The following is a 48,616-nucleotide window of genomic DNA, read 5'->3' on the forward strand; positions in this document are numbered from 1 at the left end:
TCTGCAGCTCTATTATTATTCGCCATATTGTTTTTTGGCATTATGATAGACACGGGCTTATTTGACCCACTTATCAAAAAGTTATTAGAAGTTGTCAAGGGAGATCCTGTCAAAATTTCGATTGGTACCACAATTCTTGCATTACTCGTGGCCCTAGATGGAGACGGTACAACAACGTATATCATTACTGTTTCAGCTTTGTATCCACTTTATAAACGAATCGGTATGAATCCATTGGTTTTAGCCACAGTAGCCATGCTAGCTTTAAGTGTTATGAGTGGCATGACTCCATGGGGTGGACCTGCTACCCGAGCAATAGCAGTATTGGGACTTGATGCATCCGAATTTTTTGTTCCACTAATTCCTACCATGATCGGTGGTGCTCTTTGGGTTATTTTCGTCGCATTTATTTTAGGGAAAAAAGAACGTAAACGACTTGGTGTAATACACATAGAAGAGTTCAAAAATGAAATAGCTGCTACTGTTGAAAATGAAGCCACTGAAACATTTCCTCATATTGACATTAAACGTCCTCGTTTTTTGTGGATTAACTTATTAATTGTGGTAGGCATTATGGTCATGCTTATTATGGGATTGGTACCTTCCCCCATTTTATTTTTGGTCGGTTTCGCCATTGCTTTAATGGTTAACTACCCCAATCTGGAAATGCAAAAAAGACGTATCCTAGCACATTCTGGAAACGCTTTAATTGTTGTTCTATTAGTTTTTGCGGCAGGAGTATTTGCAGGAATCTTTTCCGGTACAAAAATGGTTGATGCTATTGCTAATGGACTGGTTGCGATAATACCTGCTTCATTAGGACAGTTTTTCCCTGTCATTGTTGGCATTACAAGTATGCCATTCACTTTTGTTTTATCGAATGATGCCTATTATTTTGGAGTCCTCCCTATCCTTGCAGAAGCAGCATCAGCCTATGGTATTAGCCCATTGGAAATTGCTCGGGCTTCTATATTGGGACAACCCGCTCATTTAATGAGTCCACTTGTTGCATCAACCATTCTATTAGTTGGTATGGTTGATAAAGACCTTGGAGAATATCAGAAATTCGCATACAAATGGGCCATCTTGACATCATTGATCTTAACAGTATTAACTATAATTAGTGGTGCTATTTCTTTTAGGTAAATTATAAAAGTCCTTGTATACTAGTTTGCAAGGACTTTTGTGGCATTTTTCAGCTAGATGGTTTTTTGATACAACTTTGTTGTCAAATAAAGTTCCATAATTGAAACCATGAAATAAGATTGGAAAACCGGCGTATTACCCTAGAATTACGTAACCGAGGTGCTCACATTAATCATAAAACAGTTCTCCGATTGGATGAATGAACTAGGATTGAAGTCATTGGTTCGCATGAAGAAATACCGTTCGTACAAAGGGAAAATCGGCAAGATTGCGCCCAACATTCTAGCACGTGATTTCAAGGCGGCAAAGCCAAATCAAAAATGGGTTACGGACGTAACTGAATTTCATTTACACGGTGAGAAATTGTATTTATCACCTATTCTAGATTTATTTAATGGAGAGATTATTGCTTACAATATCGAATCACGTCCTGTTTATCCGTTAGTCTCCAAGATGCTTGACCAAGCCTTTATGCGATTGGAATCGAAAGATTCCCCCGTTCTCCATTCAGATCAAGGCTGGCATTACCAGATGAAACAATACTCACATGATTTGAAAAGACATAACATTACACAAAGCATGTCCCTCAAAGGAAATTGTCTAGATAAGGCGGTCATTGAAAACTCCTTTTGCTTATTAAAATCCGAATTACTCTATCTTCAAGAACTTGAAAGCATGGAACATTTCAGACAAGAACTAGAAGAATATATCCATTACTACAATCATCAACGAATCAAGGTAAAATTAAAAGGCATGAGCCGGGTAGATTACCGGGTTCATGCCCTCAAGGCTGCTGCCTAATTAAATAAAGCGTCTAACTTTTTGGGTTCACTTCATACATGGAGCTCTTTATATAATCATTTTCTTCAAAAATTAAAACCTATTGCCTCCCAGCTTTTCAATTTCTGCTGCTGCTTCTTTTAATGCTTCTTCACCACGGCCACAAATTACAACATTCGTTGGTGCCTTCCTTGGCAAACGCGACGGCAAATGCTCTTCCAATACCTTTACTGCCGCCTGTCACGAGTGCCGTTTTATCTTTTAATCCCAGGTTCACTTTAGATCCAATCGGGCGTCTATTGTTGATTATATATTAACAATAACTTCTATTTATAACAAATGAACTATGGCTGATTTTCTGCTCTAATACTCAATAAAGGAGGAAACCACTAAGATGGTTTCCCTTTAAAATGTTCCGTCTTGTTTAGTATAAGTTGTTATTCTTATACTTGCTGAGCAAGGACAATTATCATCACGAATCCCATTTTTTGTTGAACAATTCAAGGAAGCAGAGATGGAATGAGATAAGTGAACTCCTTATACAATAGGAAGCCAGCAAGGGATGCCAATATAGTACTCCCACATTTTATCAGAAATAGCAGATCTTTTTTAGATAATGTTGTACGGATTTTGTCTTCTTCACCGGCTTGTACTTTTGTACCCACTGAGGTTCCATTACCAATTCCCTCCCTAAAGCGATTAAAGGTACACCTGTTTCAAATGCTTCATCACTTCATCGGGTGTCCGCAGGATCCCAACACCCATCACAAGAACACGAACACCGACACGCTCATGGATCATAACAACTCGTGATGTCTGATTGTTATCATCACGGATTGATCCGTTCCAAAAGCCGCCGACAGAAATATGAAGATAATCCAGGTCCTGGTCCGCTCCCACTAATTGCAACGTTTCTTCCATGGTGAGGCCAGTTTTGACCTATTTTAGATGAGTAATTTCTGCCAATATTTCATAGGAATGGAGGCGGGCCTTATGATCGTAAACCTGGGCGATTGCCATAATTTCATCGGCTTGACTTTCATCTAGAAACTTTTCCAGTTTTTCTTTTACGATTTGAGGACTGCCGACAATCGAAGTTCCTAATTGATTCTCAAGGGCAGCTATTTCATAGTCGCTTGCTATATCATTAATATTATCCACTGGCGGCTGCAATGGGACTTCCTTCCCGCGCATCAAATTCAGGAACTGCTGCTGCAATGTTGTAGCGAGCCGCTCCGCTTCTTGATCTGTATCGGCGGCAATGATGTTTAGCCCTACCATTGCATGAGGCTTGTCCAATACTTTAGAAGGCTTAAACGAACGGCGGTACAGCTGGATAGCCGGCAGTGTGTTATGAGGCGAGAAATGGCTCGCAAATGCAAACGGCAGTCCAAGCTCTCCTGCCAGCTGGGCACTGTATCCGCTCGAACCTAACAGCCAAATAGGTATGTTTAATCCCTCACCCGGAATTGCTTTAACATGACTATATCCTTGTGCCAGGGAAGGGTCAAAGTAATTCCGGAGCTCAGCCAGCTGCTCAGGGAAATCTTCTCCTGAACTTCTCAAGTCACGTCTTAATGCACGTGCGGTAAGCTGATCAGTGCCTGGTGCACGGCCCAAGCCAAGATCAATACGTCCTGGATATAATGATTCCAGAGTACCAAATTGCTCAGCAATAACAAGAGGTGCATGATTCGGCAGCATAATGCCGCCTGAACCTACCCGGATTTTTGATGTACCTGCTGCAACATGGGAAATGACTACCGATGTTGCAGAGCTGGCGATAAATGGCATATTATGATGCTCAGCGAGCCAATATCGGTTATACCCCAGCTTTTCAGCGAGCCGGGCCAGCTCCAAAGTATTGCGAAAAGAATCAGCCGGCGTCCTTCCATCTGCAATTGGAGAGAGATCCAGGACTGAGAATGGAATATCCGTAATTTGTTTTGTATCATTTTCAGGCATATACTCATCTTCTTTCTTTAAAAATTTAGTTTCAAACCAATAAAAGAATTTACAGGTTGTTTTCTTTGTCCTCTTTTACTGCTTCAATCTAAATCACATTAATTTAACTGATTTAATATCTGCAGAAAATACATCCTTGATTAGACTAGACGCTGTTTAATTTACTGCGCCTGAGCCAAAATTTCATAAGAGCGCAGCCGTGCATTATGATCAAAAATCTCTGTATGAGCCACAATTTCATCAGCGTCAGTCTTTTCTATTAACTCATGGGCGGTTGAAGAACAGCTTTTCACTTCCATCATCGTGGTCCCTGCAGGTGTGAAGCAGTAGCTAAAAACCCTGAACCTAACAGCCAAATTGGCACATTTATTTTTTCGCCGGGAATGGCGTGAAAGCTAAATGATCCATTCTTAGCGGCTGTTCCTGTACCATAAAGATATGCGATTAGCTCCTCAAGCCGGGCATCAAATTCAGGTTCACCAGCAACCCGCTGCCGCAATACATTTGCTGTCTATCGGTCGGTGCCAGGTGCCCGCCCCAATCCAAGGTCGATCCGGCCAGGGAAGAAGGTTTCTAATGTTCCAGAGGCTACTCGTCAAATTACGATCGGGGATGCTGAACTCGCCATTCCTGCCAATTATGATGTTCAGCAAGTCAAAAGCGTTTATATCCCCACTGCTCTGTTTTCTTTGATAGATCAAGCGTGTTTTGAAGGGAAAGTTCGGCTGATCCTCCCACGACAATTGGGGAGGGATCTAGTACTGAAAGTTCTATTTTCTTTGTTATAATTCTTCCCCTTTTTATACAATTAAATTTTTTAAAGCTGGCCTGTACCTTTATGGGTTGGGAAGTAGGGTAAAACAAATTCTCCAAGTTCCTGGATTACTTCCTCTGGAGGGCGCTTGGAAAAATACAGAACAAACGCCAAATGGTTGACACCAATCGCTTGAAATTGATGAAGTGAATCAACTAAACGGTTTCTTCCCACGGAATAGCCTAAGGGTATGGGCACAGGCATTTCATCGGGATTTTCCAATAAATTGATGAAAACCCAGTTTCGCTGCAAGTTTAGCACTGTTTTCCCCTAAACCTAATGAAAATAAGTTCGGGGCGTCTTCTGTCCGTGGTACGGCACTAACTTTTCCATCATTACTTAGGAATGTTATGAGGTCTGTCAATTTATCGGGATAGTCAGCTAGTTGATTCGGCTCGCCATCGGCCAACAACGATCGAATCGTTTCATTTCCTCCAGGTGAACGTCCGACACCTGCCTCTATTCTTCCGGGAAAAAGTGATTGTAATTGAAATAGCTGGGTAGCCACCTTATATGCACTATACTGTGGAAGCAGGATTCCACCACTGAAACCTTCAATTTGGCAGTCTTAGCTGCGACTGCAGCCATCATAATTTCAGGGGAACTTGATCCTAGTCCCCTCGTTGCATGATGTTCAGCAAACCAATAGCGTTCATACCCTAATTCTTCTACATATTGAGCCATTTCAATCGTGCGAGCAGTTGTCTATTCTGCAGTCACACCCCTTTGGTTGCGCCATCTGATCTAAAACACCTAACTTCATTGTCAAATACTGCTTTTTTCTCATCTCTCCAATTTACTATTAAAATTATAATTTCAGATTAGCATTACGTTAATGCCGGAAATAGAGGGACTACTTCTTCCGCTAATTCTTGTATTACCTCTTCCGCAGGGCGACGACTATATTTGTTATTTATAAATACATGGTTAACTCCGACTTCTTGTAATGCGTTTAGAAATTCGATTAAGAATTTATGGCCACTTCTGAACCCTAAGTGAATAGATGTTGGCCCTTCATTCGGATCCTCAGTTAAATCAATATATAGCGATTGGGCAAATGGTTTAAATCCATCTGTTAATGAACGATAATCTCTAATGAGTCTCTCTTGTTGAGCTGGATTACGTGGATAACCAAGTATTCCATCACTATTTTCCGCAATCCATTCCATCGATTGCCCAGAAAAACCCGTTACAAATACTGGGATATCGCCTAAAACTGGTTTTGGCAGAAGATCTGTTCCTCCAGTCAGACTTACCCTACTAGAATTAATCGTAGGGAATGATTTTGCCCAAACTTCCTTCATCACATAAAAAGCTTCTTGATATAATTCAGTCCTTTTTTCTCGGTCAACGCCATAAGCGTTAAATTCAATCGGACGATCTCCCGTTGCAAGACCAAATAAAAGTCTTTCCCCTGAGATTTTGTCCAAGGATGCTGCTGATTTAGCAAGATTTAATGGATGTTGAAATGACGTTATCGCACTTGCTGTTCCTAAGGCAATTTTCTTTGTATGCGCTGCTATATGGCTAAGGAATACCCACGGATCATACATTTGTCCTACATCTCCGAATGACGGATCATTTAATGGAACATCTCGGACAAATAGAGAAGCAAAATTGGCTTTTTCAGCAACAGTTGCTAGTTTTATTTGTTGTTCCAAATCCATTTCTGGCATGTTGCCTTGGTAGGCTTCAAGTGGAAAAAGCAAACCTAAAGTAAGTTTATTTTCTTCAAATGTTCTCGAATATCCATTATGTTTTTCAAATTTGTTCATGTTAATTTTCTCCCTTTTCATCTCTTAGAATTTCAGTATATTATTAAACAAGGGATTGTATTGGATCAATAGGAAACAAAAGCGAATACTTCATCCTCATTCTTATGGACACCATTTCTAAATTCGTCTAAATCTCTTCCTTACTATAATTAATAAATCAGCTACTAAAATAAAGCTGAAATCATAGAAGCGTATATAATAAATTAACATATCTCGAATTGACGATTTATTTTAATAAAAAATATATATGACCTAACATATTTACATATTTTGAAATCTCGATATATAGTAATTAATTAAAGTGAATTGCTTCAAGCAATTCACTTTAATCCTCAAATCTCTTTCGCAATGTAATTGCTTATTTCCTTAATAACTTCTTCATTACGCTTATAGTATGTCCACTTCCCCTTACGCGTTGCTTCGAGTAGCCCAGCCCGATGTAACATAGTAAGATATTGAGAAACCGTTGATTGTGTTACATTTAACTTATGATGCAGCTGTGATACGCATACACCCTCTTTCTCAAAGCTAACCCCTTCAGAAATAGGGAGGGTAAAATAGTTTTCAGGCTCTTTTAACCACTTCAAAATCTGCAAACGTTTTTCATTAGACAATGCTTTAAAGACTTCTATTATATCCATATGTTTATAATATCATTAATTTCCGATATGTCAATTTGAGTTTTCCCCTATAAGGATCGAAGTTAATACCTACTACCCAGCATTTTAGTTATCTAAATATAGTCAGAATACTATTTACGGACCCAATCAATCTGAACATAATTAGAGCCTCCTTATACAGCAGCGTTTGTCATTGTCATCCGGATTATGCCAAAGCAGTCGTAGCAGTGAAAAATGCGGCAGATCAATAATCACTTTTTTGTTCAAATTTATTGATCTTCCACAATCGAGGCATATCTACAGTATGGAAAAAAGCCCAATTTCTCAATTTAATGCTGAGAAATTGGGCTTTTTAATATTGGTATTTCTGTAAATTCGCGTTTTGCTGGTGGTACCCCTGTAAGTACGCACTTTATAATTAAATAGTATCAATAAAATTACATATTGTAATAAAGTATACTAATTACTGGATCTTTGTATAATATTCCTAGAAATGAAAAGGTTTTCCCCTCTGAGTAGACACTCCTTCATTAAGCTAACCGAACACCACCATGGATAGAGAATTGCACCAATGCCGGGTGCATGTGAAAAAGCCAAGGTCAGCGACTATACAAAAATCGCTGACCTTGGCTTTTAATAACTGATTATTAAATGTTGTGCTTTTCTCTACCTTAATTTGATACGTGACCCTATCAAGGTAAAGAAAAAGGAGAAAACATCTTTGAATAAGAAAGAGAGGGGATAGTTTTTCTACTTTATATCCTCTTTTCTTTTTACTTGGCCCCCAACGACATTCTCCATATAATTTTTACCCCAATTATACATCGAATCAAGAATCGGCATCAGGCTTTCTCCTTGTTCTGTCAGAGAGTATTCCACTTTGGGAGGTACAATTGGATAGACTTCGCGATGAACAATAAGATCTTCTTCCAGCTCTCGAAGCTGGTTAACGAGCATTCTTTGAGTGATGCCCGGCATAAGAGCCTTCAGTTCACCAAAACGCTTGGTCCCCTGCTTGCCTAGGTGCCATAAAACAAGCATCTTCCATTTCCCCCCAATAACAGAAAGGGTCAATTCCTTCTCACAATTGAATGTTTTATTCTGTAGCCTTGTCATTTAAATCACCTCCAAATATAAATTCTAAATCACATAGTATACTTTTTAACACTATGTAAAATTAAAGTGCGTACTTACAAAAATATTATACTTAGTATACGATACATTGTACAGTCGATATGAATTTCTTGCTGCGCAATGATTGATTGCCAGAGGACATACTCACTGTGCAACAAACTAAAACATACAACATACTATTAGGAGTGAAGGATAAATGGAATTACAATTGGCACTGGATTTAGTAAACATTCAAGAAGGTATTGAATTGGTTAAACAAGTGGAGGAATATGTTGATATCGTAGAAATCGGTACACCTGTGGTTATTAATGAAGGGCTTAGGGCTGTTAAAGAAATGAAAGAAGCTTTCCCTTCTTTAAAAGTATTAGCTGACCTAAAAATTATGGATGCAGCCGGTTATGAAGTGATGAAGGCATCTGAAGCTGGCGCTGATATCATCACAATTCTTGGTGCAGCTGAAGATATGTCCATCAAAGGGGCTGTTGAAGAAGCTAGAAAACAAGGCAAAAAAATCCTTGTTGATATGATCGCTGTGAAAGATCTTGAAACTCGTGCTAAAGAAGTGGATGCATTTGGCGTCGACTACATCTGTGTGCACACTGGCTACGATCTTCAAGCTGTTGGAAAAAATTCTTTTGAGGACCTTCAAACCATTAAACGTGTTGTAATAAATGCAAAAACTGCTGTAGCAGGCGGCATAAAATTAGATACACTTCCGGAAGTCATTAAAGCACAACCTGACCTTGTCATTGTTGGTGGAGGTATCACTGGACAAGCTGATATTAAAGGGTCAGCTGCCCAAATACAAAAATTAGTAAAACAAGGCTAATATCCATCATGCAGACTTCTCAATAATTAGCTGAAATCATAAAAGAGCTAAATCGTTCAGTAGACTTAATAGCTGACGAAGAAGCTGAAAAAGTGGTTAATGGTATTCTTGAATCAAAGAAAGTTTTTGTAGCGGATGCAGGAAGATCCGGGCTTATAGGTAAATCCTTTGCCATGCGAATGATGCACATGGGGATAGTAGCTGGGTTTATGCCTAAAAAATTTTTAAAGTCTTCAGGTAATTGCACAACACTAGCTCCTTTTTATTTTTTATAAAGGGGTACCACCAGCAAAACGCAAATTTACAACGTTAAGGAAATACCAATAAAAAGCCCAATTTCTCAGCATTAAATTGAGAAATTGGGCTTTTTTCCATACTGTAGATAATGCCTCGATTGTGGAAGATCAATAAATTTGAACAAAAAAGTGATTATTTCTAAATCTTTCTGGTGAATCATATCATTTCACAGAAACTTTACCTTGAACTTCAATTTTTACATCTGCTTTTTTCAATATATTTCCGACATCGCACCCTTTATCTGCTGCTTCTATCGCTCTTTGTGCAGATTGAATTTGTTCTTCTGTCGCGCCAGCAGATAAAACGATGTAAGGATAATGGATAATTTTAAACTCATTATCAGATATACTTGCCTCAGAGTTCACTGTAAGTTCCGCCACAGGAAGTTTTCTGCTTTCAAGCACAAATGTTAGTGTTGCTGCATAACAAGTTGTTACAGAAGCAACGAGAACCTCTTTTGGATTTGCTCCGTTACCACTACCTCCTAATGATGTTGGAATAGCGATTTTTGTATCCAGATACTCCGCTTTAAGGGTTCCATTCCCTGTTACCCCACCATCCCAAATTGCATTCACATTTATTTTCATATCAGCCATAATTAACACTCCTTCAATATATTAAATGCATATATATCTTGCCTATTCACGTAAGTTTTTACTCGATGGGTATCAAACACTTCGTTAAAAGACAAGATGAACATTTTGGAGGGAATGACTATTTTTTGGAATTTAGGTAAGTTCGTGATTCAGCTAAGGATCAAAATCCAGAACGACAGCATAAGAAATTTCGTGAACTTAGAATTGAAGAACGTTATATCTTCATTGATAAACAAAGTGGAAAAGCTTTCAATCGTCCGCAGTATCAGGCGATGCTCCTAATCATTCGCGAAGGGGATTTGATATACCTTGATGCACTAGATCGATTAGGTTGGGATTATGATGGTATTATTCGAGAGTGGAAGTATATTACACGAAAGTTAAACGCAGATATTGTGGTATTAGAGAATGAGACGTTTTTTGATAGCCGGAAATTCCGGGGAATGGGTGATCTTGGGAAGTTAATGGAGGACCAATTTTTAAGTCTACTTTCTTATGTCGCTGAGCAAGAACGTAAAAAAAATAGACAACGGCAGGCTGAAGGAATTGAACTAGCAAAGAATAAGGGAGTGAATTCGGGCGACGTAAGTACGAGATCAATGCTGATTTCATTCAGGTTTAGGATGAGTGGAAATCTGGATTTATTACTTCGACAGAATTAATGAAGCGTCTTGATTTAAAGCCAAATACCTTTTATCGACGTGTAAAGAGTATGAAAATCAAAGAAAGGGGCAAATACCTTGCGAGGAAAAGAACTTCTTACAACAGACCAACGATTAGAATGGATGGTACCTCCCAATGGTGAAAGAGAACTTGCTACTTACTACACCTTCTCGCAACATGATTTGGAAATCATTCATTATCATCGCGGGACTACAACCGATTAGGCTTTGCCGTCCAATTAGCACTACTCCGTTATGCGGGAATAATTCGAAAAGGATATTAAATTTCCCCGATAAAAAAACTGTATGGAATAAATTCTACACAGTTTTTTTGAAATTCCTATTAGATTGTCAGCAACTCCAACAATATTCCCTCTTTAAAGTGAATTTTCAAATAATATCCAATGGCATTTTCCTAGTAGGTTTAGGAAATACTTGATCAATTCTACTGAGATCTTCTTCAGTAAACTCAATTGTTGCTGCTTCAGCATTTGCTAAAACATGTTCATCTTGAACCGCTTTTGGAATAGAGATGACGTTATTCGAACGGATGGTCCAAGCAAGAGCGATTTGTAATGGTGGGACATTGTATTTGTCAGCAATATCATGAATAGCTGGATCGTTTAAAAGCTGTCTTATTAAAGAGCCTCCTTGAGCAAGGGGACTGTAGGCCATGATTGGCATGTTATGTTCACGCTGCCATGGTAAGAGATCGAAGTCGATTCCTCTTGAACCTAAATGGTATAGCACTTGGTTCGTTACACAATTTTTCCCATTTTTGGTATTCCATAGCTCTTCCATATCAACCGTGTCAAAATTAGAGACGCCCCATCTTAAAATTTTCCCTTCTTCACGTAGTTTTTCCATTCCTTCAATTGTTTCCTCTAAAGGAACACGTCCTCTCCAGTGGAGAAGATATAAGTCCAAGTGGTCTGTTCCGAGTCGTTTTAAGCTGTTTTCACATGCTTTTGAAATCATATCTAAACCTGCATGATGGGGATACACTTTTGAGACTAAAAAGACTTCATTTCTGCGTCCTTTAATGGCTTCGCCAACTAAGCGTTCAGAATCGCCATTTCCGTACATTTCAGCAGTGTCAATAAGTGTCATGCCCAATTCTACGCCGAGCTGCAAGGCTTTTATTTCTTTGTCTCTCACTTGAGGATTTTCCCCCATGTACCATGTTCCTTGTCCTAAACTAGGTAAAGAAGTGCCGTCAGGTAGGGATACCGCGTGTTTGGTTAATGCATTTTTAATTTCCGCTCTTTTCTTTTCATCCATTAGGCTCGACCCTTTCTTTTATGTATTTGGGTATCATAGAAGTAGAATGTTAACATCTCTTCGTATAAACTACGCATATATTTAGAATTTCCGTAACCAACAAAGCCATTCTTTATTGCATGATATGGCCATTTCTGCTTCCGTCTGTGCAAAAAAACAAAGAAAGTGAGGATGGTCTGTAAGTGTCTGACACTTTGAGTCAACCTCACCACTTCTATTCTAAATCAATTTATCAATCTACTTTGATATCAATGGATTAGATCAGATGAGCTCCTCCATCGATAAGAACCGATGTGCCAGTTGTAAACCCATTTTTCGCTAGGTAAACATAGGTTTCAGCTATATCTTTAGGTTGAGCAACACGTCCAACAGGTAATTGCTTAGCGATCCCATGGTACATAATTTGTCTTTCATCTTCTGGCATTCCGCCGTAAAGAGGAGTGTCAACGATACCAGGTGATACCACGTTTACTCTGATAGGTGCCAGGTCTACTGAAAGTCCTCGTACTAATCCATCGATTGCTGAATTAATGGAAGCTAGAGTCGTTGCACCTTGAGGAGGACGCACACCATATACACCAGAAGTTAATGTAATAGAACTTTCATTATTCAAGTATGGAAGAGCAGCGCGAACCGAAATATACTGCCCCCAGAACTTACTATCAAAAGCCTCTCTTACGGTTGCAACAGGCAGTTCGCTAAAGTGACCCATAGCGCCTTCACCTGCAGTAACCACCAGGTGATCAAATTTCCCAACCTTCTTGAAAAAGTCTGCAACCTTTTCCTCGCTGCGAAAGTCGATTTCATAGCCCTCTACGTTACCACCAAGCTTCACTTTTACGTCAGATAATTTTGAAGCAGAACGGCTAGCAATAATGACTTGAGCGGATTCATCGATAAACGCCTTAGCAGCGGCTAAACCAATACCAGATGTACCTCCTAAAACAACCACTCTTTTTCCTTTTAATGACAACGCAATTCCTCCTTTATTCATACGTTTGTTTAACCAACTTGTTGATTCTGATTAAAGAATCCGCAAGTTAGAAATATTTACGTTTTTACATCAGCATTATTTAGCTAAAAGTTTTAGTGATTCACGATTGAATGCTGGAATATCTTTTGGTTCTCGACTTGTTACAATATTTTTGCTGATGACAACTTCTTCGTCTTTAAAATTTGCACCAGCATTTTTCAAATCGTTGCGAATGGATTTATAGCCAGTGATGTCGACACCTTTTAAAAGGTCTGTATCGATTAACACTTGTGGTCCATGACAAATGGCAAAAACAGGTTTTCCATCTTGGATAAATGCTTTTGCAAATTCCCCAAAACGATCGTCTTCACGCAATAAATCGGGAGAGAATCCACCAGGGATAAGCAACGCATCAAAGTCTGCAGGATGAACTTCATCAATGGATTTATCAATTTATACGGTTGTGCCTTTTTTACCAGTTACTTCGTTACCTGATTGTTTGTCAATCGTGATAACTTCATGACCAGCTTCTTTAAAGGCTTGTACTGGTTCAGTGTACTCCACATCTTCAAATAGGTTTGTTATAAGTGTAGCGATTTTTTTGCTCATGTTCATTAACCTCCTTAAAATCATAGAACAGAAGTAAAAATATTCATTTCCGTACCATGTTCTGATTATCTTCATTAGAAGTTGATTTTATCTCCGTTGTAAGCCGCAATATAGATTTTTTTCATATCCTCCACCGATACTTCTCGTGGATTGGATGGAGTACAAGGATCCTCAACAGCTCCTGCTGCCATCTGGTTCAGGTGTTTTTCAAATTCTGCTTCTCCCACACCAAATTCCTTTAGTGTTAATGGCAGATTCAAAGATTTGTTTAAACGACGGATGAGGTCTGTTAACGAGTCAATCAATTCGTCATCCGTATTTCCGGTTAAACCAAGCATCCTTGCAATATCCGCATATCTTGAGCTTTCCACCTTTCTATTATAATCAATCACATATGGCAAGTAGAGTGCATTTGCTGTACCGTGCGGAATTTCAAAAATGGCTCCGCTCTTATGGGCTAAGCTGTGGACAATTCCTAAAAATCCATTGGAAAAGGCCATGCCGGCTATGGCCTGGGCATAATGCATTTCTGCCCTTGCCTGTTTGTCACCTACTGCGGATTTTTCAATATTTTCTACCACTTGCCTAATTGACTGCATGGCCAGCGGATCAGTAAAAGAGTTGTGCAGGGTGGATACATATGCCTCAATGCCATGTGTCAATGCATCCATCCCCGTATAGGCTACAATCGAAGCAGGCATGGAATACGTCAGTTCAGGATCAACGATTGCAATGTCAGGCGTAATTTCATATCCAAAAACCGGATACTTCACTCCCTTATCATAGTCCGTAATAACGGAGAATGGAGATACATCACTGCCTGTTCCGCTAGTAGTTGAAATGGCAATAAAGCGAGCTTTTTCACGCAATGTTGGCAGTACATTTGGAGCCTTGATTTGGTCAAATGGCAGTTCGGGGTTTTCATAAAAAATCCACATCAGCTTAGCCGCATCAAGCGGAGATCCGCCGCCGGCAGCAATGATCCAATCCGGCTGGAATTCTTCCATCTTCTTGCCGCCGTTTTGAGCGGTTGTAATAGATGGATCGTTTTCAACACCTTCGATTAGTTGCGTCTCAATGCCTGCCTCTCGTAAATAAGTTTGAATTTTATCGAGATAACCGGATTTTTTTATCGATTGACCGCCAATAACAACCGTCGCTTTTTTCCCTTCAAGGGTTTTTAAAACTTCTAAGGATCCTTCTCCAAAATAAACATCTCTCGGAATAGTAAATCGATTCATATGTGTAAATTCTCCTTTTCTGTGGTGAAATTAGCAATTAGCAACTTTAAGGTTCCCTTATCCATTTTTTAAAAATTGAGTATGTCATTAGTGTTTCCCATCATCTTAAATGTTACTAATGAACAAATTCAAGTTCTCCCTCAACAATGGTCCTTACTATATCTTCTGCTTCGATTTCGAGTAATTTCTCCAAGAACCTTATGGTTCCTAATACTGCTTGAATATCCCCCTCTGTTTGAACGTCTTCCATTTTCTTTTGAACAATCAGTTCATTTATAACTTGTTTGAAAGCCCGGGTCTTTATAAGCCATTCTCCAACAAGTTTCTTTGTTGCGTCTTTCTCGCCTGTATTTTTCACTGCAAATAAACTTTCTGTTTTTGTTTCTACGAGCGTTACGGAACCAAAATCGGAATCCATACGGATGCGAAAATAATTCTTTCTACTGTCATAATATCTTTCTTCTTTTAAAAGAAAATACTCTATCCCCACTGTGATTTCAAAAAAGGGTTCTGTCTCTGTAGGATAATGTAGTTCTCTTACATCAACACTTTTTACAACGTCTAAATACGTCTCCAAACCATATTGGGTACTAATGATTTTTGCATCCATTACGTTCATGATTTCACTCCCTTTTTCACCTTGCGGATTGTTTTAATATATAATAATCTTTTTTACTAAAATCCATCCCACATTAACCTAATCGCTTTTTTCAACTGCATGTCCACCAAACTCGTTCCGAAGGGCAGCAACCACTTTCCCTGTAAAGGTGTCATGATCTAAAGAACGGTAGCGCATCAAAAGAGACATGGCGATCACTGGAGTGGCTGCCTGCAGATCCAAGGCCGTTTCCACTGTCCACTTTCCTTCTCCTGAAGAATGCATCGTTCCTTTGATTTGTTCTAAGTTTGCATCTTTAGAAAAAGCACGTTCTGTTAAGTCGATGAGCCATGAACGAATGACTGAACCGTTATTCCATACTCTTGCCACTTTTTCATAGTCAAAATCAAACTCACTTTTCTCCAGTACTTCAAATCCTTCGCCAATCGCAGCCATCATCCCATACTCGATTCCGTTGTGGACCATTTTTAAGAAATGGCCGCTTCCTGCTGGACCAGCATATAAATATCCTTTTTCTACCGCTGTGTCTCGAAATATGGGTTCAACCATACTCCAAACTTCTGCATCCCCACCGACCATGTAACAAGCTCCGTTACGCGCTCCTTCCATCCCCCCCGATGTACCAACATCCATAAAGCTTACACCAACTTGCTTTAGCTGGCCGTAGCGGCGAATGGAGTCCTTATAATGAGAATTACCAGCTTCGATTACGATATCGCCTTTACTCAAGTATGGAGTGATCTCATTTATAACTGAATCGACAACAGCGTGCGGAACCATGATCCAGATAATTCTGGGGCCGTCCAGGATTTTAATAAGTTCCTTAAAACTCGATGTTTCTATAGCACCGTACTTACTGATTTCTTCTACAGCATTAACATTTAAATCGAAGGCGGCTACTTCATAGTTGTGGTCAATTAGATTTTTCCCTAAGTTTAACCCCATTTTCCCTAACCCGATTAATCCAACTTGCATCCTCTTGTCCTCCTGTACTATTCGTGTTGTTATCGTATTTTTAATGCTTTTACTGATTGATCTTTTGAAATCATCTCATACTTAGACCCTTGGTATTCCCACCAATAAAACCCGTCCTCTTTTAAAAGTTCATCCGAAGCACCCGGCCCCATCGAACCTGAACGATACAAATGTAAGGGGACTGTGTTTTCCTCAAACGCTTCTAAAACTGGCTGCACCCAATTCCAAGATAATTCCACTTCATTCCAGTGGGCAAAGAATGTCGAGTCACCGCGTAATGCATCAAAGATTAAGAGTTCATAAGCTTCGGGTATGTCTTTTGCTCCTGTTGAGAAGTCAATTGAAATAGGCTCAATTTTCCCGTTTTTTAGCGGATTCTTACTATTCAATTGCAACGATATCCCTTCATTGGGATTGATATTGACAATTAATAGATTTGGTTCCGTTTGTTGATCGGATCCATACAATTCCTTCACTGGATTTTTAAACTCTATGACGATACGTGTCGACTTTTCCTTCATTCTCTTTCCTGTACGGATATAGAAAGGAACTCCTCCCCAAAAATCATTATCAATCCATAAACGGGCGGCAACAAAAGTATCATTGACAGAGGAAGAATCAACCCCAGGTTCCTCCCTGTATCCAACCACCGGCTCATGATTCATTTCTCCGGCACTATATTGGCCACGGACAACTTGAGAACCGACATCCTCTTTCTGCAAAGGCCGCAATGATTCCATCACCTTTCTCTTTTCATTCCGGATATCTGCCGCACTTGTCGTTTTTGGTAAATGCATGGCCGTCATCATCAACATTTGCAGCATATGATTCTGGAACATATCCCGGATGGCTCCGGCTTGATCATAGTAGCCCGCTCTATCTTCTACTCCAACCGTTTCACTAGCCGTTATTTGTATATTGGCTATGTGCTGATTATTCCATAAGGATTGAAGCACAGGATTTGTAAATGCCAATGCTTCGAGGTTTTGAACCATTGTTTTGCCAAGATAATGGTCTATCCGGTAAATTTCCTCTTCGCTAAAAGATTTGCGTAGCCTTTGATTTAAATCTTGGGCGGAAACCATATCATGCCCAAACGGCTTTTCAATAATCAGGCGTTTCCATCCATTGGTCGTTCCCAATCCGCTTTCTTTAATATTAGAGGCGATTTCATCGAAAAACTCGGGTGCAACAGACAGATAGAATAATCGATTTTCAGGAATGTTTAACTCTCGTTCACGCCTCTGAACCAAATTAAGCAGTTCTTGATACCCTTCCACATCCGTTACATCTAATTGGCTGTAACGAAACGCGTCGATAAATTCTTTTAATTTAGCTTTATCTTCGATAAAGCGTCTAGAAAATGTTCTTAATGAATGTTCTACATTTGTTTGAAATGTACCATCCGATAGTTCTCTCCTGCCTAACCCAATAATTGAAAATGACTGGGGCATCTTCTTATCTAAAAACAAATTAAAAAGAGCCGGATAAATTTTTCTTTTGGCCAAATCACCCGTTGCTCCAAACAAAACAAAGGTCATAGAATCCACTTTTCATTCCTCCATTTTTCAAAACTCTAATACTTGATAATTGTTGGTTATGGTAGCCATATAAGGCACATCAAATTTTTTACGATCTAAATGATTGCAGACTTTCGCTACCCTGCATCCGCTTTATACACATGATTATTTCACCCAACTTGCACCATGAAAATGAATTTCCGGAAATGGTCCTAGCCACATTGAGGACATTAATCATTTGTAGTGATCGTTAAACATCTTTCGCAAACTTTTCGATGTTTTGCTTTTTCCTTCCCCCTCATCGTTTCATTCCTTTCTGCATTCATTAATAGACGATCTATCTTGAATAATGCTTATAACTTCCACCTAACAACTGTATCGGATGTTGTTACAGTTGAGAAAGATTTGATTTATCTTAAATCCGATCTTATTTTCAAAATACTAAGGAGAATTCTTCATTCCCCTGTTAAAAGGCCTAATGGTATATGTCCCTTTTCATCTTAACAATTGCCGCTTAAAAAAGATTGGTTGCTGCATTGATGTTAGTATAATATCTACAACAAATAATTAAAAGTACGCACTTCTTTTTTATATAATGTTAAAAAATATACTTAGTATACTTTTATATACCATATGGGGTTGTGAGATTTTCAATTAGAGGATTTAAAATAAAAAGATCTTCGTTATTTACGAAGATCTCAGTTTGTAGACAAAAGGGGTTCGGGGTTCGGAATTATAAAATTCCGAACCCCTTTTGAAATTCCCTTTGAATTTTGGTCCAAGGTTAAGATATTGGGGCTCTACGAGCCCACTCTGTTAGGCCATTTTTGGACCTTGCCATGTCCAATTGGCCATCTTTTTTAAATTAATGGCAGCGAAAGTAAGCATCGCTTGCATCGACAATTTTTTAAGTCCCCTTAAAGTAGTCCAACGCATACCATGCTTTTCTTTTGCATCTGCGAATACACGCTCAATTGTTTCTTTACGTTTCGCATATATAGGTTTTACATCTTGATGAGTACGCAGATGATCTGCTTCTTCCACATATGCTTGAGAGATATGCCGTGTCACCACTTTTTGGTGGTCTTTGCTTTCTGTACACCGTGATAAAGATGAGCATGTTGCACAAATGTGTTTTGGCGATTTGTACTCGCGATAGCCCTCTTTATTTGTTGTTGAGTACTTTAAAGTCTCGCCCGAAGGGCAAAGGTAACAATCAAAATGTTCATCGTAAATATATTCATGTTTGCGATAGAATCCTTCTTTTGTACGAGGACGTGTATAGGGTGAAGCCGGTGTAATTTCTTTTCCAAATAGATAGCTTGTAATGACTGGTGTTTTATAAGCTGCATCTGCCGCAACGGCTTCGGGTTTTCCAACTTTCTCAATCACTTGTTCAACAAGTGGCTCTAATATATGACTATCATGCGTATTTCCAGGTGTTACAATCGTTCCCAGTACAAAACCGTTGCGGTCTGCGGCCGCGTGAAATGAATAGGCAAACTGTTTTGTTCGTTCATCTTTCACATAGTAGCCACTTTCAGGATCAGTTGTACTTTCTTTAATCTCTTTGGCTTCTTCCTTATCAAATTTATCCGGTGGGAAAGGCTTCTTTCCATGGTTTTCACGATCTTGATTTATTTCTTCTTGATTTATTTCTTCTTGAAGGCGTCCTTGATACGCTCGTGTTTCCTTGCGAACGATTTTCTTTTCAAATTTCCGCTTATTCGCACTGGCTTTCACATGTGTGGAATCAACGAATACATGCTCTGCACTTATTAACTTTCTATCGGCAGCTGTCATTAAGATGCGATAGAATATCTGTTCAAACAGGTCTGTACCTTTAAAGTGCCGCTCATAATTTTTGCCGAACGTTGAGAAGTGTGGCACTTTATCATGGAAACCGTAACCTAAGAACCAACGGTAAGCCATATTTGTTTCAACTTCTTCAATCGTTTTACGCATTGAACGAATACCGAAGGTATATTGAATGAATGTCAGTTTAACTAATGTAACTGGATCGATACTTGGGCGACCTACCTCTGAATACATATCTTTTACCAAATCATAAATGAAAGTGAAGTCAATGGCTGCCTCAATTTTACGAACCATATGGTTCGCTGGCACCAGTTGATCCAAAGTAATCATTTCAAGTTGATCTCGCTGAATAGAATTATGTTTCGGAAGCATCGTCATCACCTCAAGTTTTAATACTCCTATATTAAAACAAAATAGACTGTAGGCAAAAGTGTTTATTTCTAATTGTTAAAACAAAGTTGATTGGAACGGAAGGTGCGAGACTCCTGCGGGAAAAGCGTGTCCAAGGGAGACCCCACAGGCGCAAAGGCGCCGAGGAGGCTCCCTGACCGCCCGCGGAAAGCGAGTGCCTGGAGTGGAAATCAACGATCGAATTTTTACAACCCCTCAAAAAAATGTAGACAAACTCGATTTTCATCGAGTTTGTCTACAGTCTGAGATCTTCGTTATTTACGAAGATCTTTCAAAATTGCCTTGGAGTCATTATTTAAATAATAGTTTGATCGACTCATGATAAATAAAGGAATATCCTTGGGTTCACGACTCGTTGTAATGTTTTGCTTACTGCTGACTCTTTGCCCTTGTCGTTTACACAGTCATTTATCAAAGCTTTGCGAATTGATTTATAACGGGCGATATACACAAGTATCAACATGAGGCTAATTAATATAAGCAAATATTAAGCTTTATTATTTAGAAGGATTTGCTTTCGGTAGTATAAGCGACCTATCTATACCAGATGTTTCACAAACATAGGACGCCTCCATAATAGCTGATGGATCTGCTGCTAAAACGACACTTTTTAATTTGGAAAAAAGAAACCTGTTCGTAATACAATAAATAACCTTCTTTCTTTCCCCTAAAAAACCGCCTTCTCCATATAAAAATGTGATGCTGATATTTAAATGACTGATAATGCTATCTCCAACTTCATCAGGTTTTTCTGAAATGATCATGACAGATTTCCCATGATTTAATCCATCTAAAACATAATTAATCATTTTCGTCACTATATAAAAAACTGCCAGAGAAAGCATGGCCTGTTCCAATGTATAGACAACCGCCGCAATCGTAAATATGAAAGCATTTACGACTAATAAAAATGAGGCAATCGGAAATCGATAGTGTTGGTTAAACCAAATCGCCAGCATTTCAGTGCCATCTATTGCACCGCCAAATTTTACAACGATCCCTATCCCAACTCCTAAGATTACCCCACCGTATAAAACAATTAATACTTCAGATTTAGTAATAGGAGGAATCGATTTAAATAGCACTAAACCAACGGTAGTAATGATATTTGCATATAGAGTTCTAATGACAAAGGTTTTACCCACTTCTTTAGCTGTAAAAATTAAGATAGGAATATTTAAGCCCAAAAATACAACATAAATTGGGATTCCCCATAAAGCATTGGCCATAATCGATAACGCTGTTACACCACCATCTACTAGCCCGTTTGGTGCTAACATCGTTTCTAATCCCATAGCAACGATTGACGCCCCAAAGGTTAAAAAAACATACTCAACAAATTTTTTCATCATCTCACCTGAAAATATGTATTTTTCATGATTCCTTACTATAAAACAGTTCAGCTAAAATCCTTTACAACACAGGAATATTATTTACCTTTTTCCATATTGTATTCCTTTATTTCCTTTATGCACTGGATCATTGCAAATAAAAGGACCACAAGTCTTGACTTATTAAAAGTCTACCTGTGGTTTTTAATCCCCTCTTTTTAGAACGATTGCTATTTTAATAGACGCACTTTTATTGGCAGGAGTATCCATCACATTCTCCATAGAGTTTTTACCCCATTCACACATGGAATCGAGTATTGGCATTAAGCTTTTTCCTTGTTCGGTCAATGGATATTCCACTTTTGGCGGAACAACAGGATAGACTTTTCGTTCAACAATGAGGTCTTCTTCTAGCTCGCGTAATTGGTTAACAAGCATTCGTTGAGTAATGCCCGGCATAAGAGCCTTCAGCTCACCAAATCGCTTCGTTCCCTCTTTTCCTAAATGCCACAAAATCAACATTTTCCATTTAATACCAATAAATAACATAAAGCGTTAATTCTTTTTCACAGTTAAACATTTTGTCCTGCATACGTGACATTTATTTCACCTCCACTTCTATATAGAATAACGAATAGTATACTTTTTAACACTATGTAAAAATAAAGTGCGTACTTTTACACTTTTAATATATACATTATACTAACACTGTACCATTGTTAACGAGAGCATTGGTTACAGTTGCCAGGAGAAATGAAAGTGAGCAATGAGCATACTTACTACTGTGCAACAAACTTAAAAAATTCTGAGGAGTGAAACATAGATGGAATTACAATTAGCATTAGATTTAGTCAACATTCCAGAAGCAATCGAATTGGTAAAAGAAGTAGAGGAGCATATTGATATCGTAGAAATCGGAACACCGGTTGTGATCAACGAAGGTCTCCATGCTGTAAAGGCAGTAAAAGAAGCATTCCCTAACTTAAAAGTATTAGCAGACCTGAAAATTATGGATGCTGCTGGATATGAAGTGATGAAAGCTTCCGAAGCAGGTGCTGATATCATCACTATTCTTGGAACGGCTGAAGATATGTCGATTAAAGGTGCTGTAGAAGAAGCGAAAAAACAGGGTAAAAAAATCCTTGTCGATATGATTGCGGTAAAAGACCTTGCTGGACGTGCTAAAGAAGTGGATACTATGGGCGTGGATTATATTTGTGTTCACACGGGCTACGATCTTCAAGCAGTCGGAAAAAATTCTTTTGAAGATCTACAAACCATCAAAAGTGTGGTTAAAAATGCTAAAACGGCCATCGCAGGCGGCATTAAATTAGAAACACTTCCAGAAGTCATAAAAGTAAATCCGGACCTTGTCATTGTAGGCGGCGGGATTACTGGACAAGCTGATAAAAAAGCTGCTGCTGCCAAAATGCAACAAATGATCAAAGAACAAACGGTTACAGCAGGTTAATCCTAAGATGCAGACAACTCAATATGTAGCAGAAATCTTAAAAGAGCTTAATCATTCAGCTGACTTAATCGCAGATGAAGAAGCTGAAAAACTCGTCAACGGGATACTTGAATCGAAAAAGGTTTTTGTCGCCGGTGCAGGCAGATCAGGATTCATGGCCAAATCCTTCGCTATGCGGATGATGCATATGGGAATTGATTCTTATGTAATCGGTGAAACTGTAACTCCCAACTTTGAAAAAGAGGATATCTTAATCATCGGATCCGGATCCGGGGAAACAAAAAGCTTAGTCTCCATGGCTGAAAAAGCAAAAAGCATTGGTGGTAAAATTGCAACTGTCACGATATTCCCTGATTCCACTATTGGACAGTTAGCCGATATCACCATTAAATTGCCTGGATCCCCGAAAGACCAATCAGAGGGGGATTATAAAACCATCCAACCAATGGGCTCACTATTTGAGCAGACCCTTTTACTTTTTTATGATGCGGTCATCTTGAGATTCATGGAGAAAAAGGGATTAGATACCAATAAGATGTATGGCAGACATGCCAATCTTGAATAAAACATAGTCCTAAGAATGTAATAACCAAAAGACCGCAGACATACTAAAGAAACTTTGCGGTCTTTTGGTTAGTCTTTAAAACATTATTTTGTTATTATTAACAATTATTCTGAATTTTTTAAAAAAAGGAATGATAGCATGATTTCATTAAAAGGAAAAACTGCTTTAATTACTGGGGCAGGCAGAGGAATCGGGCGTGCTACTGCGATTGCTTTAGCAAAAGAAGGAGTTCATTTAGGATTGATTGGATTAACGATGTCAAATCTTGAAAAGGTAACCGCGGAACTAGAGCAATATGATGTGAACGTTTCAGTAGCAACAGCAGATGTAGCCGATCTTGAAGCAGTTCATCATGCTGTTGAACACATCAAATCAGACCTAGGTTCTATTGATATTTTAATCAACAATGCAGGTATAGCTAAATTTGGCGGTTTTCTTGATTTAACTCCTGAAGAATGGGAAAAGATCATCCGAGTAAACTTGATGGGTGTATATAATGTAACAAGAGCCGTTTTACCTGATATGATTGAAAGAAAATCAGGAGATATTGTGAATATCTCCTCAACTGCGGGCCAAAAAGGAGCACCTGTTACAAGTGCTTATAGCGCTTCTAAATTTGCTGTTTTAGGACTAACGGAATCACTCATGCTAGAGGTAAGAAAGCATAATATCCGTGTAACGGCATTAACACCAAGTACAGTTGCAACTGATTTGGCCATTGAAACCAATCTTATCAGTGGAAATCCTGAAAATGTTATGCAATCAGAGGATTTAGCAGAGCTGCTTGTAGCCGGGTTAAAGCTTCATCCAAGAGTCCTAGTAAAGACTTCAGGATTATGGTCAACTAATCCTTAATTTGAGAAGCGATCGACTCTTCTTTTCTATATTGGATAAGAAGGAGGAACATAGTTGTAAAGTGTACCCTTTGTAAAGGACATTTTAAAAAAAGGTATTAGGCAGCCTGAGTTCTATATTGATATGGACTCAGGTTGTTTAATTTTTTCTGGAAGCGATGATGGTTATAGAATCGAATAATACATACTTACAGCACCGCGAACCTCTTCAGAGGTACCGAAGGAGTTCATATAGAAACACTCCGATTTAAAGTGGCTGAAGAAATTCTCCATACAAGCGTTATCCCAGCAGTTTCCCTTTCTTGACATACTGGATTGCATTTTATATTTTTTCAAAATTGGTGGGAAGTGTATTGGTACCCCTGGTCGCTATGCAGAAGAATTCCTTTAACATTCCGTTTTTTCTTTGCTTTTTTTATTGTTATCTATTACAAGTTTTAAGTTGTTTCTTCGGCTGACTTGATAAGAAATGATTTCATTGTTATAGAGGTCTTTTATGGCGGATTGGAAAAGTCTCTGTTTATAAAAAAAATCAAATATGTAATGTCAGTTACCCATTTCTCTTTAGGTCTGGATGCATGAAAATCCCTATTAAGAAGGTTTTTAGAAATGACATATGCTTCTTTCTTCCCGTAATAAGGTTTCCTTTTCCGAATCAGGGACTTTAACCCTAGCTCCCCCGCATAAGACGTTGGACACGCTTGTGGTTCAGGTTTAAACCGTAGATTTTATCCAGCCATACCATACCCATAGATTTCTTTTAGTTTATTGTAGCATCCTATAATTTTTTTCTTAATCTCTTCATCATCCAGTTGCTTTTCAGAAGTCGATATTTTACGTTTTAACCATTTGTAGTATCCACTTCTTGATACATGTGCAATTTCGCATAATAACTGAATAGGGTAGTGTTCCTTGGACATTTCCCTAATTACCTCATACTTTTTCCTTGTCGTTACTGCCTTCATTCCCCATTTTTACATCTTTAAGAGCTTTTTTAGCATGTCGTTCTCCGCCTCTAAACGTGTGATTTTTTCTTCTGAATCCTCCGGAGCTGTTCTTGGTCTGCCCTTACCAAGCCCCTTCGCTTTCCCTCGTTTCTCTTCCAAACCCAGTATGCCTTCAGCTTCAAAGTACCTACCCCAGCGGCGGACTTGATTTTTATCAATTTCTATTTATCAGCGACCGATTGATATAACTCATATCTCCATTAAGATATAAATCAACGGCCTGCTTTTTGAACGCTTTATCAAACGTTCTTTTAATATTACCCATAGAAAAATCCCCTCCATATATAGACAGATTAGTGTACTTTCTTTTTTCTGGCTACTAAAAGGGGATCATATCATTGTACAGGGGTCATCTTTTTTAGGTTCCATTGATATCTGTTATAGTTATAGTAAGTGATGTAATTGTCTATTTCACGTTTAGTTCATCTAAAGTTTTACACGGCTTAATATTTGCTTCTTCTTTAAGGTGGCCAAAGAATGATTCTATCGGTGCACTATCCAAACAGTTTCCCCGTCTAGACATAGATTGGTGTAATCCCTAAGCCCCTTAGCAACTTTATGCGCAAATTGATTTTCTTCAGGTGTAGGGGAGTAAATATCACGTAGTTCTTTTGAAGTAGGACGTTTTTTAAATCTTGGGTAAAGTCTACTCTACGTTCTATGGATGCCAAATTGCCAACTCCATTCACAGTAATTTGGGATAGTAACAGAATAGCTGCCCTAACCTATTCCATCACATAATTCCTAAATTTATAAGAGGTTATTAATTTACTTCTTTTAGTTTTTTTTTATTAATTGCTCGATATAATGAACCCTGTGAAAGTCCTGTACCTTCTAAAATTTCTTTTACCGAGTAGTCTTTACTGTCATACATCCTCAAGGTTATTTCAATTTTTCCTTGATCAATTTGGTCTACCTAGGCTTTCCTCTTTGCTTACTAGCTTCTAATCCTTCTTTAATTCTCTCTACAATTAAATTTCGTTCTAATTCTGCAATGACACACATCATTTGAAACATGGCTTTTCCTGTTGATGTTCTTGAATCCATGTTCTCTTTAATAGAAACGAACTTTACACCTGTATCCTCGAATTGCTGAATAATAGAAAGAATATCAAGTGTTCTTATCCCTAATCGTGAAATATTTTTGCTACAACGGTATCACCTTTCCGTATAACATCTAGCAATTAGTTAAGTCCATCTCAATCCTTTGTAGTCCCAGTAAATTTCTCTTGAGCATTTTTTTACAGACATACTCAGAAAGTAATATAATTTGTCGGTCTAAATTTTGGTCAACTTTCGTAACTCGAGTATAACCGATTGTCATAATGAAGCCTCCTGCACAATTTTATAACCTAATTGTACAAGAGACATCATTTTGTAAAAGTATTTGGTAAAACTTTTGGTAACCTGTAAAATTAGTAAAATCAAGTATCAGTATTTCTCATAAACGTTGTTACAAAAATATGGTTTTTGGTAACAATCTTTTTATTAGTACAAAACCAATCAGATATAATTATTTTGATAAACGCTCCATGAGAGTAGCTTTTTCTGCTTCAAAACCAGGTTTGTCAAGTAAAGCAAACATATTCTTCTTGTATGCTTCGACTCCAGGCTGGTCAAATGGGTTAACTCCTAATAGATGGCCACTAATCCCACATGCCTTCTCAAAAAAGTAAACCATCTCACCGTAAGTGTATTCATTCATTTCATCCAGTTCAATCACGAGATTAGGTACTTCTCCATCTATATGAGCCATAAGGGTACCCTGAAATGCACTTTTGTTGACTTCATCCATCGTCTTACCGGCCAGGAAGTCTAATCCATCAATATTTTCTGGATCCTCCTGAATAGTCACTTCAATTCGAGGTTTCTTAATCTGTAAAACCGTTTCTAAAAGGTTTCGTCGACCTTCCTGCACATATTGTCCCATTGAATGCAAATCCGTTGAAAAATCGACGGAAGCAGGAAAAAGACCCTTTTGATCTTTTCCTTCACTTTCCCCAAATAGTTGTTTCCACCATTCGGATATAAAATGAAGAGATGGCTCATAATTAACCAGCAATTCAATCACTTTTCCCTTATTGTAGAGTGCATTTCGCACTGCGGCATATTGGTAGCATTCATTTGTCATTAATTCTGGATTATTGTACTTACGTGCAGCAGATGCAGCTCCTGCTATCATTTGATCAATGTCTAATCCTGCAACGGCAATAGGTAAGAGACCTACTGCTGTTAGGACAGAATATCTTCCACCTACATCATCTGGAATAACAAATGTTTCATATCCTTCTGCGTCTGCAAGTTTTTTTAATACTCCTTTTTCCTGATCAGTAGTGGCAAAAATACGTGTTCTTGCCTCCTCCTTTCCATACTTTTGTTCCATATAGTTACGAAAAATACGGAAGGCTAGGGCAGGCTCTGTTGTTGTTCCTGATTTAGAAATAACATTAACCGAAATATCTTTTCCTTCTAATAGCTCTAATAAATGCGTGATGTAGGTGGAGCTGATATTGTTCCCAGCAAAATAAACTTGTGTCTTACCGTCTATTTGATTATGAAAAGTATGAGACAAAGCTTCAATTGCCGATCTTGCCCCTAAATAAGAACCACCGATGCCAATAACAATCAGAGCATCTGATTGATTTTGTATTCTTTTTGCAGCTTGTTTAATACGTGAAAATTCTTCTTTATCATAGGTTAGTGGTAAATCGACCCACCCAAGAAAATCAGAACCAATACCTTTCTTTTCATGAAGCATTCCATGAGCTACTTTTACAAATTCACTTAATCCTTCTACTTCACTCTTTTTCATAAATGGCAAAGCATTGGTGTAATCAAACGAAATAGTCATACCTTATATTTCCTCCCAGATCTATTTTTGGTTACTCTTATCTATTTTTCCAAATCATTTTTTTTCCACAGCATGTCCACCAAATTCGTTTCGCAAAGCAGCAACCACTTTACCTGTAAAGGTATCATTGTCTAAGGAACGATAACGCATTAATAAAGACATAGCGATAACAGGGGTAGCAGCTTGAAGATCCAATGCTGTTTCAACTGTCCATTTCCCTTCACCAGATGAATGCATAGTGCCTTTAATTTCATCTAATTTTGCATCTTTAGAAAACGCGTGTTCTGTTAAATCCATGAGCCAAGAACGAATAACCGAACCATTATTCCAAACTTTTGCTACCTTTTCATAATCAAAATCGAATTCACTTTTTTCTAATACTTCAAATCCTTCTCCAATCGCAGCCATCATTCCGTATTCAATTCCATTGTGAATCATTTTTAGGAAGTGACCACTACCTGCTTTTCCAGCATATAAATACCCATTTTCTACAGCTGTATCTCGAAAAATGGGCTCGACAATGCTCCATGCTTCAGGCTCTCCCCCAATCATATAACAAGCTCCATCCCGAGCACCTTCCATACCCCCGGATGTGCCGGCATCCATAAAGCTCACTCCCACTTCCTTTAGCTGGTTGTATCGACGAATGGATTCCTTATAGTGAGAATTACCAGCTTCAACCACGATATCTCCCTCACTCAGAAATGGTGTTATCTCACTAATAACGGAATCAACAACGGAGTGTGGAACCATAATCCAAAAAACTCGTGGCTTTTCTATTGATTGAACAAGATCTTGTAAGCTAGATGTACCTTCAGCCCCGTATTTCTTTATTTCTTCAACAGCATTTGTATTTAGATCAAATGCTACTACATCATGTTTATGGTCAATTAGGTTCTTTCCTATGTTTAGCCCCATTTTTCCTAATCCAATTAATCCGACCTTCATCATTAATCCTCCTTGAGTATTTCTATATTTTTTGAGTTTTTCATCTATAGCAGAATGGATTCAAAGTATAATCATAATCTTTCTTTTACCACCATCTATAACCATCCTCTTCCAATAATTGATGAGCAGCTTCAGGTCCCATCGAGCCAGATTGATATGAATGAAGTGGAACAATATTTTCCTCAAATGTCTCTAAAATAGGCTGTACCCATTTCCAAGATAATTTCACTTCGTTCCAATGAGCAAAGAAGGTAGAATCTCCACGCAGAGCATCAAATATTAAGAGTTCATATGCTTCGGGCACGTCTTTTTTACTCGCTGAAAAATCAACAACAATAGGTTCTAACTTTCCATTTATCGGGTTTTTACTATTTAACTGCAACGAAACACCTTCATTAGGACTTACATTAATAACTAATAGATTGGGTTCAGCATTTTGGATTTCATTGGTATACAAATTCTTTAATGGGTTTTTGAATTCAATCACAATCCGCGTTAATTTTTCCGTCATTCTTTTTCCTGTCCGGATATAGAATGGGACCCCGTCCCAGAAGGAATTATCAATCCATAGACGAGCAGCAATGAATGTATCGTTTTTAGAAGAAGCAGCAACGCCAGGTTCTTCTAAGTATCTGACTACTGGTGTACCGTTTATTTCACCTGATCCATATTGGCCACGAACGACGTGGATACCTACAGTATTTTTCTGTAATGGTCGCAGAGATTCCATAACTTTTCTTTTCTCATTACGGATATCTTTTGCACTAATCTGTTTTGGGAGATGCATGGCTGTCATCATCAACAGCTGTAGCATATGATTTTGAACCATATCACGAATAGCGCCTGCTTGGTCATAATAACCAGCCCTCTCTTCTACACCAACCGTTTCACTAGCCGTAATTTGCACATTGGCAATAAACCGATTGTTCCAAAGTGATTGCAGAACAGGATTGGCAAATTCCAAGGCTTCAAGGTTTTGAACCATTGGTTTTCCGAGATAATGGTCAATCCGAAAAATTTCGTTTTCTTCAAAAGCTTTGCTTAATTTTCCGTTTAAATCTTCAGCAGATTTTAAGTCATATCCAAATGGTTTTTCGATAATCAATCGTTTCCATCCCTTTGTCGAACCTAAGCCACTCTTCTTTATGTTTAAAGCAATTACATCAAAGAATTCAGGAGCAACAGAAAGATAAAACATTCTATTCTCTTCAATACTCTGGTCTTTTTCATTTTGTTGAACGAATTCAACTAACTTCTTATACCCTTCAGTATTCGTGAAATCTAACTGGCAATAACGAAATGCCTTTACAAACTCTTGTTTTTCGGATTTATCATTTATCAAGTGTCTAGAAAAAGTGTATAGCGAGTCTGTTACATGGTTTTGGAAATCAACATCAGACATTTCGTCTATTCCTACACCAATGATCAAAAAAGAATCTGGTAATTTTTGATTCAAATATAAATTAAACAAGGCAGGGTAGATTTTTCGCTTAGCTAAATCCCCAGTTGCCCCAAATAAGACAAACGTCATAGAATCCACTTTTCATTCCTCCACATTTTCAATAGAAAAATGTCTGATTTTCTTCGTTTTCCCTACAAAAACAACAAGGATTTTCGCTATTGCGTTATCCTACTTTTGGATGTAAGATTCGTTTATTTCTCCCAGCTTGTCCGGTAATAATGATATCTCTTAATTGAGAATGTCCACATTTTGGACAGGTTTCATTATTTATGGTGATGGTTAGACATCTTTCACAAACTTTTCGCTGCTTAGTTTTGAACCTTTCCATGCGGATCTCTCCTTTCGTCAAAAGCAACAACATGTATAAATTATTAAATGAAGTTTCACTTCATCTCACCATGCTTGTAGTAGTATTCCCTTAAGGTTTGGTAGTATTCTTTAAGCTCGCTATTACTTGAGCAAAATCAGTATATTACGTAAGTTATACTTTTGAAAGTACGCACTTTATTAACACATAGATACATTTCGTATAACATAGTGTTAAAAATAACACTATAAACATGAATCCAATACCAAGTAACTGATTCCTTTATTAAATGTTGTGTTTTTTCAACCTTTTAAATACGTAGAGATATAAAAAACCACGGACAGCATCTTTATTAAGATAGCTAACCGTGGTTTGTTAGTATATGAACTTTTTACACTTTTTCGAACCCCTAGGAGAAACTCTTTTTTTACTGAATAGACGATTTGTTTTCTGTTTCTTTTTCTAATACATTCTCAATATAATCTTTACCCCAGTCATACATTGCATCCAGAATAGGCATCAGACTTCTTCCATACTCAGTGAGTGAATATTCAACTTTTGGCGGAACGACAGGATAGACTTCACGATGAACAATCAAATGGTCTTCAAGTTCACGCAATTGATTAACAAGCATTCTTTGAGTGATACCAGGCATGAGGGCCTTTAGTTCACCAAAACGTTTGGTTCCTTCTTTTCCCAGATGCCACAATACCAACATTTTCCATTTTCCACCAATAATCGAAAGAGTCAATTCTTTTTCACAATTAAACACTTTTTCCCCAAGATTCGGCATTTATTTCACCTCCAACTCTTATTATGTCCCATAGTATACTTTTTATTACTATATGATAAAATAGTGCATACTTTTAATTTAGTAACATACCCAGTATACTGAATATCGTACCGTTAGTAAATAGCTATCATTTAGCTGATCTTAAAATCATGGATGCAGCTGATATGAAGTTAGCCAAGCATCTGCAGCAGGCGCTGACATCATCACCATTCTTGGTACAGCTGAAGACGAGTCCATTAAAGGTGCTGTAGAAGAAGCAAAAAACAAGGTAAACAAATCCTTGCTGATATAATCGCAGTAAAAGACATTGAAAGTCGTGCGGATGAACTTGGAGTAGATTATATCTGTGTTCACACAGGTTATGACCTTCAAGCTGTAGGAAAAAATTCTTTCGAAGACCTTGCAACCATTAAGAGCGTTGTAAAAAATGCGAAAACGGCTATATGCAGTCGGAATCAAATTAGAAACACTTCCAGATGTGATTAAAGTACAACCAGATCTTGTCATCGTAGGTGGTGGTATCACAAGCAAAGACGATAAAAAAGCAGTTGCAGCTAAAAGCAAGAATTGATTCAACAAGGTTAATTATAACTATGAAAGCTACTCAATATTTAGCTGAAGTCGTTCAAGAATTAAGTCGGACAGCCGACTTTGTCTCTATTCATGACAACATCTATTTCCGCTTTAGCAACAGCCACTTCTTTTTTAATGGATTCCACTTCCTCCTTTGCCATTTTTATCACGGCAGCGGATACTTCAGCTACTATTTTATCTAACCGTTTTAAACCTTTTATCTCGTTCTTCTTCATGTTTAGATTTTCCGTTAAAGGTTCTACCAAAACGCGGATCAGTTCGGATTGTTTTTCTATGGTTTTTTCTTGCTGGTCCATTCTATCCGTTATATCTCGTTCAAAACGCGTTCTGTCAATTCAAGAAGTTACTATTCAATTTGGTTTTACAATACTACTCTGAATCGAATGTGGGATACCTGGCGGAAAGTTGGCCAATACAAGCAGGGAACGGGCTTTTTTATGCCCGGAATGTCGCTTCATACATGATTTCCACCCGTTTACGATATCTTGAGGCTGTAAGGAACATAATTCAGCTGGGGTAGGAAAGAGGCGTAGGATTGCGATTGCCCCTTTACATGATACGTCTTTAAACACTTGCCGGAGCTCAGGAAAGACCACCAAGCGATTAATTTGGTTGATGGAGCTAACAAGACGCTTAATGATCACATCTCGGTTAGCCATAAGGACACGAAGTTTTTCAAATGATTCTGAAGTGGAACGAACGAAGGCATAGTAGCCATTCTTCACCATATCAGCGATGACAAGGGCATCTTTTTTATCACTTTTGGATTGCGTAATATCACGATTTTCTTTGTTTCTACTGTGACGTATTGCAGTATAATCTTATGTCGATTTCCCTACTTATTAGCAAGTTTAAGAAAAAACATTTTAATCATTACATAATTGTAATATAATCCTAAAATAGAAATTAGTTACCCACAAAGGAGTATTCAAAATGTGCGAAATAAAAATGTATAGAGAGTTAGAATTAAATATAATGAGCCTAAGAAAATTACTTATAGAAACTGGTGTTAAGAAAGGTCTAAATCATCAGGAAACACTTGAATATAGTGAAAAGCTAGACAAGTTGATTCTTAAGAAATCCCTAATAAATAATTATTAAATACTTTAAAGATTTACCAAAGCCATGGATTTGAGTCAATATTTTGGACACAAAAAAGTTAAATCTTAAGCTGTATTTGTAATTTGATCTTCAATGGCTTGTGGTGTTTTATATCCTAACCTGCTGTGAATTCTTTTTCGGTTTACCACCCTTCAATAAATTGGAATATCGCTAATTTAGCTGTTTGGTAGTCTAGATACTGTACATGGTTGACTTCTTCCTTCTTTAATATCGCATGAAAAGATTCAATACAGGCATTATCGTACGGGCAACCCTTCTGGCTAAAGGATCGCTTAATATGATGATTCTGGGTATGTTGAGTAAACTCACTGCTTGTATATTGTGAGCCAAGATTCGTATGAAGAACTAAGCCCTCCGATGGCTTTTGTGAAGAGTGAGCGTTATCGAAAGCTTTTATGACCAGTTCTGTCGCCATAGAAAGTGAAAAGGAATACCCTACTATTTCCTTAGAATGAAGATCCAATACAGAAGCTAAATAACACCATCCGTCTTTTAACCTGTGGATATACGTAATATCAGCTACCCATTTCTCATTAATGGTCTGGGTAGTAAAGTCTCGTTTAAGCAAATTATCCAACTGAATAATCTTTTCTTTTGATGGATAGGGACGGTATTTTTTCTTCCTGATAGAACGAATACTCGCTTTGTTCATTAGGCGTTGAACACGCTTTAGACTTAGGGAAAACCCTTTGGTTAATAAGATTTTATGTATCTTGGGAGCACCATAACGTCCCTTGCTTTCTAAGTAGATGAGATGAATTTTCTTCGTTAGCTCTTGGTTTTCCTGTTCGCGATTGGATACGACAAGTTGAAGAGACTGATAATGGCTGCTTCTTGGGATTTCTAGTATTTCACACATCTTCTGTATGGGATATTGTTTCTTGTGTTCCTCAATAAATTCGGTAAGATCTGTCTCGGTTACTTTTTCGCGAATATGGCCATAGCCTTTTTTAAGATTTCAACTTCTTGCTTTAACCGAAGGTATTCCTTCTGTATGGCAGCTAATTCCTTTGGAGTCATAGACTCTTCCCCTAAACCGATAGGGATAAATTCTTTAACCCATTTATAAATGGTAACTTCTGATACGCCATATTCGCCGCTTAATTCTTTGACCGAATTACCCGAGTGATAAAGATCTAAATAGTCTTCTTAACTCATCATTCTATTTTCCACCTGTATTCTTACGTTCCAAGACGGACACATCCTCTCAAAAATCATTGTAAGGACTTAACTAAAATGTGTCCATGAAACTATACTAGCTCCACATCAGTGTGACAAATCCCCGACGCAACAAGGCGAACTAAAACCTCACCTAGTTTAGGATCATCCATTGTAATTTCTGTGATTTGGAATGGTTCACCTTCCCAAATGTAACTGCTGACCTTTTCTGTTGAATCCTTACAAAACGATCTGCCCAGATTGTATTATAAGTTTCTAGAAGCTTTCTATCCTACTTAGTTATTTTATGCTTAATATGAATGTACAAAAAGAGAAAAGGGATATATAGATACACAAAGTAAAAAGCAATGTTTGAATACATTTCATTCAATCGCTCTATTTGACTCCTCTCTTTGAGCACATTAGCTAAAATAAAGAATAGGACCAGTACAATGAACAGACTTATACGTTGTTTCACATTTATTACTTTCTTAATAGCACGACAACCAGCCCATATTTTCACACTGATATTGGGTAATACGAGAAGTAACCAAATCGAAACAACGATAAATTCGACTCTTTCTATTAGAGGGAATTTCGCAATTTTCATTTGAGCTAATGTTGGCCATATTACATGGTTTAATTGTCCTTCACTAAAGAAGACAAATGTGATGAGCGCTATTATTAGATAAAGTAAGCTTGAGAACAAAAGTCCAAAATGGGCCCATTTTTGTGATCTGTCTGGATTTTTTATGAATGGGTAGAACATGAATAAGGTCTCAAAGCCAACATATTGAAACAACATAGCTTTAGAGGATGATACGATTTCCTTCACAGAGTGGTTAAATACGGGTAATAAATTGTTAAAATCGGCAAATTCCAATGAAAAAAAATTAAGGGGAAACAGGATAATAAAAGGTATGATAGTTCCCCAGAAACACATTCCAGTAATCACGCGGAATCCACCGGATACAACGTAATAAATGAGGACTAGAAGAATGAGGCTTATTTGCCAGGTCTTCATTAGGGGAAACAGCCAAACTTGAACCACTTCAATATAAACACGGAAAACAATTAAACCCAATATAAGAAAGTAGAAAATCACAAAAATGTTGAACAGTCCGCCAATCCATTTTCCAAAGCAAAATTTGTGAACATGTATGACATCATTGTTAGCAATTCCAAGAATACGATAGATCATCCAAACTAGTATATGTATGCTTATACTTGATAAAATGATGGAAATCCATGCATCATAACCTGCGTCCTTCGTTATATCTCGTTGAAAACTCATGATTCCTATGCCAATAATATTCGTGTAGATCAGAAAGAAAACGTAAAAGGAAGATACTAAATGTCGTTCGTCTAGTAATGACTTCACGTGGTTCCTCCTCTTATCTTGAAGACTTACTCTTCAATACCTGTTTTTAGGATGTCAATATTTGTGTGTACAGTGGTTTTTACTTCTGGGTATATGTCCATAAACCGTTGATAGTCCCAATTTCTTGAGGTGGCTCTAACCTTTTCTCCCAACCCAATGGGATCTACATTGTATCCTTGTGCCAGTGAAATTAAACGTTGGACCTCTTCCTTAAAGTGTTCATTTAAAATTCGTTCCAGTTTTACAATATCTTTATCTTTTTTCAAATCAAACCAGGATGATGCTTTTTCAATCTCTGCATGGATGGTTAAATCGATGAATATACTCGGAATGCCTTCGCTTTTCTCAACCGTATATGTAGTTTTTGCATCCAGGTTTTTCAAGAGAATAAAACCTTCCTTTTTATTTTGTGTGATTTTGGCTTTATATTGCCCATTTTGAGACCCATCAATTAATGTTTTTAGAATAAAGGACTTTCTTAAATTAATATGATTTAAGTACTTCCCGTTCTTTAATAAGGCTAACCCGTCAATTTTAACTTGACCTTCCTCTAGGATAAAATAAGGTAAAACTTGATCCCTCCCTTCTTGATGAAAATGGTTCAAAAACATGTGCAGATTCATTTTTGGCAAATTACCACTTTCAATGTTTTGATTGATTTTTTCACTTAAATGGAATGGAAGATTCACATGTTCACTGGATTGAAGTATATCTTCGGCTGTGTTTTCAGCAATGCCCAACTGCATTCGACTCCCCGTATTTGGATTTCGGGCAAGATTAGTGATAACATCTTCGATCCCTTGTGTGGCATATTCCTTACCGAACAATACAAAATCTAATTTTCCTGTCTCAATAGGATAGGCTGATTTTGCATTCATGGTCGGGAGTATGTCTTCATATGAATCAGACACCGTTTTAAAAATCTTCAATTTGACCTTCCCCTGCTCTGCGAAAATAGGATAAATAGCAGTTCCTTTGACTTTGCCTTCTTCCCGATCATATCCTAGAGCTTCAATTATCTGAACTTCATCAATGATCCTCTCATGTATACCACACCCTGATAAAAAGAAAGTTAAGCTAAAAGTTAACAGAAAACATAATTTCATTTAATTCACCTTTATTATCCTTTCCTGGTTATTCATCAAAATCACTTTTCTTTTTTTTGTGATTATGTGGGTGGTATCTCCAAATTGATTTAGGACGTAAGTAATTTGGCCTTTTGTATGTTTTACTATAAGAAGAACGGATCAGGCTGTCCGTTAAATCCTCAGGCCTAAAAGGATAAAATGGAACGGTATAGGGTGTTCCTAAAGATTCTAACCGTGTAAGATGAATGATTAAAAAGGCAATCCCTATAACGATACCTAGTCCCCCCCAAATAGATGCGAAGAGAATTAAAGGAAAACGTAAAAAACGTATAGTGTTCGACATTTTATAAATGGGGGTAGTAAAGGAAGCTAAGGCAGATAGGGCGACTATAATGAGTAAGACATTACTTGTAAGGGACGCCTCAACTGACGCTTGGCCGATAACAATACCGCCCACTATTCCCAATGTTTGTCCTACCTTTGTAGGTAACCGGACTCCCGCTTCACGTAATAGTTCAATCGTGAATTCCAGAAAAATCACCTCTAATACCGGCGGAAACGGGACATTATAACGAGAAGTACTAAGTGAACCGAATAAATCGTTTGGAATCATCTCGTAATGGTAAGTGATAACGGCTATATAAATAGATGTCCCAAAAATGGAGAAAAGGACACTAAATACCCGTATTAAACGAAAAAAAGATCCAATAATCCATGGGAGAAAGTAATCTTCAGGTGAAATAAAATAATCAATGATCGTAGAAGGACCTGTAATGACATATGGCGACCCACTACAAAAAACAGCTACTTGTCCGTTAATAAGAGCTTGAACCGCCCTATCCACACGTTCAGTTGGAAGAAGCAAAGGAAACGGTGTATGGGAATTATCTTCTATAAATTGATGCAGCAGAGCAGTATCAAAAATGACATCAAAATCAATATCTTGAAGCCGTTGGGTCATGGTATTAACATGCTGCTCACTCGTAATCCCATCAATATGAGCAATAATAACTCGAGTATTTGAAGTAGAACCAATGTTTAATTCTTTCGTAATTAGATCAGTTGTATTTATTTGTTGTCTTAATAAATGTATATTTACATCAATATTCTCAAGAAACCCAATTTGTGGCCCCACCACACTAAACTCATTTTCAACGTTATTTTGTTCACGCAATCCAGCTTTATCATTGGATAAGAGAATTAAAGCAACCCTTTGATCATTTTCCTTCATTTGAAGTATCGCATACCCTTTAAGTAACTTTGATTCAGCTTCGTTCCGATTAGCCGTTATTACAATATCTTCTATTGCGATGATTTTATTTATGTCATCAATTTTCTCTAGCCTGTCTAGTTCAAAAGGGGTCTCTCGGAAAATCATTAGGATTTTCAGTTGGAGTTGTTGTTGATCGACCAGTGTATTGTAGTAAGAAATGATTAAATGTCCCGGTTCATCCGTAAGTGGAAATTGTTTAAAATCACTGGATTTTTTAGCCTTAGCAAACAGCTGGCCAATATCTTGTGAATTCTCAGTCACGGCCTGTTTGTCTTTATTATTTCTAAACTTTCGTTTTTTGAAGAACATCTAATCACCTGCCTATTACAAAGGAATTCATATCCTTCTATATTATGTGAAGGCATCCCCATATTTATGTAAATCCGTTTTATTATAAGTGAAAACTTTATCCTCTCCAGTTTACATAATATAAATATAGCTTAGAGTAAGCAAAGGACCATGATCTTAATAGAAATAATCCCTGTAGGGGTAGGGTCGGACAGCAAAACACAAATTTACAAAGTTAAAACTTTTTCAAAATAAAAAGAGCCAAAAGGCTCTCTTAAATCATCGAATGGAGTTTAAATTCTAATGCTCCCCTGTATGATAAGTTAAATATTACAAGATATTGTTAATTTAAACCATGTTTAATCATTGGTTTAAGGGCTACTAATCACTTAAAATAATTTATCTTTCATAAGTGTCTTCACTACTTAAATTTGTTGAAATAGAAAATAAACTTCATTAATGGTTTGTTTAAACGACTTCACCGGAAGGGTGCGCATCCAGGCTTCAGATAAGGAGGAATGTTCGTTTATCTAATAGCAGCAGAAGCCATGAGCCGTTTGGAGGATGCAATACAGTGATTTTCAAGTGTATATTACTGTGTTTTTTCATTCTATCAATTAGTGTTTAACATTATTAGCGATTATAATATGTTAAACACACATTATAAATAGAAAACGTGTATATTATGTATTAACATTTGATAAAAACAAGCCAGATTTACTATCAGTGTTTAGTTTACATAATACTGATTATCAGCAATTAAAAAAACTTGGATTTGAAGTCTTCCTAAAATAAAGTCAAATTCATATATAATTTGATTGGAATTGCTTCATGAATCTCAAGAAGATAACAACTAAAATACAAGTTATGTTTCTATCGAATTATTTTCACTCCAGAACCTAATACGTTGAAAAGGACGAGCTGTTGCCAGCTCCTTATTCTATTTCTTCTTATGTGTACAGAACCGAAGTTTTATCACCCCAACGGCGAATGTAGAATGTTCGATTAAATGCCGATGGAAATGTATTTCACTTCCAAAAACTCCTCAATACCATAATGGCCGCCTTCACGTACTAGTCCGCTTTCTTTAAATCCACCAAATGGTGCCTGTGCAACAGACGGAGTGCCGTCATTTACACCAACGATCCCGTATTCCAAGTCCTCACTTACACGAAACGCACGTCCAAGATTTTCAGTAAATACATACGCTGCTAATCCGTAAGGAGAATTGTTCGCACGTTCAATCGCTTCTTCTTCCGTTTTAAAGGTCGTAATCGGCGCGACTGGTCCGAACGTTTCTTCTTTCATACAAACCATTTCATCTGTTACACCGCTTAAGACTGTTGGTTTAAAGTAATAGCCGTTCGTTTCTCGAAGCGCATTGCCACCGGCCAATATTTTTGCGCCTTTATCGACTGCATCAGAGATATGGCTTTGTACTTTTTCTACTGCTTTGTCGTTAATGAGCGGACCGATGTCAGCCTCTTCTTCTAAACCGCTGCCTACTTTTAATTCCGAAACAGCTTTCACGAACTCTTGTGTAAATGTTTCGGCGATCCCTTCTTGCACATAAATGCGATTTGTACAAATACATAGTTGACCGGCATTACGGAATTTTGATTCAATAACACCTTCCACCGCTTTTTCGACATCGGCATCGTCCATCACAATGAACGGTGCGTGACCGCCCAATTCAAGCGAGACCTTTTTCACGGTGTCCGCTGCGCGTCTCATTAAATATTTGCCGACCTCCGTTGAACCCGTAAACGTAATTTTCTTTACACGGGTATCGTCTAGCCAAACGTTTCCGATTTCTTTCGGGTCTCCTGTAACGACATTGACAACCCCTTTTGGGATGCCTGCTTCTTGCGCGAATTTTGCTAAAAGCAACGCAGTTAACGGAGTAGACTCAGCTGGCTTAACAACGACCGTACAACCTGCTGCTAATGCCGGGGCTACTTTTCTTGTAATCATCGCCGCCGGGAAGTTCCAAGGCGTAATCGCTGCGACAACACCAACCGGATGCTTTTGAACGAGAAGGCGTTTATCAGAATGCGCAGCCGGAATCGTTTCTCCATATACACGCTTTCCTTCCTCTGCATACCATGTAAAAAAACTGTTGGCATACTGCACTTCACCAAGCGCTTCTTTTAATGGTTTTCCTCCATGGTCATCGTTTTCGCAATTTCCTCTTTGTTTTGATCGATGAGAGTAAACCACCTTTTTAAGTATTCACTACGTTCATAGGCCGTCGTTTTCGACCACGTACGAAACGCCTTATGTGCCGCATCTAATGCCGTTTTTGCTTCCTCTCTCCCGCCGTTTGGCACGGTCGCAATGATTTTTTTTGTGGCAGGATTATCTACTTCTAATACGTTATGAGTATTAACCCATTCGCCATTTATGTACATACTGTAATGTTGCATTGATCTTTCCACTCCTTTTTCGTTTCAAATAAATGCTCGCAATCTTCTCCTTGAAAGAAGGTTCTTTTGTAAATCAGGACACATAATAAAATTCCAACCGTAAATGCCCATGTTGCGCCTTTTACAGCAAGGACAGAAAAAATTACAGGAGAGACTTTTCGTCTCCCCTGTATGATGTCATGATTCGTTTGAAACAGACTTTGTGATGGTCTCTTTATTTTTATTTTTTATACTAATGTTTTTTCTTCGGTTAAGATATCTTGAAGAACATCTTCCAAGTATTTAACAAATACTTCGTGGTTTTCACTCATTGGGAAATGACCAATACCTTTCATTTCTACAAACTTGGCTCCTGGTATTTTTTCAGCCGTACGTTTAGAGTCTTCAGGTGTTGAAAGATAGTCATATTCTCCTGTCAGCATATATACTGGACATTTATTCGTATCAATTTGATGGAGCTTTCCACGTAAATCATGATCTACACTATAAAAATATAGGTCTCCTTTAAATACACCTGGAGCCCCTTGGCTATAGTACCACGATGTTAAACGACGATCTTTTTCTGGGCTTTGTGGAGCCATGAGTCCCCAGACTCCTGATCCACAAACTTCTCCACCGTGAGTATGGGGATGATTCCACCATTCCTGATAAAATCCAGGTGTATGGTCGGATCCCTCAACAGGTATGGTGGCTCGGAAGTTCTCAGGATACTCAAGTGCCAACTGAAGCGCAGCATGTCCGCCAAAAGAGCTTCCCATAAAAATAGGATTTTCTAACTCCAAAGCTTCACAGAAATTAAGAACAAATTGAAGATAAAAATCTGTTGTAAGCTTGTATTCTTCTTTCCACCATTCCACACCATGAGGGGGATCTGATTTACCGTGTCTTGGTAAATCATAAGCTATCACCCTAAAATTCTGTGTAATGTTTGAATCTTCAAGTAAGTCTCGCCATTGTCTGCTGTCAGCCCCAGCTGTATGCTGACAAACTAATGGGATACCTTGTCCATTTTCCTCAAAATAAACCTTGTGCTCAATGCCATCTACTTCAATATAAACATATTGACCTTTAACAGAAGAAAATTTACCCATCATATTACACTCCTTTAACTAACTTGTTTTTCACTTCTCTAGTAACATCTAGGAAACGGATCATGTACTTCAAATTGGCATACAGTTCCTTAAGATTTCCTTCCAGCTGCAAATTCCCTTGAAAGGCTGCTGCGAATAATTCATGGAACATTGGAGGTGGTATTGGCTGAGTGAATTTTTCCCAAGCTTCTAAACTACCTCTAATCGCAAAACTCCATCCGTCTAACGCTCCCTTTTCAAAGAAGTTAGACAGTTTACCTTGCTTAATTTGGACTATGTATTCCTTTGCACCGATTTGCAAGAGTAAGTCTGTAACACAATATTTTCCTATTACATTTAACTCTTGATCTGTGTTTACGGCTTCCTGGAAATTTTCCATCCATTCTTTTGATCCTACTTGCATATTTTATTAGCCTCCCTTTACTTGTTTTATTGGGACATGGTCCTCAACTTGATATATTGCAAGAACCGTGCCAATTAATTAGACGTTTAAAATAAAGTGAAAACGGAGTCTGCAATGGGGCTTTTACTTTATGAGCTTGATGATTCCCATTTTAAAAATGTACATTTGACCGGTCTGTGTTCGGACAGACGAACAGTTATATATACTTTATTCGACGTTATATTTTTGGATTTTCCGATAAAGAGCACTGCGGGAGATACCCATTTCCCTCGCAGCTTGGGCACGATTACCGTTGGCTTTATTGAGAATGATAGAGAGATATTCACGTTCACTTATTTTATCTATTGATTGATCCAATCCTAAAAACTCATGTGCATGAAATGAATCGAAGTGATCTTCATCATGTAGATAAACAATTCGCTCAATTACGTTCCTCATCTCTCTTAAATTCCCTGGCCATGTATGTTGTTCGAATATATTCATTACTTCTGGAGTGAAAGAGATTGTTTTTCGTTGTGCTTTTTCACAAGCTTCACCTAACATTGTATTCAAGATGCTTTCCACGTCTTCAATTCGTTCTCTTAAAGAAGGGATTTTTATATTAAAAACGTTTAACCGATAATAGAGATCCTCTCGAAATTCTCCTTTTTCAATTAGTTCTTTAATATTTTTATTTGTCGCAGCTAAAAAACGTACATCAACTGGAATCGGTGTCGTGCCTCCTACTCTTACCACTTGTTTTTCTTCTAAAGTTCTAAGAAGAGTAGCCTGTAAATCAAGTGGTAAATCTGCTATTTCGTCTAAGAATATGGTTCCTTTGTCCGACGCTTCAATTTTCCCTTGACTCCCTTTATTTTTTGCACCTGTAAAGGCTCCTCCTTCATAACCAAACAACTCTGTAGTAATTAGTTCTCGAGGCAAGGCTGCACAATTAATCGCAGTGTAAGGTTGGTCCCTTCTTTCGCTTTGCTTGTGAATAAAGCGAGCCATAAAGTCTTTCCCGACTCCACTTTCCCCCTGTATAAGAATACTTGCATCACTTCTTGAAACCTTTATAGCTGTTTGTATGGTCTTCTGGAAAGCTGTATTTTTAGTGTAAAAGGCAAAGTAATCTTGATTGATTTTACCTTTTGGTAGGGTTTCCTTAGTTTGGGAATGTATAAATAGGACGTTGGCTAATGTTTTACCTCCCTTCACTATTTCTTCTGAATGGATGAAAAACTTCTTCTCATTCACTTCAATTTCGGTTGAAACTGAACCTTTTTCAACGCCACTCAATATCATTTTTTTACTTGATTCCGAATGACCGTAGTTTTCTTCCCACAACTTTAAAAAGTCATGAGCAGGCTTGTTTTTGTATAACTCTATACCTTGATTATCAAACGATATAATACCTGTGTTGGAGTTGAACTTATGAACGTATCCAGTTAATACGTGTGATAAAACTTGCTCTTTGATTTCTGCTTTATGAAACCGGTATCTTTCACTAATAACATGAGCACCAGCAAATGCCAGTGTATATAACTCTCTCAAATCATTATTAGGGCCCATACGGCAAACGTCAAAGGCCCCTATGTATTCTCCATCAACAAAAATAGGACACGCAGAACAATCCCAAACGCGAAGGGCTAAACAGTAATGCTCATTCCCTGAAGTAGCCATGGCAGTGCGTGTTCTAAGCGCAATTGATAGCCCTGTTGAACCAACGTTTTCTTCCATCCATCGTGCACCTACAGACATTCCACACTGGTCGGCTATTTTTTGAGATTTGTGATCAGCCATCATTTCCACTAAGTATCCTTCTGCATCTGCAAGTAAAAGAATGTATCCTCCTCCTTTTAAGCGCTTATAAAAATCCTTCATAACTGGCAACGCTGCATTAATCAGGTCGAGGTTTTTCTGTCGTCTTCCTACAAGATCGCTTTGTGAAATAGGAGAAAAAACATTTTCCCTCTCATGAGAAACACCCATCTGTTTACACCTATTCCACGATTCCAAAACTTCTTTTCGTACGTTGATGTCGGTGTTCCCATCAAGAACAAACTGCCTCCATTGCTCGTCAGCCATAATAGTTCCCCTCCTCAAAACTGAATTTCGTTGATATGCATTCATACATGAATATCCCTGGTGTTTATCAAACTTATTCATCATTATTTTCTTTACATCATTGATGGTACTTAGGGTCAAGGAGGGCAAGTTCCTCAATTAAGAAAGTTGACTAGCAGAGAGTACGCTTATATTAATGAATAAAGAAATATGACTATTTTATTTTTTAGTCATTTACTTCGACATAACACTTTAGGGACTTCATCTAGCTGAGAGTGTACAACGACTATCTTTTCCATCTTAGACCCTGGAGAATATGAGACTTTCGCCCTTTGAGGAGACGTTATTTTTGCGGATTAAGGTCGTTTGCGAAACGCCCAATACCTTGGCAGCCTTGCGAATACGACCTTCCCGCTGTATCATGCTCTCGATTAGATTTTTCTCCACAGACTTAAATAAGTTACTTTTGGTGTCCTCATTTCTTAAGAGCATTGATAGACTGACTCCCGTATGTTGTTTTGCAATAGGCAAATCCTTCGGTTCTATTACATCGTTTTTAGTGGTTAGGACAAGTCATCTGCAATATTTAACAATTCTCGGATGTTGCCTGGCCAGTGATATGCGCAAAGAATCCATAGCATCCATCGTAAATGATTTATTCTTATTATATTCCTCATTAAAATTTTGGAGAAAATGACCGATTAACAAGGAGATATCATCCTTCCTTTCCCTCAATGCTGGAGTCTGGATAGGGATGACATTCAATCGGTAATATAGGTATTCCCGAAATTCTCCTCTCAGGACCATAGATTCTAAATCCCTATTGGTCGCTGCCACAATTCTTACATTGACCTGAATCACCTTCTTTCCACCGACCCGGGTAAACCGCTGGTCTTGTAGCACACTTAAAAGTTTTGCCTGAAGATATAAGGGGAACTCCCCGATTTCATCCAAAATAAGGTTCCATGATCAGCAAGTTCAAATAATCCTGGCTTCCCATCCTTCTTTGCACCTGTGAAGGCACCGGTATCATAGCCAAAGAACTCAGATACCAAGAAATCCTTAGGGATGGCCCCGCAGTTCACTTTCATGAAGGCTCCGGATCTTTCAGCTTACTTGTCTCATGAATTTCCCTAGCCAAGACATCTTTTCCTACTCCAGATTCACCCATTGACCAATAGAATTTTCCCTTCCTGATTCATTACCAAAATTCCATCATGAAAATTCTCCACTATTGTCCGATATAAAAATCAGGTATCCTCGTAAATTTCATGTGCTCCTCCTACGATCCAAATTGTATAGTTATAAACCATTTCCAGTAACGCTTATGTGTCACCTGTTAGCCCTTTCTGAAACGGCTTCTCTATACAATACAAAAGACATGTACAACAAGCAGAACAAAACAACGACGAATATGAATCTCAATATATAACCGAATCCACAACGAACAATAATTAGAATAGTAATGTACATAGTTCTTTAGCGTATCGCATTGAGGGTAACCCCAAACTCTTTCATCTTTTTGAGAACCATTGTATGAGTGATACCTATGGCCTTACCAGCTTATCGCACTGATCCATATTTTTTCAGGGCTTGGATTAGCGCTTCCTTTTCCAGATCGACCAGGTTGCCTCCTTCTGCAGGACCGTAACAAGACAGCTTGAGGATTTGCCAGTCTACCTCAGGTTTACCTTCTTGAATCTTCAGTTTATTTTCTATCTCGTCACATCCACTTACTATATTTGGAAGATACTTCGATTTAATGACCTTGGCAAGGCAGGTAAGCACTAGTCGTTCCACTATATTGGATAACTCCCGAACATTCCCGGGAAATTTATACATTAACAATTGATCCACAACTTCTTTTGATAAGCGTTTTGAATATTGATGCTTCTCATTAAACTTCTTAAAAAAATTACCAAGTAGCGGAGTAATATCATCCTTTCTTTCCCTTAGTGGCGGAATTGGATTGGTATGATATTCAACCTATAATAGAGGTCTAGCCGAAATGTTTCTTCCTCCACCATTCTTTCCAAGTTTCGATTGGTTGCAGCAATAACCCTTTCATTAATGTTGATCGTTTGTGTCCCTCCAACTCGGATAAGTTCCTGTTCCTGAAGAACCCGCAGGAATTTTACCTGCATGTCTAATGGTAACTCTCCGATTTCGTCAAGGAAAATAGTTCCGTTATTGGCCAATTCAAAAATACCCTGCTTACCTGCCTTTTTTGCCCCTGTAAAAGCACCCTGTTCATATCAGAACAACTCTGCCTCTAATAGATTAGGAGGATCGCTCCACAGTTTACTTTCACGAATAACCCTTTTTCAAAACGCAAGCTGTTTTCATGTAGCACTTTGCCAATGACCTCTTTCCCAACTCCAGATTCTCCCAGTACTAATATAGTAGAATCGGATGATGCAACATGATAGACAAAATCAAGGACATCTAGCATTTCTTGGCTATAGGCTATCACTTCTCCTGAACTTTTTATATTTTGAATGCGCACCTGTTTGAGCTCGGTTTGGTAGCGCTAAGGTAAATTCTTGGATTCAGCTAGATGCTCCTGAAGTCTAGTTAAGTCCGAGACGTCCCTAACGTTTGCCAAAACCCGGATCAATTCTCCTTTTTGGTTGCAAACCGGCGTAGCTGTAACCAGAGTATATATTCCAGTATTTTCATACTTCTGAACGTTTGTATATGATCTTCCTGATTGTAGCGTCTTCATCTCCACAGAATCATTTAGAAATAGGCCTTTATCCACCATATCGTTCATGTGCGCCCCGACCATTACCTCCTTGTTCAGCAAAGTGATCAGTTCAACTCCTTATTGATAAATATAACCTGTCTCATCTGTTATCAATATTCCATCATAAGAATTGTCTATAACGAGCATCAACTGATTTAATTCATCCTGCAGGCAACGATCCATTTGATACTGCCGTAATAAATTCCATCCTTTACAACAGGAATTATTTGGTGGGTGTTAGAACACGGTAAGCCGTAAATCACTTCCGTTCCATCGACTGAAACACAGTCTTTATCAATGTACTCTTCGATGAATCGTTTTAAATCAGTATTTAGTAAATCCCTTGCATGAATTATCCCTATGAAATTTTGACCCGATAAAACAGGCTTCATGTATTCAGCCGCTTTCCAGATAGGATCTGCACTTTGAACGACAGGATCATTTTGTTCAATACGATCTAACCAGTTCATGTATATCACCTTTTTTCATTCTTTTCGAACAGATTAAGGATATTTGGAATTGTTTCTTGTAAAATAGATGTGTTAGAAATGAAGCTCTTATATATGAGGACGGATATGAAAATTAACCTAATAAACACCATCGTGAATAATATCAGTAGAGTAAACAACCTCTTAAAACAATAATATTATTACTCTTCAAATAGGTATAACTGTATATCATTCGATAGTTCATTGGTCAACTAAGGGTAGAGGATTTTTCTTCTTGATTATTTTAAATTATCCAAAGGTGTAAGTCCTTGTAAGGAAGTCAAAAGGAACAAAAAAAGATTGTAGAGAGAGTAATACCACGCTTTCTCTACAAGCTGGGAAAGAACGGATTCAGTGGTTTCTCAACACCTCAGTTGACTTACTATCCATTATTTACTTCCCTGTAAAAACTGGTTTTCTCTTTTCTACGAACGCATCTACGCCTTCTTTAAAGTCTTCTGTTGTGCGAAGGAGGCCGTAGGCTTTCCCTTCCATTTTCAATCCGACTCCCAGCGGACTTTCTTCAGAAGCGTTCAACACTTCTTTTGCAACACGCTGAGCAAGCGGAGAAAATTGAACAAGCTCCTCAACTAACGAATCCACTGTTTGCTGAAGGTCCCCTTTGGACACTACTTGTGTTAATAGACCCCATTGATACGCTTCATTTGCAGGAATTTTTCTGGCACGCATGATCATGTCCTTTGCTCTTGTTAAGCCCACAATCTTTGCAATTCTCTGTGTACCTCCACTCCCAGGAATCATTCCTAGGTTCATTTCTGGAAGGGCAAGCAGGGTATCTTCCCGTGCAATCCTGAAATCACAGGCCATCGCAAGTTCTAGGCCTACACCGAACGTATA

47 protein-coding genes and 14 pseudogenes (1 of these 61 only partly in view) are annotated in these 48,616 nt (G+C 38.1%); 11 read left to right on the top strand and 50 right to left on the bottom strand.

The annotated features are described in order from the left end of the window. Together ACQKFG_RS21435 and ACQKFG_RS21440 are read left to right on the top strand one after the other, a co-directional pair. Positions 1 to 1,146, top strand: partial view of a CitMHS family transporter gene (locus tag ACQKFG_RS21435; RefSeq protein ID WP_427562599.1) — the 3' portion only. It extends 177 nt beyond the left edge of the window; only the last 1,146 of its 1,323 coding nucleotides appear in the window; the start codon falls outside the window, past its left edge; it ends in the stop codon at positions 1,144 to 1,146. Positions 1,147 to 1,268: 122 nt separating this feature from the next. Next, a pseudogene (locus ACQKFG_RS21440) lies at positions 1,269 to 1,947 on the top strand (IS3 family transposase); the annotation flags it as partial. Between the two features lie 72 nt (positions 1,948 to 2,019). Here ACQKFG_RS21440 and ACQKFG_RS21445 read toward each other — a convergent pair. From ACQKFG_RS21445 to ACQKFG_RS21485, 9 genes are all read right to left on the bottom strand, one after another. Next, positions 2,020 to 2,148 carry a hypothetical protein gene (locus tag ACQKFG_RS21445; RefSeq protein WP_349730315.1) on the bottom strand — a complete coding sequence of 43 codons (129 nt, stop codon included), beginning with the start codon at positions 2,146 to 2,148 and terminating at the stop codon, positions 2,020 to 2,022. Between the two features lie 477 nt (positions 2,149 to 2,625). After that, positions 2,626 to 2,847, bottom strand: coding sequence for a hypothetical protein (locus tag ACQKFG_RS21450; RefSeq protein ID WP_427562603.1), 222 nt, complete (start codon positions 2,845 to 2,847; stop codon positions 2,626 to 2,628). Between the two features lie 18 nt (positions 2,848 to 2,865). Then, positions 2,866 to 3,891, bottom strand: coding sequence for an LLM class flavin-dependent oxidoreductase (locus tag ACQKFG_RS21455; protein ID WP_427562606.1), 1,026 nt, complete (start codon positions 3,889 to 3,891; stop codon positions 2,866 to 2,868). 161 nt (positions 3,892 to 4,052) lie between these two features. Further along, positions 4,053 to 4,193 (bottom strand): hypothetical protein, encoded by a 141-nt coding sequence (locus ACQKFG_RS21460; RefSeq protein ID WP_427562609.1) that lies wholly within the window; start codon positions 4,191 to 4,193, stop codon positions 4,053 to 4,055. Between the two features lie 717 nt (positions 4,194 to 4,910). After that, positions 4,911 to 5,213 carry a hypothetical protein gene (locus tag ACQKFG_RS21465; protein WP_427562612.1) on the bottom strand — a complete coding sequence of 101 codons (303 nt, stop codon included), beginning with the start codon at positions 5,211 to 5,213 and terminating at the stop codon, positions 4,911 to 4,913. Next, positions 5,165 to 5,389 (bottom strand): LLM class flavin-dependent oxidoreductase, encoded by a 225-nt coding sequence (locus tag ACQKFG_RS21470; RefSeq protein WP_427562614.1) that lies wholly within the window; start codon positions 5,387 to 5,389, stop codon positions 5,165 to 5,167. Before ACQKFG_RS21470 ends, ACQKFG_RS21465 begins: the two co-directional genes overlap by 49 nt. Before the next feature lie 143 nt (positions 5,390 to 5,532). Further along, a complete protein-coding gene (locus tag ACQKFG_RS21475) occupies positions 5,533 to 6,480 on the bottom strand; it encodes an LLM class oxidoreductase (protein ID WP_427562617.1) in 948 nt (315 codons plus the stop codon). 332 nt (positions 6,481 to 6,812) lie between these two features. Beyond that, the gene (locus tag ACQKFG_RS21480) at positions 6,813 to 7,121 is read right to left on the bottom strand and encodes an ArsR/SmtB family transcription factor (RefSeq protein ID WP_427562620.1); all 309 of its coding nucleotides are present in this window, start codon (positions 7,119 to 7,121) and stop codon (positions 6,813 to 6,815) included. A gap of 729 nt (positions 7,122 to 7,850) precedes the next feature. Continuing rightward, the gene (locus ACQKFG_RS21485; protein ID WP_057219136.1) at positions 7,851 to 8,216 is read right to left on the bottom strand and encodes a winged helix-turn-helix transcriptional regulator; all 366 of its coding nucleotides are present in this window, start codon (positions 8,214 to 8,216) and stop codon (positions 7,851 to 7,853) included. 214 nt (positions 8,217 to 8,430) lie between these two features. Between ACQKFG_RS21485 and hxlA (ACQKFG_RS21490) the strand changes: the two genes are divergently transcribed. Beyond that, positions 8,431 to 9,063 carry a 3-hexulose-6-phosphate synthase gene (gene hxlA, locus ACQKFG_RS21490; protein ID WP_427562623.1) on the top strand — a complete coding sequence of 211 codons (633 nt, stop codon included), beginning with the start codon at positions 8,431 to 8,433 and terminating at the stop codon, positions 9,061 to 9,063. 35 nt (positions 9,064 to 9,098) lie between these two features. Then, positions 9,099 to 9,266 (top strand): annotated as a pseudogene (locus ACQKFG_RS21495) (6-phospho-3-hexuloisomerase); the annotation flags it as partial. Positions 9,267 to 9,521: 255 nt separating this feature from the next. On the opposite strand, the gene ACQKFG_RS21500 reads toward ACQKFG_RS21495, so the two are convergent. Next, entirely contained in the window at positions 9,522 to 9,956 is a 435-nt protein-coding gene (locus ACQKFG_RS21500) for an OsmC family protein (RefSeq protein ID WP_427562626.1), read from the bottom strand. Positions 9,957 to 10,096: 140 nt separating this feature from the next. Here ACQKFG_RS21500 and ACQKFG_RS21505 point away from each other — a divergent pair. After that, positions 10,097 to 10,761 (top strand): annotated as a pseudogene (locus ACQKFG_RS21505) (recombinase family protein); the annotation flags it as partial. After that, a pseudogene (locus ACQKFG_RS21510) lies at positions 10,742 to 10,881 on the top strand (DUF4158 domain-containing protein); the annotation flags it as partial. The pseudogenes ACQKFG_RS21505 and ACQKFG_RS21510, both read left to right, overlap by 20 nt. A gap of 127 nt (positions 10,882 to 11,008) precedes the next feature. On the opposite strand, the gene ACQKFG_RS21515 reads toward ACQKFG_RS21510, so the two are convergent. The 10 genes and pseudogenes from ACQKFG_RS21515 to ACQKFG_RS21560 all read right to left on the bottom strand — a co-directional run bounded on the left by ACQKFG_RS21515 (position 11,009) and on the right by ACQKFG_RS21560 (position 21,997). After that, positions 11,009 to 11,899: an aldo/keto reductase gene (locus tag ACQKFG_RS21515; protein WP_427562629.1), complete on the bottom strand. Its 891-nt coding sequence runs from the start codon at positions 11,897 to 11,899 to the stop codon at positions 11,009 to 11,011. Between the two features lie 256 nt (positions 11,900 to 12,155). After that, the gene (locus ACQKFG_RS21520) at positions 12,156 to 12,872 is read right to left on the bottom strand and encodes an SDR family oxidoreductase (RefSeq protein ID WP_427562632.1); all 717 of its coding nucleotides are present in this window, start codon (positions 12,870 to 12,872) and stop codon (positions 12,156 to 12,158) included. Positions 12,873 to 12,968: 96 nt separating this feature from the next. Next, positions 12,969 to 13,481, bottom strand: a pseudogene (locus ACQKFG_RS21525) (type 1 glutamine amidotransferase domain-containing protein). Between the two features lie 74 nt (positions 13,482 to 13,555). After that, on the bottom strand, positions 13,556 to 14,722 hold the full coding sequence (locus ACQKFG_RS21530; RefSeq protein ID WP_283953562.1) for an iron-containing alcohol dehydrogenase: 1,167 nt from the start codon (positions 14,720 to 14,722) through the stop codon (positions 13,556 to 13,558). A gap of 115 nt (positions 14,723 to 14,837) precedes the next feature. After that, entirely contained in the window at positions 14,838 to 15,341 is a 504-nt protein-coding gene (locus tag ACQKFG_RS21535) for a hypothetical protein (RefSeq protein WP_427562636.1), read from the bottom strand. Between the two features lie 78 nt (positions 15,342 to 15,419). After that, positions 15,420 to 16,316, bottom strand: a complete 897-nt coding sequence (gene gnd, locus ACQKFG_RS21540) for a phosphogluconate dehydrogenase (NAD(+)-dependent, decarboxylating) (protein ID WP_427562639.1) — start codon at positions 16,314 to 16,316, stop codon at positions 15,420 to 15,422. Positions 16,317 to 16,345: 29 nt separating this feature from the next. Then, positions 16,346 to 17,866: a glucose-6-phosphate dehydrogenase gene (gene zwf / locus ACQKFG_RS21545; RefSeq protein WP_427562642.1), complete on the bottom strand. Its 1,521-nt coding sequence runs from the start codon at positions 17,864 to 17,866 to the stop codon at positions 16,346 to 16,348. 786 nt (positions 17,867 to 18,652) lie between these two features. After that, a complete protein-coding gene (locus ACQKFG_RS21550; protein ID WP_427562645.1) occupies positions 18,653 to 20,026 on the bottom strand; it encodes an IS1182 family transposase in 1,374 nt (457 codons plus the stop codon). 536 nt (positions 20,027 to 20,562) lie between these two features. Continuing rightward, entirely contained in the window at positions 20,563 to 21,414 is an 852-nt protein-coding gene (locus tag ACQKFG_RS21555) for a YitT family protein (protein ID WP_427562648.1), read from the bottom strand. 186 nt (positions 21,415 to 21,600) lie between these two features. Next, positions 21,601 to 21,997 (bottom strand): annotated as a pseudogene (locus tag ACQKFG_RS21560) (winged helix-turn-helix transcriptional regulator). 222 nt (positions 21,998 to 22,219) lie between these two features. Between ACQKFG_RS21560 and hxlA (ACQKFG_RS21565) the strand changes: the two are divergent. The 3 genes from hxlA (ACQKFG_RS21565) (at position 22,220) to ACQKFG_RS21575 (ending at position 24,287) form a co-directional block, all read left to right on the top strand. Beyond that, a complete protein-coding gene (hxlA, locus tag ACQKFG_RS21565) occupies positions 22,220 to 22,867 on the top strand; it encodes a 3-hexulose-6-phosphate synthase (RefSeq protein ID WP_048686234.1) in 648 nt (215 codons plus the stop codon). A gap of 7 nt (positions 22,868 to 22,874) precedes the next feature. After that, on the top strand, positions 22,875 to 23,432 hold the full coding sequence (gene hxlB / locus ACQKFG_RS21570) for a 6-phospho-3-hexuloisomerase (protein WP_056519727.1): 558 nt from the start codon (positions 22,875 to 22,877) through the stop codon (positions 23,430 to 23,432). 138 nt (positions 23,433 to 23,570) lie between these two features. After that, entirely contained in the window at positions 23,571 to 24,287 is a 717-nt protein-coding gene (locus tag ACQKFG_RS21575) for a 3-ketoacyl-ACP reductase (protein WP_427562652.1), read from the top strand. A gap of 97 nt (positions 24,288 to 24,384) precedes the next feature. On the opposite strand, the gene ACQKFG_RS21580 is transcribed toward ACQKFG_RS21575, so the two are convergent. The 10 genes and pseudogenes from ACQKFG_RS21580 to ACQKFG_RS21625 all read right to left on the bottom strand — a co-directional run bounded on the left by ACQKFG_RS21580 (position 24,385) and on the right by ACQKFG_RS21625 (position 31,654). Further along, positions 24,385 to 24,468, bottom strand: a complete 84-nt coding sequence (locus ACQKFG_RS21580; protein WP_427562729.1) for an IS3 family transposase — start codon at positions 24,466 to 24,468, stop codon at positions 24,385 to 24,387. Then, positions 24,452 to 24,607, bottom strand: a complete 156-nt coding sequence (locus ACQKFG_RS21585) for an integrase core domain-containing protein (protein ID WP_427562655.1) — start codon at positions 24,605 to 24,607, stop codon at positions 24,452 to 24,454. Before ACQKFG_RS21585 ends, ACQKFG_RS21580 begins: the two co-directional genes overlap by 17 nt. A 407-nt stretch (positions 24,608 to 25,014) precedes the next feature. After that, on the bottom strand, positions 25,015 to 25,251 hold the full coding sequence (locus ACQKFG_RS21590) for a transposase (protein WP_427562658.1): 237 nt from the start codon (positions 25,249 to 25,251) through the stop codon (positions 25,015 to 25,017). 9 nt (positions 25,252 to 25,260) lie between these two features. Then, positions 25,261 to 25,392, bottom strand: coding sequence for a hypothetical protein (locus ACQKFG_RS21595; protein WP_427562661.1), 132 nt, complete (start codon positions 25,390 to 25,392; stop codon positions 25,261 to 25,263). 236 nt (positions 25,393 to 25,628) lie between these two features. Continuing rightward, positions 25,629 to 25,828: pseudogene (locus ACQKFG_RS21600) on the bottom strand (IS3 family transposase); the annotation flags it as partial. Positions 25,829 to 26,056: 228 nt separating this feature from the next. Beyond that, positions 26,057 to 26,617, bottom strand: a pseudogene (locus ACQKFG_RS21605) (recombinase family protein). A 189-nt stretch (positions 26,618 to 26,806) separates the two neighbouring features. Further along, positions 26,807 to 28,144: a glucose-6-phosphate isomerase gene (locus tag ACQKFG_RS21610; protein ID WP_427562664.1), complete on the bottom strand. Its 1,338-nt coding sequence runs from the start codon at positions 28,142 to 28,144 to the stop codon at positions 26,807 to 26,809. A gap of 54 nt (positions 28,145 to 28,198) precedes the next feature. Then, on the bottom strand, positions 28,199 to 29,092 hold the full coding sequence (gene gnd, locus ACQKFG_RS21615) for a phosphogluconate dehydrogenase (NAD(+)-dependent, decarboxylating) (RefSeq protein ID WP_427562667.1): 894 nt from the start codon (positions 29,090 to 29,092) through the stop codon (positions 28,199 to 28,201). A gap of 85 nt (positions 29,093 to 29,177) precedes the next feature. Continuing rightward, a complete protein-coding gene (gene zwf, locus ACQKFG_RS21620; protein ID WP_427562670.1) occupies positions 29,178 to 30,632 on the bottom strand; it encodes a glucose-6-phosphate dehydrogenase in 1,455 nt (484 codons plus the stop codon). A 656-nt stretch (positions 30,633 to 31,288) separates the two neighbouring features. Then, positions 31,289 to 31,654: a winged helix-turn-helix transcriptional regulator gene (locus ACQKFG_RS21625; RefSeq protein ID WP_031538335.1), complete on the bottom strand. Its 366-nt coding sequence runs from the start codon at positions 31,652 to 31,654 to the stop codon at positions 31,289 to 31,291. 131 nt (positions 31,655 to 31,785) lie between these two features. Here ACQKFG_RS21625 and ACQKFG_RS21630 point away from each other — a divergent pair. Then, positions 31,786 to 32,239: pseudogene (locus ACQKFG_RS21630) on the top strand (orotidine 5'-phosphate decarboxylase / HUMPS family protein); the annotation flags it as partial. Positions 32,240 to 32,286: 47 nt separating this feature from the next. Here ACQKFG_RS21630 and ACQKFG_RS21635 read toward each other — a convergent pair. Beyond that, positions 32,287 to 32,544, bottom strand: a complete 258-nt coding sequence (locus ACQKFG_RS21635) for a hypothetical protein (RefSeq protein ID WP_427562674.1) — start codon at positions 32,542 to 32,544, stop codon at positions 32,287 to 32,289. A gap of 75 nt (positions 32,545 to 32,619) precedes the next feature. Continuing rightward, a pseudogene (locus ACQKFG_RS21640) lies at positions 32,620 to 33,045 on the bottom strand (IS110 family transposase); the annotation flags it as partial. A 151-nt stretch (positions 33,046 to 33,196) separates the two neighbouring features. Between ACQKFG_RS21640 and ACQKFG_RS21645 the strand changes: the two are divergent. Then, on the top strand, positions 33,197 to 33,349 hold the full coding sequence (locus ACQKFG_RS21645) for an aspartyl-phosphate phosphatase Spo0E family protein (RefSeq protein ID WP_427562732.1): 153 nt from the start codon (positions 33,197 to 33,199) through the stop codon (positions 33,347 to 33,349). 65 nt (positions 33,350 to 33,414) lie between these two features. Here ACQKFG_RS21645 and ACQKFG_RS21650 read toward each other — a convergent pair. The 18 genes and pseudogenes from ACQKFG_RS21650 to ACQKFG_RS21735 all read right to left on the bottom strand — a co-directional run. Next, positions 33,415 to 34,510: pseudogene (locus ACQKFG_RS21650) on the bottom strand (IS3 family transposase); the annotation flags it as partial. 310 nt (positions 34,511 to 34,820) lie between these two features. Further along, positions 34,821 to 35,909, bottom strand: a complete 1,089-nt coding sequence (locus ACQKFG_RS21655) for a GerAB/ArcD/ProY family transporter (RefSeq protein ID WP_427562677.1) — start codon at positions 35,907 to 35,909, stop codon at positions 34,821 to 34,823. A 26-nt stretch (positions 35,910 to 35,935) separates the two neighbouring features. Beyond that, positions 35,936 to 37,015 carry a Ger(x)C family spore germination protein gene (locus tag ACQKFG_RS21660; RefSeq protein WP_427562680.1) on the bottom strand — a complete coding sequence of 360 codons (1,080 nt, stop codon included), beginning with the start codon at positions 37,013 to 37,015 and terminating at the stop codon, positions 35,936 to 35,938. Between the two features lie 28 nt (positions 37,016 to 37,043). Continuing rightward, positions 37,044 to 38,579 (bottom strand): spore germination protein, encoded by a 1,536-nt coding sequence (locus ACQKFG_RS21665; protein WP_427562683.1) that lies wholly within the window; start codon positions 38,577 to 38,579, stop codon positions 37,044 to 37,046. Between the two features lie 984 nt (positions 38,580 to 39,563). Then, positions 39,564 to 40,969 (bottom strand): annotated as a pseudogene (locus ACQKFG_RS21670) (NAD-dependent succinate-semialdehyde dehydrogenase). A gap of 242 nt (positions 40,970 to 41,211) precedes the next feature. Continuing rightward, complete coding sequence (locus ACQKFG_RS21675; RefSeq protein ID WP_427562686.1) at positions 41,212 to 42,075, bottom strand: alpha/beta fold hydrolase; 864 nt, start codon at positions 42,073 to 42,075, stop codon at positions 41,212 to 41,214. 4 nt (positions 42,076 to 42,079) lie between these two features. Continuing rightward, on the bottom strand, positions 42,080 to 42,478 hold the full coding sequence (locus ACQKFG_RS21680) for a hypothetical protein (RefSeq protein ID WP_427562689.1): 399 nt from the start codon (positions 42,476 to 42,478) through the stop codon (positions 42,080 to 42,082). 207 nt (positions 42,479 to 42,685) lie between these two features. After that, positions 42,686 to 44,545, bottom strand: coding sequence for a sigma-54-dependent Fis family transcriptional regulator (locus tag ACQKFG_RS21685; protein WP_427562692.1), 1,860 nt, complete (start codon positions 44,543 to 44,545; stop codon positions 42,686 to 42,688). A gap of 279 nt (positions 44,546 to 44,824) precedes the next feature. Beyond that, complete coding sequence (locus ACQKFG_RS21690; RefSeq protein WP_427562695.1) at positions 44,825 to 45,016, bottom strand: helix-turn-helix domain-containing protein; 192 nt, start codon at positions 45,014 to 45,016, stop codon at positions 44,825 to 44,827. A gap of 81 nt (positions 45,017 to 45,097) precedes the next feature. Further along, a pseudogene (locus ACQKFG_RS21695) lies at positions 45,098 to 45,615 on the bottom strand (sigma 54-interacting transcriptional regulator). Next, on the bottom strand, positions 45,612 to 45,695 hold the full coding sequence (locus tag ACQKFG_RS21700) for a sigma 54-interacting transcriptional regulator (RefSeq protein ID WP_427562734.1): 84 nt from the start codon (positions 45,693 to 45,695) through the stop codon (positions 45,612 to 45,614). Before ACQKFG_RS21700 ends, ACQKFG_RS21695 begins: the two are co-directional and overlap by 4 nt. Next, positions 45,688 to 45,759, bottom strand: coding sequence for a hypothetical protein (locus ACQKFG_RS21705; RefSeq protein ID WP_427562737.1), 72 nt, complete (start codon positions 45,757 to 45,759; stop codon positions 45,688 to 45,690). The genes ACQKFG_RS21700 and ACQKFG_RS21705 overlap by 8 nt, the downstream gene beginning before the upstream one ends. A gap of 328 nt (positions 45,760 to 46,087) precedes the next feature. Then, positions 46,088 to 46,324 (bottom strand): hypothetical protein, encoded by a 237-nt coding sequence (locus ACQKFG_RS21710; protein WP_427562698.1) that lies wholly within the window; start codon positions 46,322 to 46,324, stop codon positions 46,088 to 46,090. 152 nt (positions 46,325 to 46,476) lie between these two features. Continuing rightward, positions 46,477 to 46,767, bottom strand: a pseudogene (locus tag ACQKFG_RS21715) (sigma 54-interacting transcriptional regulator); the annotation flags it as partial. A gap of 29 nt (positions 46,768 to 46,796) precedes the next feature. After that, complete coding sequence (locus tag ACQKFG_RS21720; RefSeq protein ID WP_427562701.1) at positions 46,797 to 46,997, bottom strand: sigma 54-interacting transcriptional regulator; 201 nt, start codon at positions 46,995 to 46,997, stop codon at positions 46,797 to 46,799. Positions 46,998 to 47,054: 57 nt separating this feature from the next. Then, entirely contained in the window at positions 47,055 to 47,312 is a 258-nt protein-coding gene (locus ACQKFG_RS21725) for a hypothetical protein (RefSeq protein ID WP_427562704.1), read from the bottom strand. Between the two features lie 113 nt (positions 47,313 to 47,425). Further along, the gene (locus tag ACQKFG_RS21730) at positions 47,426 to 47,740 is read right to left on the bottom strand and encodes a hypothetical protein (RefSeq protein ID WP_427562707.1); all 315 of its coding nucleotides are present in this window, start codon (positions 47,738 to 47,740) and stop codon (positions 47,426 to 47,428) included. Between the two features lie 411 nt (positions 47,741 to 48,151). Then, the coding region (locus ACQKFG_RS21735; RefSeq protein WP_427562710.1) for an enoyl-CoA hydratase/isomerase family protein at positions 48,152 to 48,616 on the bottom strand (465 nt) is incomplete at its 5' end.

It is taken from the genome of Peribacillus sp. NPDC076916 (assembly GCF_050269675.1).
GTDB lineage: Bacteria > Bacillota > Bacilli > Bacillales > DSM-1321 > Peribacillus > Peribacillus aracenensis.

Excerpts from the sequence above, each read along its gene's own strand:
- ACQKFG_RS21450 (WP_427562603.1), bottom strand. The coding sequence starts at position 2,847 with ATGGAAGAAACGTTGCAATTAGTGGGAGCGGACCAGGACCTGGATTAT.
- ACQKFG_RS21455 (WP_427562606.1), bottom strand. The coding sequence starts at position 3,891 with ATGCCTGAAAATGATACAAAACAAATTACGGATATTCCATTCTCAGTC.
- ACQKFG_RS21460 (WP_427562609.1), bottom strand. The coding sequence starts at position 4,193 with ATGATGGAAGTGAAAAGCTGTTCTTCAACCGCCCATGAGTTAATAGAA.
- ACQKFG_RS21470 (WP_427562614.1), bottom strand. The coding sequence starts at position 5,389 with ATGGCTCAATATGTAGAAGAATTAGGGTATGAACGCTATTGGTTTGCT.
- ACQKFG_RS21475 (WP_427562617.1), bottom strand. The coding sequence starts at position 6,480 with ATGAACAAATTTGAAAAACATAATGGATATTCGAGAACATTTGAAGAA.
- ACQKFG_RS21480 (WP_427562620.1), bottom strand. The coding sequence starts at position 7,121 with ATGGATATAATAGAAGTCTTTAAAGCATTGTCTAATGAAAAACGTTTG.
- ACQKFG_RS21485 (WP_057219136.1), bottom strand. The coding sequence starts at position 8,216 with ATGACAAGGCTACAGAATAAAACATTCAATTGTGAGAAGGAATTGACC.
- hxlA (WP_427562623.1), top strand. The coding sequence starts at position 8,431 with ATGGAATTACAATTGGCACTGGATTTAGTAAACATTCAAGAAGGTATT.
- ACQKFG_RS21500 (WP_427562626.1), bottom strand. The coding sequence starts at position 9,956 with ATGGCTGATATGAAAATAAATGTGAATGCAATTTGGGATGGTGGGGTA.
- ACQKFG_RS21515 (WP_427562629.1), bottom strand. The coding sequence starts at position 11,899 with ATGGATGAAAAGAAAAGAGCGGAAATTAAAAATGCATTAACCAAACAC.
- ACQKFG_RS21530 (WP_283953562.1), bottom strand. The coding sequence starts at position 14,722 with ATGAATCGATTTACTATTCCGAGAGATGTTTATTTTGGAGAAGGATCC.
- ACQKFG_RS21535 (WP_427562636.1), bottom strand. The coding sequence starts at position 15,341 with ATGAACGTAATGGATGCAAAAATCATTAGTACCCAATATGGTTTGGAG.
- gnd (WP_427562639.1), bottom strand. The coding sequence starts at position 16,316 with ATGCAAGTTGGATTAATCGGGTTAGGGAAAATGGGGTTAAACTTAGGG.
- ACQKFG_RS21550 (WP_427562645.1), bottom strand. The coding sequence starts at position 20,026 with ATGCTTCCGAAACATAATTCTATTCAGCGAGATCAACTTGAAATGATT.
- ACQKFG_RS21555 (WP_427562648.1), bottom strand. The coding sequence starts at position 21,414 with ATGAAAAAATTTGTTGAGTATGTTTTTTTAACCTTTGGGGCGTCAATC.
- hxlA (WP_048686234.1), top strand. The coding sequence starts at position 22,220 with ATGGAATTACAATTAGCATTAGATTTAGTCAACATTCCAGAAGCAATC.
- hxlB (WP_056519727.1), top strand. The coding sequence starts at position 22,875 with ATGCAGACAACTCAATATGTAGCAGAAATCTTAAAAGAGCTTAATCAT.
- ACQKFG_RS21575 (WP_427562652.1), top strand. The coding sequence starts at position 23,571 with ATGATTTCATTAAAAGGAAAAACTGCTTTAATTACTGGGGCAGGCAGA.
- ACQKFG_RS21585 (WP_427562655.1), bottom strand. The coding sequence starts at position 24,607 with ATGCAATCCAGTATGTCAAGAAAGGGAAACTGCTGGGATAACGCTTGT.
- ACQKFG_RS21590 (WP_427562658.1), bottom strand. The coding sequence starts at position 25,251 with ATGAAGGCAGTAACGACAAGGAAAAAGTATGAGGTAATTAGGGAAATG.
- ACQKFG_RS21610 (WP_427562664.1), bottom strand. The coding sequence starts at position 28,144 with ATGACTATTTCGTTTGATTACACCAATGCTTTGCCATTTATGAAAAAG.
- gnd (WP_427562667.1), bottom strand. The coding sequence starts at position 29,092 with ATGAAGGTCGGATTAATTGGATTAGGAAAAATGGGGCTAAACATAGGA.
- ACQKFG_RS21625 (WP_031538335.1), bottom strand. The coding sequence starts at position 31,654 with ATGCCGAATCTTGGGGAAAAAGTGTTTAATTGTGAAAAAGAATTGACT.
- ACQKFG_RS21635 (WP_427562674.1), bottom strand. The coding sequence starts at position 32,544 with ATGGACCAGCAAGAAAAAACCATAGAAAAACAATCCGAACTGATCCGC.
- ACQKFG_RS21645 (WP_427562732.1), top strand. The coding sequence starts at position 33,197 with ATGTATAGAGAGTTAGAATTAAATATAATGAGCCTAAGAAAATTACTT.
- ACQKFG_RS21660 (WP_427562680.1), bottom strand. The coding sequence starts at position 37,015 with ATGAAATTATGTTTTCTGTTAACTTTTAGCTTAACTTTCTTTTTATCA.
- ACQKFG_RS21665 (WP_427562683.1), bottom strand. The coding sequence starts at position 38,579 with ATGTTCTTCAAAAAACGAAAGTTTAGAAATAATAAAGACAAACAGGCC.
- ACQKFG_RS21675 (WP_427562686.1), bottom strand. The coding sequence starts at position 42,075 with ATGGGTAAATTTTCTTCTGTTAAAGGTCAATATGTTTATATTGAAGTA.
- ACQKFG_RS21680 (WP_427562689.1), bottom strand. The coding sequence starts at position 42,478 with ATGCAAGTAGGATCAAAAGAATGGATGGAAAATTTCCAGGAAGCCGTA.
- ACQKFG_RS21685 (WP_427562692.1), bottom strand. The coding sequence starts at position 44,545 with ATGGCTGACGAGCAATGGAGGCAGTTTGTTCTTGATGGGAACACCGAC.
- ACQKFG_RS21690 (WP_427562695.1), bottom strand. The coding sequence starts at position 45,016 with ATGCTCTTAAGAAATGAGGACACCAAAAGTAACTTATTTAAGTCTGTG.
- ACQKFG_RS21700 (WP_427562734.1), bottom strand. The coding sequence starts at position 45,695 with ATGGGTGAATCTGGAGTAGGAAAAGATGTCTTGGCTAGGGAAATTCAT.
- ACQKFG_RS21725 (WP_427562704.1), bottom strand. The coding sequence starts at position 47,312 with ATGGTCGGGGCGCACATGAACGATATGGTGGATAAAGGCCTATTTCTA.
- ACQKFG_RS21730 (WP_427562707.1), bottom strand. The coding sequence starts at position 47,740 with ATGAACTGGTTAGATCGTATTGAACAAAATGATCCTGTCGTTCAAAGT.